This window comes from Streptomyces griseicoloratus, assembly GCF_014534645.1.
Taxonomy (GTDB): Bacteria; Actinomycetota; Actinomycetes; order Streptomycetales; family Streptomycetaceae; genus Streptomyces; species Streptomyces griseicoloratus.
Genome location: NZ_JACVQF010000210.1, coordinates 1 through 53,862 on the forward strand (window position 1 = coordinate 1; position 53,862 = coordinate 53,862).

Consider the following 53,862-nt stretch of genomic DNA (forward strand, 5'->3'; position numbering starts at 1 on the left):
GTGCTTTCCAGGTTCCCGCTTCCGCGTTTCCCTTTCCGGCGGTTCCGACTTTATCAGAAGTTCTGACTCGGAGTTTTCCGCCCCGCCGTGGACTCGCTCCACCGCACGAGGTGGTGGGGTTCCCGGTCGGGAGGAGTTGTAAACGTACTGGAGCGGGGCGCCCCGATGCAAATCGTGGCGCCCCGCTCCTGGTTCACGCGGACGGGTGTCCGACGGTCCGTCAGACCTCCACCACCACAGGGAGGATCATCGGGCGGCGTCGGTAGGTGTCCGAGACCCACTTGCCGAGGGTCCTTCGCACCAGCTGCTGGAGCTGGTGGGGCTCCACGACGCCGTCCTGCGCCGAACGCTCCAGCGCTTCCGTGATCTTGGGGATCACCTCGCCGAATGCCGAGTCCTCGATGCCGGAGCCGCGCGCCTGGACGTGCGGGCCTCCGGTGATCTTTCCGGTGGACGAGTCGATGACCACGAAGACCGAGATGATGCCCTCGTCACCGAGGATCTTGCGGTCCTTGAGCGCCGGCTCGCCGACGTCGCCGACGGAGAGGCCGTCGACGTACACGTATCCCGCCTGGACCTTGCCGGAGATCTTCGCCTTGCCCTCGACGAGGTCGACCGCCACGCCGTCCTCGGCGATGACGATGCGGTCGTGGGGGACGCCGGTCATGGCGCCCAGTTCGGCGTTGGCGCGCAGGTGGCGCCATTCGCCGTGAACCGGCATCAGGTTCTTCGGGCGGCAGATGTTGTAGAAGTACAGCAGCTCGCCGGCCGAGGCGTGGCCCGAGACGTGGACCTTGGCGTTGCCCTTGTGGACGACGTTCGCGCCCCAGCGGGTCAGGCCGTTGATCACGCGGTAGACCGCGTTCTCGTTGCCGGGGATGAGGGACGACGCCAGGATCACCGTGTCGCCCTCGACGATGCGGATCTGGTGGTCCCGGTTGGCCATGCGGGACAGGGCGGCCATCGGTTCGCCCTGCGAGCCCGTGCAGACCAGGACGACCTCGTTGTCGGGGAGGTCGTCGAGGGTCTTGACGTCCACGACCAGGCCCGGCGGGACCTTCAGGTAGCCGAGGTCCCGGGCGATGCCCATGTTGCGGACCATGGAGCGGCCGACGAAGGCGACCCGGCGGCCGTACTCGTACGCCGCGTCCAGGATCTGCTGGATGCGGTGGACGTGGCTGGCGAAGCTCGCCACGATGATCCGCTTCCGGGCGCCGGCGAAGACCTGGCGCAGGACGCCCGAGATGTCCCGCTCGTGCGGGGTGAAACCGGGGACCTCGGCGTTCGTGGAGTCGGTGAGGAGGAGGTCGATCCCCTCCTCGCTCAGACGTGCGAACGCGTGGAGGTCCGTGAGGCGGTTGTCCAGCGGGAGCTGGTCCATCTTGAAGTCGCCGGTGTGGACGGCCATGCCCGCAGGGGTGCGGATGGCCACGGCCAGCGCGTCGGGGATGGAGTGGTTGACCGCGACGAACTCGCAGTCGAAGGGGCCGATGCGCTCCCGGTTCCCCTCCGCCACCTCGAGGGTGTACGGGCGGATGCGGTGTTCCTGGAGCTTGGCCTCGATGAGGGCCAGGGTGAGCTTGGAACCGATCAGCGGGATGTCCGGCTTCTCGCGCAGGAGGAACGGGACGCCACCGATGTGGTCCTCGTGGCCGTGGGTGAGGACGATGCCCTCGATGTCGTCGAGACGGTCCCGGATGGACGAGAAGTCCGGCAGGATCAGGTCGATTCCGGGCTGCTCCTCCTCGGGGAAGAGCACTCCGCAGTCGACGATCAGCAGGCGGCCGCCGTACTCGAAGACCGTCATGTTCCGGCCGATCTCACCGAGACCGCCGAGTGGGGTGACCCGCAGGCCGCCTTCGGGGAGCGGCGGGGGCGGGCCCAGTTCGGGATGCGGATGACTCAAAAGACTCTCCTCACCACGCGCGCCACGTACCGGTGTGGCACGTGGCGCGCGTGACGTTCGTGCAGAAGCAATTGTCGTTGTGGGTGCAGGCACCGGTGGCCTGCCTATTCAGTTGTGAAGTCCGGTCGTGCGGTCGTGCCAAGTCCGATGTCAGAGCTGTACCCCGCCGGCGGCAAGATCGATCTTGAGCTGTTCGGTTTCCTCTGCCGTCAGCTCGACCATGGGCGCGCGCAGCGGTCCGGCGGGCAGGCCCTGGAGGGCCAGTGCGGCCTTGGTGGTCATGACGCCCTGGGTGCGGAACATGCCGGTGAAGACCGGGAGCAGCTTCTGGTGGATCTCCGTCGCCTTGTGCACGTCGCCCGCGACGAACGCCTCCACCATGGAGCGCAGTTCGGGGGTGACCACGTGGCCGACGACGGAGACGAAGCCGACCGCGCCCACGGAGAGCAGGGGCAGGTTGAGCATGTCGTCGCCGGAGTACCAGGCGAGGCCGGAGCGCGCGATGGCCCAGCTCGCGCGGCCGAGGTCGCCCTTGGCGTCCTTGTTGGCGACGATCCGCGGGTGCTCGGCGAGGCGGACGAGCGTCTCGGTGTTGATGGGGACGCCGCTGCGGCCGGGGATGTCGTAGAGCATGACCGGCAGCCCGGAGGCGTCGGCGATGGCCTTGAAGTGCCGGTACAGGCCCTCCTGAGGGGGCTTGTTGTAGTACGGCGTGACGACCAGCAGGCCGTGCGCGCCGGTGCGCTCGGCGGCGCGGGCGAGCTCGATGCTGTGCTGGGTGTTGTTCGTGCCGACGCCGGCGACGACGTGGGCACGGTCGCCGACGGCCTCCAGGACGGCTCGTACCAGGTCCGATTTCTCCGCGTCGCTGGTGGTGGGGGACTCGCCGGTGGTGCCGTTGATGATCAGGCCGTCGTTGCCTGCGTCCACCAGGTGGGCGGCGAGCCGCTGCGCGCCGTCGAGGTCGAGTGCGCCGTCCGCCGTGAAGGGCGTGACCATGGCGGTGAGGACCCTCCCGAAGGGGGTCTGCGGAGTGGAGGTCGGAGCCATGGGTTACACGCTACTCGTTGCTCAGGGCGGGGTCTGCCCTCGGGGGATGCGGCAGGCCTGGACAGAGGTGGAGCCCGGCACTGCCTGCTCGGGGGTTCAAGCAGTGCCGGGTCCCTTTGATCAGGCTAGATGAACTTCTCCAAACGCCGCAATACGGACACTTCGCGAGGCTGATGCGCACATCTGTCCCCGCCCGGGAGGCGCAGGGGCGTTACGGCGCCACGCGTCCGTTCGCGTTGAAGGCGGCGTACGTGAGCGGCATGAGGCGGGCCCACTCGGCCTCCATGCGCTCGCCGACCATCTCGATCTCGCGCTGCGGGAAGGAGGGGACCTTGGCCAGCTCGTGCTGGGTACGCAGGCCGAGGAAGTGCATCAGCGAGCGAGCGTTGCAGGTGGCGTACATCGAGGAGTACAGGCCGACGGGCAGCACCGAGCGGGCGACCTCGCGGGCCACGCCGGCGGCGAGCATCTCCTGGTAGGTCCGGTAGGCCTGGAGGTAGGAGTCCTCCATGGACCGGCTGACCAGCTCGTGCTGTTCGGGGGTGCCCTCGACGAAGACGTACTTGCCGGGCCGGCCCTGCTGGACCAGCTTGCGGGAGGCGTCGGGGACGTAGAAGACCGGCTGGAGCTCCCGGTAGCGGCCCGACTCCTCGTTGTACGACCAGCCCACGCGGTGCCGCATGAACTCGCGGAAGACGAAGATCGGGGCGCTGACGAAGAAGGTCATCGAGTTGTGCTCGAACGGGCTGCCGTGCCGGTCCCGCATCAGGAAGTTGATCAGGCCCTTGGAGCGCTCCGGGTCCTTCTTCAGCTCGTCCAGGGACTGCTCCCCGGCGGTCGAGACGCGGGCGGCGAACAGCACGTCGGCGTCGGTCGCGCTGCTCTTCACCAGCTCTACGGTGACGTCGCTGCGGAGTTCGATCTTGAAATCGTCGGCGGGGGTGTCGGTCACGGTGTGGAGGGCCTTCCCATCTCGTCGCTTGGCGAAGCCACTCTACGTGCCGCCAAACGGGGCGTTCGGTGGCGTGCGCGATGAAATCGGTGAAAGAGGGCACCCGCGAGGTCGTTCGTTCGTCTGTATGAGTAACAACGATCCACCCGATCTCTGGATCCCTCGATCCCTCGATCCCGGAAGGAGACGCACCCCCGATGATCCGTCGGCGTGAACCCGTCCCGTTCGCCTTCGTCGCCGAAGCCGACAGGTTCCGCAGCAATGTCACTCCGCCGCCCCGCGAGCGGGCGTCCTTCGGTCAGATAGCCGGGCGCTGGCTGCTGGGCCTCACCATCGTCGCCGGGCTCGTGGGCTCCCTGGTCATCGGGATGCCGGCGCTCTCGTCCGAGCAGCCCTCCGCGCAGACCCAGCAGTCGCAGGCGTCCGACGGACGCTGAGGCGTCACCGGCCCGGCGCCGACCCTCCCTGCGGACCCCGATGGTGGTGACGGGAGACACAGGCCGATAACCTCACCGGGCACAGCCCACGCCATGGACGAGTGAGGACCAGCCGTGCCCCTGCCCTTCCTGACGGCCGACCGCGCCTTCGACACGACCGACGATGTGTCGCTCCCCCACCACGACCGGGAGAGCTGGCGCCGCCCCTACCGGCCGGGGCCGTGGCGCGTCGGCGCGGCCGCGCTGATGCTGCTGCTCGCGTCGTTCGTGCTGCTCGCCGGCGTCATCATCGCGGCGACGGGCTCGATGTCCTCCGCCGGCGTGGTCTTCGGCCTCGCGGCGGTCGTGATCGCCTGTGCGCTGCGACTGCTGCGCATGGGGACGTGGGTGAGTGCGCACGGGCTGCGTCAGGTGGCCTTCTTCACCACCCGTACGGCCTCCTGGCCGCAGGTCGGCAGCGTGCGGACGGTGCAGCAGCCGGTGCGCTGGCTCGGGCTGCCGCGCACGGTGCAGGGGCAGGCGCTCGTGCTCGCCCGGCAGGGCGGGGGCTCGGGCGCCGTGACGCCGCTGCTGACCACCCACAACGCGGACTTCCTCGCGCGGGCGGAGGCCTTCGACCGGGCGGCCGACACCGTGGAGGCGTGGGCCGACGAGTACCGGCGCGGCTGAGCGAGTGACGAACGGCGGTGGCCCGGTCCGCACACGCGGACCGGGCCACCGGCGTCTGAACCGGCTGATGCGAACGAGCCGCTCAGGCCGTCTCGACGCGTTTGCCGTCGTGCAGGGCGATCGCCCGCTGCATCGCCTTGCGGGCGCGCGGGGTGTCCCGGGCGTCGTGGTAGGCGACGGCGAGACGGAACCAGCTGCGCCAGTCGTCGGGCGCGTCCTCCGTCTCGGCCTTGCGCCTGGCGAAGACCTCGTCGGCCGAGTCGCGGTCGACCCGGCCGCTGGGGGTGCGCCTGAGCTCGTCGACGGGCAGTCCGCCCTCGGCGTCGAGTTCGGCGGCGAGCTGGTTGGCCCTGCGGACGAACTGGGTGTTCTTCCAGAGGAACCACAGCCCGATCACCGGCAGGACGAGCACCGCGACGCCGAAGACGACGGTGATCGGCGTACCGGTTTCGATGAGCATCACACCGCGGCTGCCGACCAGGGCGAAGTAGAAGACCAGGACGGCGGCCGTGATGACGTAGGAGATCTTCGCGCGCATGGCTGTCCGGGGCTCAGTTCAGGTCCAGGAAGTGTTCCAGGCCGAAGGTCAGGCCCGGGGTGCTCACCACGCGGCGCGCGCCCAGCAGGATGCCGGGCATGAAGCTGCTGTGGTGCAGGGAGTCGTGCCGGACGGTGAGGGTCTCGCCCTCGCCGCCGAGCAGGACCTCCTGGTGGGCGAGCAGGCCGCGCAGGCGGACCGCGTGCACCGGGACCCCGTCGACGTTCGCGCCGCGGGCGCCCTCCAGGGCGGTGGCAGTGGCGTCGGGCGCCGGAGCGGTGCCTGCCTTCTGCCGTGCCTCGGCGATGAGCTGGGCCGTGCGCGTGGCCGTGCCGCTGGGGGCGTCGACCTTGTTGGGGTGGTGCAGCTCCACCACCTCGACGGACTCGAAGTAGGGGGCGGCGATCTGCGCGAACTTCATGGTCAGCACGGCCCCGATGGAGAAGTTCGGCGCGATGAGGACGCCGGTCCCCGGGGACCGGTCGAGCCAGCCCTTCAGCTGCGCGAGGCGCTCGTCGGTCCAGCCGGTGGTGCCGACGACGGCGTGGATGCCGTGGCGCACGCAGTAGTCGAGGTTGTCCATGACGGACGCCGGGGTGGTCAGCTCGACGGCGACCTGCGCGCCGGTCTCGGCCAGCGTCTCCAGCTTGTCGCCCCGGCCGAGGGCGGCGACCAGTTCCATGTCCTCGGCGGCCTCGACCGCCCGTACCGCCTCGGACCCGATGCGGCCCTTGGCGCCGAGGACCGCCACGCGCAGCTTGCTCATGTCTGTTGCTTCCTTACCGGAGGGGTTGGGGCCTGTCCGACCTAGGCGACGGCGTCGTGCAGCCGGGACGCCTGCCTGTCCTTGAGCGGGCCGATGACCGAGAGCGAGGGCCGCCGTCCCAGGATGTCGCGGGCGACCTCGCGGACGTCGTCCGGCGTGACCGAGGCTATCCGGGCCAGCATGTCGTCGACGGACATCTGCTCGCCCCAGCACAGCTCGCTCTTGCCGATACGGTTCATCAGCGCGCCCGTGTCCTCCAGGCCGAGGACCGTGGAGCCCTGGAGCTGGCCGATGGCGCGGCCGATCTCGTCGTCGGACAGACCGTGCTCGGCGACGTGGTCGAGCTCGTCGCGGCAGATCTTCAGCACGTCGTGCACCTGGGAGGGCCGGCAGCCGGCGTACACGCCGAACAGTCCGCAGTCGGCGAAGCCGGAGGTGTACGAGTACACGCTGTAGGCCAGGCCGCGCTTCTCGCGGACCTCCTGGAAGAGCCGCGAGGACATGCCGCCGCCGAGGGCGGTGTTGAGGACGCCCATGGCCCAGCGGCGGTCGTCGGTGCGGGCCAGGCCCGGCATGCCGAGGATGACGTGGGCCTGCTCGGTCTTGCGCCCGATGAGCTCGACGCGGCCCGCGGTGCGGATGGTGCGCCGGCCGGCGCGCGGGCCGATGGGCCGGGCCGCCGGGTCCTTGAAGGCGCCGGCCTTCTCGAAGGCGGCGCGGACCTGGCGGACGACCTTGTTGTGGTCGATGTTGCCGGCGCAGGCGACCACGAGGTGGGTGGGGTCGTAGTGCTTCCTGTAGAAGCGGCGGATGCGGTCGGCGGTGAGGGCGTTGACCGTGTCGACCGTGCCGAGGACGGGGCGGCCGAGGGCGTTGTCGCCGAACATGGTGTGCGCGAACAGGTCGTGCACGCAGTCGCCCGGGTCGTCCTCGGTCATGGCGATCTCTTCGAGGATGGCGCCGCGCTCGACGTCGACGTCCTCTTCGAGGATGAGCGAGTCCGTCAGCATGTCGCAGACCACGTCGATGGCGAGCGGCAGGTCGGTGTCGAGCACGCGTGCGTAGTAGCACGTGTACTCCTTGGCCGTGAACGCGTTCATCTCGCCGCCGACCGCGTCGAGGGCGGAGGAGATGTCCAGGGCGGACCTGCGGTTCGTGCCCTTGAAGAGCAGGTGCTCCAGGTAGTGCGTGGCTCCGTTCAGCGCCGGGGTCTCGTCGCGGGAGCCGACGTGCGCCCAGATGCCGAAGGTCGCGGAGCGCACCGAGGGCAGGGTTTCGGTGACGATGCGCAGGCCGCCGGGGAGGGTGGTCTTGCGGACCGTGCCGATGCCGTTCTCACCCTTGATGAGGGTTTGGGTACGGGCGACGGCCCGCGCCTCCGAGGAGGTGCGGGCCGTCGCCTTGGAGCTACGGGACGTCACTTGTCGGCGTCGTCCTTCTTCGTCTCGTCGGTGGCCTCTTCGCCCTCGATCACGGGGATGAGGGAGAGCTTGCCGCGGGAGTCGATCTCGGCGATCTCGACCTGGACCTTCTGGCCCACGCCGAGCACGTCCTCGACGTTCTCCACGCGCTTGCCGCCGGCCAGCTTGCGGATCTGCGAGATGTGCAGCAGACCGTCCTTGCCGGGCAGCAGGGAGACGAACGCACCGAAGGTGGTCGTCTTCACGACCGTGCCCAGGTAGCGCTCGCCGACCTCGGGCATCGTCGGGTTGGCGATGCCGTTGATCGTGGTGCGGGCGGCCTCGGCGGACGGGCCGTCGGCGGCACCGATGTAGATCGTGCCGTCGTCCTCGATGGTGATCTCGGCGCCCGTGTCCTCCTGGATCTGGTTGATCATCTTGCCCTTGGGGCCGATGACCTCGCCGATCTTGTCGACCGGGATCTTGACGGTGATGATCCGCGGGGCGTGCGGGGACATCTCGTCGGGCCGGTCGATGGCCTCCATCATCACGTCGAGGATGTGGAGGCGGGCGTCACGGGCCTGCTTGAGGGCGGCGGCCAGGACGGAGGCCGGGATGCCGTCCAGCTTGGTGTCGAGCTGGAGGGCGGTCACGAACTCCTTGGTGCCGGCGACCTTGAAGTCCATGTCGCCGAAGGCGTCCTCCGCACCGAGGATGTCGGTGAGGGTGACGTAGTGCGTCTCGCCCTCGATCTCCTGGGAGATCAGGCCCATGGCGATACCGGCGACCGGGGCCTTCAGCGGCACACCGGCGTTCAGCAGCGACATGGTGGAGGCGCAGACGGAGCCCATGGACGTCGAGCCGTTGGAGCCGAGGGCCTCGGACACCTGGCGGATCGCGTACGGGAACTCCTCGCGCGTCGGCAGCACCGGCACGAGCGCGCGCTCGGCGAGGGCGCCGTGGCCGATCTCGCGGCGCTTCGGGGAGCCGACGCGGCCGGTCTCACCGGTGGAGTACGGCGGGAAGTTGTAGTTGTGCATGTAGCGCTTGCGGGTCACCGGCGAGAGGGTGTCCAGCTGCTGCTCCATGCGGAGCATGTTGAGGGTGGTGACGCCCAGGATCTGGGTCTCGCCACGCTCGAACAGGGCCGAACCGTGGACCCGCGGGATGGCCTCGACCTCGGCGGCCAGGGTGCGGATGTCGGTGACACCGCGGCCGTCGATGCGCTTCTTCTCCTTGATGACGCGCTCACGGACCAGGGTCTTGGTCAGCGAGCGGTACGCGGCGGAGATCTCCTTCTCGCGGCCCTCGAACTCCGGCAGGAGCTTCTCGGCGGCCAGCGCCTTGACGCGGTCCAGCTCGGACTCGCGCTCCTGCTTGCCGGCGATGGTGAGCGCCTGGGCCAGCTCGGGGCGGACGGCGGCGGTGAGCGCCTCCAGGACGTCGTCCTCGTAGTCCAGGAAGATCGGGAACTCGGCGGTCGGCTTGGCGGCCTTCGCGGCGAGGTCGGCCTGGGCCCGGCAGAGCACCTTGATGAAGGGCTTCGCGGCGTCCAGACCGGCGGCGACGACCTCCTCGGTGGGCGCCTCGGCGCCGCCCTCGACCAGCTTGATGGTCTGCTCGGTGGCCTCGGCCTCGACCATCATGATCGCGACATCGCCGTCCTCCAGGACGCGGCCCGCGACGACCATGTCGAAGACGGCGTCCTCGAGCTCTGTGTGCGTCGGGAAGGCCACCCACTGGCCGCGGATCAGCGCGACGCGGACGCCGCCGATCGGACCGGAGAAGGGCAGGCCGGCCAGCTGCGTCGACGCGGAGGCGGCGTTGATCGCCACGACGTCGTACAGGTGGTCGGGGTTGAGCGCCATGATCGTGGCGACGACCTGGATCTCGTTGCGCAGGCCCTTCTTGAAGGACGGGCGCAGCGGGCGGTCGATGAGACGGCAGGTGAGGATGGCGTCCTCGGACGGCCGGCCCTCACGGCGGAAGAAGCTGCCGGGGATCTTGCCGGCGGCGTACATCCGCTCCTCGACGTCCACCGTGAGCGGGAAGAAGTCGAGCTGGTCCTTGGGGTTCTTGGATGCGGTGGTGGCCGACAGCACCATGGTGTCGTCGTCCAGGTACGCCACGGCGGAGCCGGCGGCCTGCTTGGCCAGGCGGCCCGTCTCGAAGCGGATGGTGCGGGTGCCGAAGGCGCCGTTGTCGATGACGGCCTCGGCGTAGTGGGTCTCGTTCTCCACTAGCGTTTTCTCCTCGTCTTCGTCCCTCCTCACCCGTGTGGCGGGGGGACGGTGGCGGAGAAGCGCTCCGTCCGATGCGGGCCGGTCTTCGATCGAAGCACCCGGGGTTCTGCCCCCGGGGGCCACTACCGAGGACCGGCGGCGGCGACGCGCTCCTCCTCGTTTCGTTCGGTGCGTGAGGGCACTACCCGGTGCGGGTGGCCCCTATCACGCTGTGTCGTACGTCTTGCGTTGTGCTACCACAGTACAAAGCGTCGGTGACACTGCGCACGTACAGCAAAGGGAGCGGCCCCCGAACGATGGGAACCGCTCCCTCCACGGCGTCTTACTTGGCGCCCGCCGCACCGCGGCGGATGCCGAGGCGGTCGACCAGCGCACGGAAGCGCTGGATGTCCTTCTTGGCCAGGTACTGCAGCAGCCGGCGGCGCTGACCGACCAGGATGAGCAGACCACGGCGGGAGTGGTGGTCGTGCTTGTGGGTCTTGAGGTGCTCGGTCAGGTCGGAGATCCGACGGGACAGCAGAGCGACCTGGACCTCGGGGGAGCCGGTGTCACCCTCCTTGGTACCGAACTCGGAGATGATCTGCTTCTTCACTGCGGCGTCGAGCGACACGCGTACTCCTCTGGGTCTTGATGGGCCTCCGAGTGCCCCCGGTCTGCTTCTCGGGGGATCTTCCGTGACTCGGAAGGCGGGGATCCGCTGGGCGCGGCCTCCAGGGCCTGGGGGGCTCCGGGGGTGCGTACACAAACGGCCGTCACACAGCGTACCAGCCTCGGCGGACGCCTCCGGCTTCGCCGCCGCAGGTACGTACTTACGGGTACGCACATCGGCGAACCGCTGAGCAGGGACAACGGTGGCAAGTAGGGTGACCGCACAGCTCGTTGACCCCCCATGGAAGGACCGGAACCGCGATGGCCGACGCCGAGGACAGGGAACTCAAAGCGCGCAAGGAGCGGGAGAGGGACGAGCTGTACGCCCTCGACATCTCCGGCGTCGAATGGCTGAGCGCTCCCGGTACCGAGGAACACGAGGAGCGGGTCGAGATCGCGTACCTTCCCGGCGGCGCCGTGGCCATGCGGTCGTCGCTCGACCCGGACACCGTGCTGCGGTACACGGAGGCGGAGTGGCGGGCGTTCGTACTGGGCGCGCGGGACGGGGAATTCGACCTGGAGCCGGCGCCGCGCAGCGGGGAGACCGGCGGCGAGTGACGCACGGCGCGGCGCGGGCTGCCCGGTTCCTTCCGGCCGACGCCCGCACCGTGAGTGGGCGCGCCGGTGTGGAGGAACCCACCCGTGCGGCCGGGTGCCCTGCCCGTGCGACGGGACGGGGCCATTGTCCGTGCGACGAGGCCCCTGTCCCTGCGGCGGGGCCCCTGTCCGTGGGTGGCAAGGGACGCTCCGCCCGCTGGGCCGTCCCCCGCGTCCTGCGCCAATTGCCCCCATCGACCGCGCCGCGGCGTAGACAGTGAGCGCGCCGGTACGGAGGGACCCACCCGTGTCGCCGGGTGCCCTGCCCGTGCCACGGGCCCCTGCCCGTACGACGGGCACCCCGGCCCGTACGGCGAAACCCTCGCCCGTACGGCGGGCCCTGTCCGTGGGCGGCCGGGGGACGCTCCGCCCGCTGGGCCGTCCCCCGCGTCCTGTGTCAGTTGCCCGCCATCGACCGCGCCGCGGCGTAGACGTCGAACACGGCGAGCGCCAGGGGGATCAGCGTGAGGAGCACGAAGGCTTCGGCGATCTCCGTGAAGCGGCCCCAGAAGGGCGTGACGCCGCGGCGAGGGATGATCAGGCCGATGGCGCAGACCAGCGCCACGGCCGCGGCGACCGCGGCCGCCAGCCAGACGCTGCGGATGTCGAGGGCCGTGGAGTCGCCCTGGAGCGCGTCGCGCACGTACTCCGCCGGCGGGTTCATCGCGAGCCCCAGGCCGAGGAAGACCAGCGAGGCCAGTCCGCCGGCCAGCGTGGCGGCGACCTGGGCGGTGTACCGGAACAGGTGGGCCCGCATCAGCAGCGCGATGCCCGTGGCGAGGGCGAGAAGCTGCGCCCAGACGTTGCCGGAGAAGCTGAGGACGATGGACGCGCCCACGGCGACGAGCGCACAGCCGCCGACCAGACCCGCGAGGAGTTCATGGCCGCGGCGGGCCTGCGCGGCGATGCGCTCGGTGTCGACGGGTTCCGGAGTGACGGATTCCTCCGTCGTGTAGGAGCCGCGCGAGTCGTCCGGCAGCTCGAAACCGATCGGGAGCCGGGCGAACCGCATGGACAGACCCGGCAGGAACGCGAGGGCGCACACCGACAGGGGGGCGCCGATCGCGGCCGTCTCCATCGGCTTCAGCTGTGTCAGCATCGCGATGAACGTCGTGAGCAGACCGACCGTGGAGCAGAAGACGAAGGCCACGAAGGGGCTGTCGCCGCCCGGCGACACCAGCGTCAGCACGACGGAGGCGACCAGGACCGCCGCGCACGCGAGGAGGAACTGCAGGCGTCCGATGCCCTGGCCCTCGGCGAGCGGCACCAGTCCCGAGCCGGCCACGGCGATGTTCGGCAGACCGCCCAGCCCCAGGGCCACCGCGGAGCCGCGGTCGTCGTAGACGCGGGCGCGGACACACGCGAAGGTGATCAGCAGGACGCCGGAGACCGCGGCGACGATGCCCTGGAGGCTGTGCATGTCGTGGCGGACCTCGGAGCTCCAGGCCACGAACGCGATCAGCAACGGCAGGACGCCCGCCCCGACCAGACCGGCGGCACGCGTGAGTTCGCCGTCCCACAGGGTGCGGTCACGGGTGACGGCCGAGGCGACCGCCTCCGAGACGTCGTCGAAGACGGCGGGCGCCAGGGATTCGGAGAACGGGCGCAGCGTGAGCAGCTCCCCGTCCAGGATGCGCTGGGCCGTGAAGGACCGGGCGCTGTCGAGGACGGTCCCGTCACGGCGCACCAGGTGGTAGCCGACCGGCGCGCCCTCGGCGGGGCTCTGCTGGGAGAACCGCAGGATCTCCGGGTACAGGTCCGCGACCGGTACGTCGTCGGGCAGTGCCACGTCGATACGGCTGTCGGGCGCCACGATGGTGACCCGGCAGAAGCCGAGCCCGGCGCCTGAGCCCGCCGGGGCTCCGGTGCCCGGTCCGCCGGCCGCGCCGGCCGGCGCGGAGGCCGTCATGCTCACCTGTTGTTCCCCCTCGTCGGTGGTTGTGCGGACACGGCGCGGTGCCGTCGCGCCCTGCCCACCGGACAACGTTCCTGTTCTGTCGTTGCACACCGCCCGCCCGCCGGCTGCGCCGTCGGTCCGCAGCCGCGGGAGACGCTCGCGTCGAACGGCGCACCGTGCACGGGCCGCCCGGCCGATTCGCAACTGCTCACACGTCTCACGGGCACCCTACCGCCCGCCGTTGTCAGCGGGTGTCAGTAGGATCGCCCTTCGCGATCGACGTTCGCCGGACACGGGGCGGCGGGCGGAACGGGTCAGCCGGGCAAGGGAATTGGTGCGAAGTGAGCCACATCATCGTCAAGCGCCCACCACGGACGCTGCCGAAGGACGTGCCCACGCAAGAGGTCGTGCTGCAACCACCGCCCGAACTGCCGCGCGGGCAGCAGGAAGGCGCCCTGATGCAGCTGCTGCCCATGCTCGGCATGGGCGGATCCGTGGTCTTCTTCTTCAACCCCCAGGCCCAGCCGTTCATGAAGATCATGGGCATGGTGATGGTGGCCTCCACGATCGCCATGGGCATCGCCATGCTGGTCCGCTACCGCCGCGGCAACCAGGGGCAGATGGCCGACATGCGCCGGGACTACCTCCGCTACCTGTCGCAGACCCGGCGGGCCGCCCAGAAGACCGCGGAGGCCCAGCGCGACGCCCAGTACTACCTGCATCCTTCACCGGAGCAACTGTGGGCGCTGGTCGCCGAGGGCAGCCGGGTGTGGGAGCGCCGCACCGGTGACGCCGACTTCGGCCATGTGCGGGTCGGCCTCGGCCCGCAGGCCCTGGCCACGCCCCTGATCCCGCCGGAGACGGCCCCGGTGGACCAGCTGGAGCCGCTCACCACGGGCGCCATGCAACGCTTCGTCGCCACGCACAACACCCTGGAGGACCTGCCGCTGGCGGTCTCCCTGCGCGCCTTCTACCACGTGACGGTCAGCGGTGAGCCCGGCACCGTACGCGCCACCGCGCGTGCCGTCACGGCCTCGCTCGCCTCGCTGCACTCCCCCGAGGACCTGGTCATCGCCGTCGCCACCGGACGCGACTCGGCGCAGGAGTGGGAGTGGGCGAAGTGGCTGCCGCACGTGCAGTCCCCGGGCGTCGCGGACGGCGCCGGCAGCATGCGGCTGATCAAGACGGACCCCGTCGAGCTGGAGGACCTGCTGGCCGCCCGGCTCCAGGGCCGCCCCCGCTTCCACCCGGACGGGCAGCCGGTGCCCGACCAGCCGCACCTCGTCGTCGTGCTGGACGGCGTCTCGCTGCCCCCGACGTCGCTGCTGGCGAGCCCGGAGGGCCTGCAGGGCGTGACCGTGCTGGAGGTCGTACCCGGCAACCTCACGACCGGGCGCGGCGACCTCTCAATCGTCGTGCAGCCGAAGGAGCTGCGCCTGGAATCGGCGCACGGCATGGTCTACGAGGGCACGCCCGACGGCCTGTCGTACGAGGCGGCGGAAGCCCTGGCCCGGCAGCTCGCCCCGATGCGCATGGCATCGGGCGGGGACGACGACGAGCCGCTGCTCGCCAACCTGGAGTTCACCGATCTGCTGAACCTCGGCGACGCGGCCTCCATCGATCCGCGGCGGACCTGGCGGCCCCGCTCGCAGTCCGAGCGGCTGCGGGTGCCCATCGGAGTCGGCGAGGACGGCCGGCCCGTGATGCTCGACCTGAAGGAGGCGGCCCAGGAGGGCATGGGCCCGCACGGCCTGTGCGTGGGCGCCACCGGTTCCGGCAAGTCGGAGCTGCTGCGCACCCTGGTTCTCGGTCTCGCCGTCACCCACTCCTCCGAGACCCTCAACTTCGTGCTGGCGGACTTCAAGGGCGGTGCCACCTTCGCGGGAATGGCCCAACTGCCCCACGTCGCGGCCGTCATCACCAACCTCGCGGACGACCTGACGCTCGTCGACCGGATGGGCGACTCGATCCGCGGTGAGCTCAACCGCCGCCAGGAGATGCTCCGCGACGCGGGCAACTACGCCAACATCCACGCCTACGAGAAGGCGCGCGCCGCCGGTGCCGCGCTGCAGCCGATCCCGTCCCTCGTCCTGGTGATCGACGAGTTCAGCGAACTGCTGACGGCGAAGCCCGACTTCATCGAGATGTTCGTGCAGATCGGCCGCATCGGCCGGTCGCTGGGTGTGCACCTGCTGCTCGCCTCGCAGCGCCTGGAGGAGGGCCGTCTGCGCGGCCTGGAGACCTACCTGTCGTACCGGATCGGTCTGCGCACGTTCTCGGCGGCCGAGTCGCGGGCGGCGCTCGGCGTGCCGGACGCCTACGAGCTGCCGAACGTCCCCGGCTCCGGCTTCCTGAAGTTCGGCACGGACGAGATGGTGCGCTTCAAGGCCGCGTACGTCTCGGGCGTGTACCGCACGGGCGCACAGCAGGCGGCCTCCTACGGCGGCCCCCTCCCGGTCGACCGCCGGCCTGTGCTGTTCACCGCGGCCGAGGTCCCGGTGCAGCATGTCGCGGTGCCGCCGCAGCGCGAGGAGAGCCGGGACGAGACCGACGACGCGCTCGCCGACACCGTGCTCGACGTCGTCGTACGGCGCCTGGAGGCGCAGGGTCCGGCCGCCCACCAGGTGTGGCTGCCGCCGCTGGACAGCCCGCCCTCGCTGGACGCCCTGCTGCCGGGCCTCGCCGAGGTGCCGGGCCGCGGCCTGACCCAGCCCGGCTACGAGGGCGCGGGACGGCTCGTCGTGCCCGTCGGCCTCGTCGACAAGCCGTACGAGCAGCGCCGTGACCCGCTGTGGGTGGACTTCGGCGGCTCGGCCGGCCACATGCAGATCCTGGGCGGACCGCAGTCCGGCAAGTCGACGCTGCTGCGCTCGATCATCTCGTCCTTCGCGCTCACCCACACCCCGTACGAGGTCCAGTTCTACGGCCTCGACTTCGGCGGCGGCGGCCTGTCGGCCGTGGCGGGACTGCCGCACGTGGGCGGCGTGGCCTCACGCCTCGACCCCGAGAAGGTCCGGCGCACGGCGGCCGAGGTGTACGGCGTCATGACGCGCCGCGAGGAGTACTTCCGCTCGGCGGGCATCTCCTCGATCGCGGAGTTCCGCGCCCGCCGCGCGCGCGGCGACATCTCGGTGACCGACCAGCCCTGGGGCGACGTGTTCCTGGTCATCGACGGCTGGGGGAACTTCCGTACGGACTACGACGCCCTGGAGCCGATCGTCCTGGACATCGCGACCCGCGGCCTCGGCTACGGCATCCATCTGATCCTGACCGCGTCCCGCTCGATGGAGGTCCGCGGAAACCTCAAGGACCAGTTGATGAACCGCCTGGAGCTCCGGCTCGGCGACCCCATGGACTCCGAGTTCGACCGCAAGGTCGCGGCCAACGTGCCCACGGGTGTGCCCGGCCGCGGCCAGACCCCGCAGAAGCAGCACTTCATGGCGGCGGTGCCGCGCATGGACGGCCTGTCCTCCGACACGGACCTCGCGGAGGCGACGCAGGCGCTCGCGACCGAGGTCGCCCGGCACTGGCAGCAGCCCGGTGCTCCGGCGGTGCGGCTGCTGCCGAGGGAGTTCCCGGCGCACCGGCTTCCCCCCGGCGACCGGTTCCCGCAGCGCGGTGTCTCCTTCGGGCTCGACGAGGACAACCTGGAGCCTGTGTTCGTGGACTTCGAGCAGGACCCGTTCTTCCTCGTCTTCGGCGAGAGCGAGTCCGGCAAGTCCAACCTGCTGAAGCTGCTCATCCAGCGCCTCACCGAGCGCTACGACGGCGACACCTGCAAGCTGTTCGTCATCGACAACCGCCGCTCCCTGCTCGGCGTCACGCCGCCCTCGCATCTGGCCGAGTACGTCCCGATGTCCAACCAGATGCAGCACCACATGGACGCGCTGGCCGAGCTCATGCAGCGCCGTACGCCGACGGCCGACGTCACTTCGCAGCAGTTGCGCGACCGGAGCTGGTGGCAGGGCCCGACGGTCTACATCATCATCGACGACTACGACCTGGTGGCCACGTCGAGCGGCAACCCGCTGGCCGGCCTGACCGAACTCCTCCCCCTCGCCCGCGACGTCGGCGTGCGCTTCATCATCGCCCGCTCCACCGCGGGTGCCAGCCGCGCCGGCTACGAGGCGTTCATGCAGCGCATCAAGGAACTCGGCGCCCAGGGCGTCGTCCTCAGCGGCGACCCGGCCGAGGGCGACCTGCTGGGCGGGGTCCGCCCGCGCCCGATGCCGCCGGGGCGGGGGGTGTTCGTCTCGCGGCGGCGGGGGAAGCCGTTGGTCCAGGTGGGGCTGGTGCAGGACGGAAACGGGGAGTGAAGGCCGCCCGGTGGGTGACGCTGGGCTGCGTCCTGCTGGTGACGGCCGCCGCCGCGGTGGGCTACGGCTGGTACCGGTGGAGCGAGACGGGAAAGGGCTGGCGCTACGAGGACAAGCTCGCTTCGTACTGCGGCGGCCTCATCCCGTACGCGGAGTCGGCCGTCTTCACGGAGTTGAACACGGAGGTCGGCCTGTCGCGCGACGACGAGTACGGATACGGCGAGGACCGCTACCGCTCGTGCCAGGTCGCCGACCTGACGGTGACCGTCGGGCTGATCCGTGAGGACGCCGTCGCGTCGGACACGGGTCCCGACATCTTCGGCGCACTGGACGCGGGTCCGTCCGACCGCACTCCTGTGGCGCTCGGCGGGGGCTGGCGCGGCTACACCGACATGCGCGACACGGCTGTCGTGCTGCCCTGTGCCGACAGGGATGCCGGCAGGGAAGCGTCCCTCGTAGTGAGCATCCAGGGCGACGATTCGCACGACCATCCGGAGGAAGCCCGCGCCATGGCGGAACTGGCCACGGGCATCGCCCGCAAGGCGGCGCGCTCCTCGTCGTGCGAGGCCGGATTCGGCGGCCGCATACCGAAGATCCACGCGCCGGGCGGCATGTCCGCGCCGGAGAGCGCGTCGGGCACGTGCGCCGGCATCCGGTTCCCCGAGTCCCAGTGGATCGACTGGATCAAGGAGAGCAAGCCGTCGGGCAGCGCACCGCTGGAAGGGTGCCTGCTGGGCGAGTCGAAAGCACGCGACGAGGTCCTGTACGGCCTGGAAGCCGCGTTCGGCCCCTACGCGCAGCGCCTGCGCACGCCGTCGGGCGCCCGGTCCGGACTCGGGCACAGCCATGCGCTGGCGACGGCGTCCTGCCCGGGTTCCACCGTCCGAGCGGTGTTCACCATCTCCGCGTCGGTGTACGCGGCCCCGACCAAGGACTTCCTCCGGTCGGCGCTGCGCGCCTTCGCCGAGCGGTCCGCGGAGCGCCATGGCTGCACGGACCTCACGCTGCCGGGCTGACCCGGAAACGGGGAGAACGGGAAGAGGGTGGGCGTCTCCCGCGCACGCCCACCCTCTTCGCTGCCGCGGCCCCGGCCGCGGTTGACCACGTCGACTACTGCAGGTACCTGGACGCCGCCAGGTCACCCTCCATGTACGTACCGCCCGACTGGCCCACGACGTGGCCGATGCCCATCAGGGCCTGGTGGATGTCGCTGGCTTCCTTGTCCCAGCGCCGCAGCTTCTCGTCGAAGGTGTCCTGGGCCTTACCCACCCAGTACTGCTTGCTGTTGACCACCATCTGCCGGAGCTGCTGGATGTCCTCGTCGAGCTGCTTGGCCTCGTTGGCGATGTTGGTCGCCGCGAAGTCGAGTCCGTCGTACGTTACCTGCAGACCGTCCGCGTTACGGCTCATCCCTGCCTACCTCGTTTCCCTCACCTGTGGCTGATGACTGCACCGGCAATCCCGGCCAGCGTCCTGGCCTGCCGGTGCCTGAATCCCGCTCGTGTCAGAACGAGCTGAACGGCGACGACTGCACCGTGGGGGCACCGTCGTTGACGTTGATCTTGTTCACGGCCGCGCGGACTTCGTCTTCCTTGCTGTCCTTGATGTTGCGCGTCGCGGTCATCGCCTCGATGACGTCACCGAGGATGCGGCCCATGTTCTGCAGCGACGTGTTGATCTCGTACTGCTTCGTGTCGAACGCGGCACGACCGATGCCGTGCCACTGGCCCTCGAGGCTGTCGATCACACCCTGCAGGTTGTGCACCCGCTTCCGGATGTTCTCGAACTTCTCGTACATGTCCTTCTGCAGCTTGACTACTGCTGCATCTTCAAGCTTCTGGTCGACGGCCATGGTCCGCCTGCCCTCCCTCTTTCCTCTCGGGATCCGCCTGTTTACCCGGATCCAACTGTGCGGCTCAGCGCCCTACAGCGGTGAGCACGTTCTCCACGCCCTGGCCGAGCAGCGCAGGGCTCGGGCGGCTGACGTGGTCGACGTCACCTGGCGCGCCGCGTCCGCAGAACGGCGAGTGCGCCGCCTCCGATCACGATCACTGCTGCGGCAGCACCCAGCACGATCCAGAGCGTGCTGTTGTCGTCGCGCGAGGCATCCGCTGCCACCGTCTCCGACTCCGATCCTGCTGCCGCCTTCGCTCCCTCAGAAGAGGCTTCAGCGCCTTGTGACGAGGGTGTTGCAGAAGGGGAGGCTGCAGTGGACGGCGGAATCTCCGTCACCAGCGGCTCCCCCTCGTCCCTGTTCCACTTGGCGAGCGGGTCCTTGTACGCGGGGCCGGCGTCGTAGTTCGCGTTCTCAAGGACCTTACGAGGACGCACCGTTCCGTAACCGGCGTGCTGAGTCGGCTCGTCCTTCGGCCACTTGCGGCTCGCGGTATCGATCAGCGCTCGGGTGACCTGATTGGCCGTCCAGTCGGGGTGGGCGGACCAGATGAGGGCCGCAGAGGCGGAGACGATGGCCGCGGAGGCACTTGTTCCCTCGAGGTCGTGGCAATACGACTGGAAACTGGCCTGGCAGTAGCCAGGAATGTCCTCACCCGGTGCTACGAGGTCAACGTAGTTCCCGTAAGAGGCGAAGTCCGGGATTCTGCTGTCCTCATTCATCGCCGACACACCCAGGACGTACGAGTAGGCTGCCGGATAACCGATCTTGCCGGTCTTCTGCCCATCGTTTCCAACAGCGGCAACGAGCAGCTTGCCCTTCGAAGCTGCATACTTGATCGCTTCTTCTTCGTCCGGATCGACGAATTCAGAACCGAAAGACATGCTGATGATCTGAGCATCGGTGTCAGCCGCAGCCTTGATCGCATCCCAGGCCTGGGCTGTCTTTCGCTTGTCTTCCGCCCCTGTCAGGCCGTTGAGATGGATGCGGTACGGGACAATTTTTGCACCAGGTGCGAGACCCTGCACACCGCCATTGGCCCCTGTACCTGCGATCAACTCAGCCATGCTCGTGCCATGGCCCGTGTAGTCGTCCGTAGCACCGTACGCGACCTCTTTGGGGACTTCGTCCACCAGCACCTGACCTTTAAGTGAATCCGTGTTGGGATTCACACCAGTGTCAATGACCGCGACCTTGATGCCCTCTCCTGTGCTGACCTTCCACATCTGCTCGGCCTGCATCGGCTTCAAGTACCACTGCTCGGACTGGGCATCGACCGCCGCAGCGTTCGGAGCGAAGCCCACACTCATAGCCGCCAAGGCGCCGACGACCGCGCTCACCGCGCGTACTCGCCGCCTGCAACGTGTCCTGCGGAAGGCACTCCGCTCGGCCAGTCGGCTGGTCCCTGGCTTCATGACGTTGTATGTCCTCGCTAGCGCTTAGTTGACGACCGGCGGCACGCCGCGTCGTTGGTCGGTGGGCAGATGAGTCTCGTCTTCTTCGGCCTGGGGCTCAGGACGCGATGCCCTTGTCCTGTCCCGATCTTCGTTCGTCTTTCCGCGACCGCCTGGCCCGCGCACGAGCCCGGCGCCCCCACGGGTCATGCCGTTCCGCTCGGCACTGGCCGCGGAGTTGCGTGCGGCAGGGTTGCCGGTGACGGCCCCGGACGCCGCCGGGCCACTCCGAGGCGCGTTGATGCTGGAACCGGACCTTACGGCCGGCGTCGGTCCACCAAAGACACCGTGCTGGCCGGGACGCCGGTCGACCGGCCGGGCTCCGGCTGCTGCCTCGGCGCCAACCACCGTTCCCCGGGGGATCCTCGGCCCACTCTTCGCCGGCGTGGCAGCGCCGGTCACGGGCCGTCCCCCCACCACACCGTTCGCGTGCCCAGCACCCGTTGCCGCGCCGCCGTGGGGCCTCGGCGCAGGCGCCGCGCCCGGCCTCGCGGTACCGCCGGTCACTCCGGGGCCCATCGGGAAGGATTTCGCGCCAGGAGAAACGCCCTTCGCGACTGGCTCAGCGCTCGGCGTCGCACGTCCCATCTGGCTGATGGGACCGCTGCCTCCAGTACGCCCCGGGCCCGCACCACTCACGCCTGCCGTGCTTGCTCGTCCTTGGGCGTTAATCGGGCCTCGGACGCCGCCTGAGCCGCCCATACCCTTGCTCGAGATCGGGTTGGCAATCGGCGCCCCGTAGCCGCTCCCGAATGCATTGGGTGTGCCGCTGCTTCCGCCGGGGGCGCCTACGGTTGGAGCGGTGTTACCGGTACTGGTCGGCGCTGAGGGCGGCGGCAGGGTGCCGACGCTGTCGATGGTCGTTCCGACCATGTCGTCAGGCTCCACGGTCACACGTGTCGCATCCGTGGGCCGCAGTGGAGCGTCGCTTGAGCCTTGCGGTGCGACCGGGCCCGATGTGGCGGCCACCGACCGATGCTCGGCAGAGATCGTTGAATTGCTTGTCTGCGGCGCCGCGGAACCCGCACCACCCGAAGCAAAAAAGCGGTCGCCGCTGCTAGGCACAGGCTTCGGGACGCCCACGTCCGGCATGGTCGTGAACTCCGGAGTCTTGAGCTCAACCAGCCGCTCCTGCGCCACCGCGTAATACGACGACAGCCGGTTCATCTGGTTGATCGCCTCCTGGCGATCCTTCTCCACCCGGACCGCCGTGGCGTACTCCTCGTTACCGTCGACCTGCTTGGGCGTCGGGATCTCACGAGGCAGCAGTGCCTTCTCTTCCGGGCGCGTATCACGTGGCGGCATGGCCTTGCGTACCGCCGCAAGCCCCATGGCAGCCGCGGTGATCTGATCGCCCGCCCCACCTGCGAAGGTGCTCAGCTCATACGTACTGGCGACCAGGGAGCGACCCCACTTACGGAATGCCTCCCCCGACTTTCCGACCCAGTGGACCCTTTCGATGTGGCCGTCCAGTTCCTTGGCCGCGTCCGTGATGGCGTCCCGCGCGTCCCACAGGGCCTTGCCCGAAGACTCCAGGTCCTCCGGGTTGGTCTGCTCGACCAGGTCGATCATGTCGTTGAGACGGTAGTCCTCGAAGTTGGTGCGACCGTGCATCGCTTTGCCGAACGGCGTCGCTTCCACCGCCGAGCGCACCAGATTGTTGAAGAGCCCACCGCCGGGTTTCTCTTCGATATTGCGGGTGAAGTCCGTGAACGAGTTCTGCTGGGAGACCCGCTCCAGGTCTCCTTCATGCTGCTTGTCGGTCATCGTCACAGGTCCCCGGTGGTCGTGTCACTCTGAGCGCCGCGCTGCTTGCCGCCGTCCGCGTCCTGAATCGCCTCGATCTGCGTCTGAATCGCCCAGAAGCGACGACGCTGCTCCTCTTCGAGGTTGTCGAAGCCCACGTGCGCGCCCTGCACGGCGATGCCGATCGCTTCGATCTGCAGGTGCAGCATCTTGGAGAGAGAGGTGAGCTTCTCGTGAACCCGGTTGTACTCCAGGTAGAGGTCAAGGGCCTCGGGGAAGCGGCTTACGCTTCCGCTGGCCAGCGAGCCCTGTTTGATCGTCTGGGCACCGACTCTCGTCGGGTTGCCGGGAGACCCCTCGAGGTCACGCAGGACTCCGTCCACCCGCTTCACGAACGCGCTCAGCGCCTCGCCGGTGACCTCCAGGTTCGCCGCCCTGGCGGCCGACACGCCCCCCACCATGTCCGCTGGAAGCACGTCACTCCCTCCCCGTTTCCCCGTAGACCCATGGCGTAGCCGGCTGATCGACCGCCCCCGCGATCGCAAAGCGAGACGCGGCGCACCATGCGATCACTACTGTAGTCAACCGGTACGACAGGGCCAACCGTGATGTGTGCTGGTCCAGTTACAACGGCGTCTCGGACGTGCCACTTTGACCGACTTGGTGACCGACGGCCGCCCGCGAATGACTTCCCTCGGCAGAGTGACCCGTCCCGCAGCGTTGCCTGCGACCCGTCACCGACGCGCACGGCAAGCGTGCGGCGAGCCCGCCGAGGTGGCATTCAGCCCTGTTCCAACGAACGGGTACGCACACGTCTCCGCAAAAACTTCACCTCCGCAATCGGCCTGCATCCGGTACACGAAGGGCCTATGGGACCAGTTGCTAACTTGTGTCGACGTCCGGAGACTGCACGACACCATTGGACCCGGCCAGGCAGCCAGCGGTCTGCACACGGGGGAGGTAGCCACTCATGGCGTGGGGTGAGTGGGAACTGCTCAAGGCGGATGCGCTGCAGCTCCAACGGGGCTCATACCACATGCAGTTGAATCAGGTGGGTGGCGGCGGGCCGGCCGTGCGCCGGCCACCTACGGGAACCTCAAGGTCGCGAACGACGGTCTCACCAGCATCGGTACAGCGGCGTTCAACCCCGACATGCCCAAGCAGGGTTTCGCGCTCGGGGCAGGGCTCAAGCATGTATCAAATCGCCGGGAAGAGCACCTCAAGTCCCTGATGGACGCGTGTGCTCACATTTCGAACCATATGCGTGTCATGAAGAAGGTGCACGACGGGGACGAGGGTTACATCCAGCGCCAGAAAGAGCAGTATCGCCGCGCTGGACGCCGGGTTCGACGAGCGGTCGGGGCTCCTGGCGACACGATGGTCAACGTCGGCGACAAGCCGCTCTACGGCGATCGTGGTGGCCCCATGGGATTCCAGGTCATGAGCAACCTGATGCGGACTGGCGACTACGACGACCGGTTCCTCAAGGACTACGACACGAAGCTCATGGCGACCGAGCGCAAGCTGACTGGCAACGGGGAACACGGGAACCTCGCCTGGCGCAACAGCCCCGCGACTCCGTGGCTCAACCGGATCGGAGAGGACAGCGGCGCCGACCCTCTGACGGGCTACCGACCCTCGGTCGGAACCCGGAGGCGTATGCCGCCGTCGAGGTTGGTCAAAAAAACTACATGGGCAAACTCATGGATTACCACTTGAACCCAGACCTCCCGGCGGACCGTCGAGTCTCTGACAACTATCAATTGCTTGTCGAGCAGATCGCAGGACGATCTGGAGAAGTATCAGGAACACTCGGACTCGGCGCCCAGGATTTCATCGGCGATGAGGCGTCGGACAAGGACAAGGGATTCGAACATGCGATTGCTCAGCGCAAGAATCTGATCTCCGGCGCGGTAGGCACCGTGGTCGGAGTAGGCACGTCCTTTATCGCAACACCTTGGGCGGGGGCCGCAGTCGGCGGTGGGGCCGGGACTGTGACGAGCGTTGTCCTCGAGGAACTTTTCGAGGACGCCGAAGGAAAGGCCAAGGAGGATGCCCAGAGCACTGGCGGCCAGTACTGGCAGCAAGGCATGGTGCGAGGGAAGGACATCACACAGCTGGCCGTGCGGGAAGCGGCCGAAAAGTACCACACGATAGACGCAGGCGACGCCGCATCGGCGGCCGGGGAGGCCAGCCGCCAGGGATATATCAACGCTCGAGCAATCCTTGAGGGCCAGGCACCCGGAAGCATCGCGGAGTTCTCATGATCAGTCACCGAACCATCAAACTCCCCCTCGCCGCCATCATCGTTCTGGCTGCGGTTGCAGGCTGCAGTAGCGAAAAGCCCGAGCGTGACTACGCTGTCCCTGACGATCTGTGCGGGACGCCGGTGAGCGCGAAGGAACTCACGCCATTCCTACCCGCAGGCAAGCAGATAAAGGTCAGCGAAGAAGACCATGCCGGGACGAAGATCTGCAATGTGGTCGTCGATGGAACTCTGGTTCTGACGGCTACACAGGCGTGGGTGGCTCAGGGAAAGACAACAGCCTACTTTCTCGCAGGGCAAACTCTGGAAGAAATCAAACACTCGGCTGACTCGGGACGATTCCGGTTCTCCGGGAATGAGAGTTTCGGCAAGACACGCAACTGCACGGACCGCAGATACAAGCAGGAGCTGTATGTGGCACTTCAGGCACAGGGATCGGAGCACAGCGATGCCGATGCCATGAAGCGCCTCATCACTTCTTACACCGAGAGAGTCGAGGAGTCGGCTGCATGTACGGCAGGCTCGCAGTAGCCCTGCAAATCTTGGTGCCCGTGGGTACTTGAACGCGGGTCAGGAGCAGTCCGAACGAGGCCGTCAGCAGGTCCCTGCCCGGCTCGACACCGCATACGCATAGCCCAGTACCGTCACCCCGTCGCCCCCGGTGACTCGTAGTCGTCCTCTGGTGAGCGGGTGAGCTTTACCTCGACGCAGAAGGAGACTCCTGCGCCGGCGGCCGTGACCGTGTAGGTGGAGTCGGTGGTGTTGGCGGCTGACGGGGAGGCAGTCACGCCGAACTGGGGGGCGTCGGCTGCGCCATGCCGGTCGCGGCCATGGCGAGCAGAAGGACGTGTGCGTCGACGAAGGCCGCCCAGGAACGGGCCCGGTCGGCCTTGACGCAGGCCGTCGCGGCCAGGACGTAGGTGGTGAGCGAGAGCTTGGTCATGGCCGGCTGCTGCGGCCGGTGTGTCTGCGGCGGGCGTCTCGTGCTGCGATCGCTGTGCCGGTGAGGCCCGCCACCAGGACCAGGCCGCCGACCACCACGTACGTCGCCACGCGGGTGTTGCGTTCCTGGGCCGTCTCGCCGAAGTGCACCGGGGCGACGGAGGGGGCCTCGGCCGGGATCACGCCCTTGTCGGGGGTCGGGGACTCCACCGGGTGGGCGGGGTCCACGTCCGTGAGGGCCTTGACCGGGTCGATCACGCCCCAGCCGACGAGGCGGTCGTGGCCGGGGATCGAGCGTTCCGCCGTCTGCTCGATCTGGGCGACGATCTGGCGTGCCGTCCACTTGGGGTACTTGGCCTTCAGCAGCGCCGCGACCGCGGCCACGTAGGGGGCCGAGAAGCTGGTGCCGTTGTCCGAGCAGTGGCCGTTGCCGGGGACCGTGGAGATCATGTCGACGCCGGGGGCCGCGACGCCCACGAACTCTCCCGACTGGGAGAAGGAGGCGCGTTCGTTGTTGCGGTCGGAGGACGCCACGGCCAGGACTCCGTCGTAGGAGGCCGGGTAGGTGACCTTGACGTTGCCGCCGAGGCCGTCGTTGCCGGCGGAGGCCACGACCACGACCTGCCGGCCCAGGGCGTAGTCGACGGCCGCCTTCAGGCTCGGGTCGGGCTCGACGGCGTTCGCCGTGTCCTGGGAGATGTTGATGACGTCGGCGCCGGCCTCGACGGCGTAGCGGATCGATGCGGCGAGTGTCGCCGCGGTTCCGTTGCCCTCCGCGTCGTTCTGCTTGACGGGGATGATCGTGGCCTCGGGGGCGAGGCCGACGAAGCCGGTGCCCTTCGCGGGCCGTGCCGCGATGATGCCGGCCACGCGCGTGCCGTGGCCGACGGTGTCGGTGGTGCCCTGCGCGTTGCCTCGCTCGATCTTCTCGCCCTTGGCGTTCTTCGACGGCAGGTAGTTCTTGCCCTTGGCGGCGTCGACGGCGTCGGTGAGCTGGGGGTTCTTCACGTCGACGCCGGTGTCGATCACCGCCACGCTCACGCCCTTGCCCTTCGACTGCGCCCACAGCTCGTCGAGGTTGACGCGTTGCAGCGCCCACGGCCGGCCTTCGTACTTCTTCGACGGGAACGTGCACCGCCCGCCGTCCTCCGCCCGCGCCTCGGGGGCCGGGAGCGCGCACATCGTCGCTCCGGTGAGGAGTGCCGTGGCGAGCAGCGCCGCCGCCGTCCGCGGGAGCATGCCGTTGCGGTGCGGGCGCACGGAGCGGTTCTTCTTCAGCATGACCTGCATGTCTTCGCTCTCCTGGGAGGCCACGGCGGCTAAGAACCCTGCGGCTGCCGCGCCGCCGCCTCCGACAGGCGCGGACCGGTGGGCAGGAAGGTGGACCACTGCACCGGGACGGGTGAGGGGTTCACCTTGTCGTAGCCGAGCCGGGTCTGGGCGATGCGGGCCTCGGTGAGCTGCTGCTCACGCTGCTTGTCGGAGGTTCCGATGCCCTTGTCGTCCGTCGCGCTGTCGCTGTTGGACTGCAGGGCGTAGCGCAGGCCCGTGTCGGTGACCAGGAAGACCCCGCCCGCGTCGGTCTCGGTGCCCTGGAACTGCCGGTAGAGCTGGCCGGATCCCGGGGTCACGTACGCGCTGGAGGATCCGGTGGGCAACTGGGCGGGGAAGTCGGTGCCCGCCCAGGTGGACAGCGTCGTCGCCCCGTTCTTGGCGTTCACCGAGCGCAGGACGTTGCAGACGGTGGTGCGGGCGGTGGTGGCCGTGGCGGTGGCGCCGTTGACCGTCTTCGGCCGGTACGACGGCCAGTTCCGCTCCCCCTCGAACTCGGTGCTGTCGACGACCGCGCCGGGGCTGACCTGCTGCGCCTCGCCCGTCTGCCCGACGCCGACGAGGTCGCCGCTGTTGAGCAGCAGGGTGGCGGTGAACTCCGAGATGCGGGCCACGCTGCCGCTCAGGACGACGTAGTACTGCATGCGGCTGCCGTCGTAGGCCTTGATGACCATGCCCACCTTGTCGTACTGCCCGAGCATGTCGGAGGCTCCCGCGTCCGCGCCCGGTGTCCCGGTGATCTCCGGGATGGCGATCGGGTCGCCCTTGTGGAGGGTGTCCAGCCAGTCCTGGGAGACGCGCTGCGGGGCGCGGCCCTGCGTGTCGAGGGCCTTGAGGAGTTCCTTGTCGGCGGGGTCGGCCAGCGGGTAGGCGTAGCCGCGCGAGTCGACGACGTACTGGGACTTGCCGTCGGGGCCGACGACGTACATCAGGTCGCCGCCGGACAGCTTGCCCGAGCCCTCGGTCCTGGACCACTCCTTCTCGGCGAGGACGAACGCCGCCTTCTGGATGGCCCGGCCGCCGGGTCCGGGGCGCTCGCAGACCGCCCAGCGCTTGGCTTTCTCCGCCTCGTCGGACGAGGGCAGGCGATCGGGTGCGTAGGGGATGCCGATGGTGGCGCCGTGCGGGGGCTTGCCGCTGTCGAGGACCTTCTCGTCGACGGTGATGACGCTGTTCTTGTCCGGGTCCAGGAGGAGCCTGGCCGAGGCCATGTTGAGGACGGGGTGGAGCTGCTTCTTCCCGGCCGTCTTGAGGACGACGTAGCGGGTGGTCGAGTCGCTGGCCACGATGACGTGCTCCCCGGGGTCGTCCCAGCCCTTCGGCGCCGTCGGGCTGAAGAGGCCGATCGCTCCGAACACGGCGAGGACGACCACGCCGACGACGGCGCCGGGCACGACCGCCCTGAGCGGCTTGGGAGCGCCCTCCTCCGAGCCCGAGGGCGAGGGTTGCAGGAAGGACGCGAGCGTGCGGCGCTTCGCGAAGGTGTAGGCGTTCAGTTCATCGCGCCGTGATGCCATCTGTGTTCGTTCTCTCCCCGTACGAAGCCGTGGAGGTCAGGTGCAGTGTCGGTGGAGGGTCGGCGGAGCTCCGCCCCGCGGCCCCCGGCTGCCTCTGGAACCTCGGCTGTCAGACCGGGCACCTACTATGCCTGTTGCGCAGTGGTGTGTGCGGCACGGGTAGGGTGCTGAAGCCTTGCCGCCTGCTGAGTGCGGTCTTTTTCGGGAGAGTTCGGGGGTTTTGCAGTGATGGCTTCCGCACCGCGGACCCGGTCGCGATCGCAATTCGCGGCACGACGGTCCGCCGCGGCGCCGGCGGCGCGGGGTCCTGTCACTCCGCACCTGCAGGCGCGTTCGGGGCGGGGCGGCTCGTTCGCGCTGAAGCGGATGGTGCTGCTGGAGCTGGCCGCCGCGCTGGTGGTGTGCGGCTGGCTCATCGGCCGGCTCGCCCTGGTGCCGGCGGCCGTCGTCGCGGTCGTTCTCGTCCTGCTCGCCCTCGTACGCCGGCGGGGGCGCTCGCTGCCGGAGTGGCTGGGCAGCCAACTGGCCCTGCGCGCCCGCCTCCGCCGGGCGCCTGGCACCCCCGTACCGCCCGGCGTCGACGCCAGTCTGGTCCCCGCCGTGGAGTGCGAGCCGAACCTGCGCACGTACACCTACCGCCACCGTGACGAGCACGACCGGCGGCCGGTGGGCATGGTGGGCGACGGAGGCTTCCTCACGGCCGTGCTCCAGGTGGAGGCCGACGCCGGTGCGCTGCGCGCCGAGCGCGGGATCAGACCCCTTCCCCTCGCCCTGGTGCGGGACGCGCTCGACGTGGACGGTATCCGTCTGGAGTCGGCGCAGATCGTGCTGCACACGCAGCCCGCGCCCGCGCCCCACCTGCCGTGGCAGTCGGTCGTGGTGACCAACTACGCCCAGCTGCAGGCGGAGACGGTCTCGCCGGCCGTCCGCATCATGTGGATCGCGCTGAAGCTCGATCCCGAGCTGTGCCCCGAGGCGGTGGCGGCGCGGGGTGGCGGGCTCCTCGGGGCCCAGAAGTGCCTCGTGCGGTCGGCGGAGCACCTGGCCAGCAGGCTGACGGGTGCCGGATTCCGGGCGAACCTGCTGACGGAGGAGGAGCTGTCGGCCGCCATCGCCACCTCGGTGTGTGCCAACCCGATGGTGACCGCGCAGCTCGGGCAGGGTGACACGCCCCGGCGGCGCACCGAGGAGTCCAGCCGCAGCTGGCGCTGCGACAACCGGCGGCACACCACCTACTGGGTCCGGCGCTGGCCCCAGCTCGGCGGCTCCGGCATGGGACTGCCGCAACTGGTGGCCCAGTTGACGGCGGTTCCCGCGCTGGCGACGACCTTCAGCGTGACCCTGGCCCGCAGCGGGCAGCGGGACGTGACGCTCACCGGGCACGTGCGGGTCACCGGCCGCAGCAGCACCGAGCTGGCGGACGCGCGCCGGAGTCTGGAGCGTGCCGCGCGTGAGGTGCGTACCGGCCTCGTCCGCCTGGACCGTGAGCAACTGCCCGGTGTCCTCGCCACTCTGCCGCTCGGAGGTGCCCGCTGATGGCCACGACCGCATCGACGCCGGCCGCCGACCCGGCCGCCGGTACGCAGCCCGTCACCGGCCTCCGGGAGCGTCTGCGCACCGGGTTCGGTCTCCTCGGTCCCCGGCATCCGCGGCACACGCTGTCCTTGTCCCAGGTCGACTCGCTCGCCCTGCCCGTCGGGGACGACGGGGTCGTGGTGGGCGTGAACGCCGAGGGGCAACCGGCCGTCATCGGCGTCAACCGTCCGACGCCGTTCGACATCCTGTTCATCGGCGGCCTGTGGACGGCACAGGTGCTGGCGCTGCGCGTGGCGGCGACGGGCGCGCGGGTCGCGGTGGAGACCGGCAGACCGGGGCACTGGGCGCAGGTCGTGCAGGCGGTGGGTGGTGGCCAGTCCGGGATGACCGTGCACGAGGTGGGCCGGGTTCCTCCGCTGGGCGCCTCCGCCGTGAGCCCGGTGCTGGTGATCCGGGACTGCGGTATGCGGCCGCCGCGCGGGCGGGTGACGTCGGCGCCCTGGCAGGCCGTGCTCACGCTTCTTCCCTATCTCAGCCCGGTCGCACCGCGGTTGATGCGTCAGGCCCGCCTGGTGGGCGTCCAGCGGGTCTCGCCGGAGGAGGCGGCGGAGATCGGCCGTACGGCCGGGCTGCCCCGCGCCGAGTACGAGGCTCTGCCGACGCTGGCCGACGGCGTCACCCTGTGGTGCGCGGAACGCGACCGGCAGTACGTGATGACTCAACCGACGGATGCCGAGATCGGCTTGATGGGCACTCCGCGCCGAATGGACTGATCGGCTCCTTATCGACCTTTTTGCCTCGGCCCGTTACGACCTCGGGGTCGTCTTCGCTCCGGGGTGCCGGCATCGGCGGGGGCGGAGTGGTGGCCGGGGCTGCCGGGGCGGTGCATGTGGTGATTAGGCTGGGACCCGGCGCGACGCCAGAACCCGTGGACCGGGCGTCGGCGTCCCAGGGGGAGAGCCGGTTGATCGGACGACCTCGGACGGCCTCGAACGCATTCGACGACAAGCAAGGGTCGCCCCAGCACGCGTGAGTGTGCTCGACCACACCAGGAGGAACTGTGAGCAGCGATCGGGACGGGATCCGCGGGGGCTGGGCGACACCCGGCGATGACCAACCCGACGCGGAGTCCGCAGTCGAGGCGACCGGCGAGTTCACCATCGACTACGCGCCACCTGCCTGGTACACCCAGAACGCGTCGAACGGTTCCGGGCAGGGCCTCGGTCAGGGCCCCGGCCAGGCGGCGGATTCCTCGGGCGCGGCTCCGGGGGCCGTTCCCTCCCCTCCCGCGCCCCCGGCGGCGACGCCGAGTGCGCCCTTCACTCCGCCACCGCCCGCCGCGGGCACCGCGCTCACGCCTCCGCCGCCCGCGGCGGCTACCGGGGTGCCCAGGCTTCCGGAGGGGAGCGGGTTCGAGCCTCAGCAGCCGCAGCCGCAGGCACAGGCGGAAGCGCAGCAGGAGCCGGGGCCCGTCTCCGTCCCCGCCCCCGCCGAGGAGCGGGAGTCCGACAACGGCGACCTCGACAGCGGTGCCACCATGCGGTTCTCCGCCGTGGCGCTGAAGAGGGAGATCGCCGAACGTGTGGCCGCCGAGGAGGCGCCGCAGGCGGCCGAGGAGGACAATGCCGAGGACACGGACGAGGACGGCGGGACCGCCGCGGCCGTGGCCGACGGCGATGAGCACGACGACGTGACGGATGGGACTGACGGGGCCTCCGGGACCGCTGAGCCGGCCGAAGGTTCCGACGATTCCGACGGCTCCGCTCCCGCGGACGACGGTGTCGTCGGTGAGTCGTCCGGTGCCGTGTCCGTCGAAGCCTCCGAGGCGGAGCAGGCCGCCACGCCGGGCGAAGCTCCCGAGCCCCAGGACATGGCGCCCGCAGACGCCGTACCCGCCGGCGACAGCGCACCGCAGGACGCCGTTCCTGGCGGCGGGTCCGGTGCGCCCGGTGACACACCGCCCGCCTGGACGCCCTCGCCCACGGCACAGGGCGCAGTGCCGCCGCTGCCGCCGTCGTACCCCCCGGCAGCGCCCGCGCAGGCGAATCAGTGGCCCGCGCAGCCGCAGCCCCAGCCGACGTCCGGCGTTCCGGAGCAGCCGGCCGTCCCCGCCCAGCAGCCGCCCTTCCAGCCGCAGGCGCCGCAGCCGGCGCCCGCCGCATGGAACCCGTCGGCCGCGCCGATGCCGCCGAACCAGGTGCCGGCGCAGGCACCGCCCCAGTCCGGCTACGGCTTCCCGTCCCCCATGCCGACGCCTCCCTCGGCGCCGCAGCCGCAGGCCGAGCAGCCGGGCGGCGCCCCGGCCCCCGGCCCCAACCCTCCTGCCGGTTACGGCTTCCCGCAGCCGGATCAGCAAGGATTCGCCCTCCAGGCCCCGCAAGCCCCGCAGGCCCCCCACGCCCCACAGCCCCGGCAGACTCCGCAGGCTCCGCAGGCCACGCAGCCCGAGCCCACGGCACAGCCCGGCCAACCGGGACAGCCGGGGCAACCAGGGCAACCGGGTCAGCCCGGATATCCGACTCAGCCCGGCCAGCCGGGCCAGCCCGGACAGCCGCTTCCGCCCCAGTACCCCCAGTCGCCCCAGCAGCCCGTCGACCCCCGTGCAGGGGCCGCCTGGCCGCAGCCCATGCAGCACGACCAGCGCCAGCCCACCAACCCGGGTGCCGCACCGCTCGGTTACACGGCCGCCGTGGAGCTGTCGTCCGACCGGCTGCTCAACAACAAGAGGCAGAAGGCGAAGAGCAGCCGCCCGGCGGCCGGCGGCTCGCGGTTCAAGCTGGGCGGCAAGAAGGAGGAGGCCGAGCGGCAGCGGAAGCTGGAGCTGATCCGCACGCCCGTGCTGTCCTGCTACCGCATCGCCGTCATCAGCCTCAAGGGCGGCGTGGGCAAGACCACGACCACCACCGCCCTCGGCTCCACGCTCGCCAGCGAACGGCAGGACAAGATCCTGGCGATCGACGCCAACCCGGACGCCGGTACGCTCGGCCGCCGGGTGCGCCGCGAGACCGGTGCCACCATCCGCGACCTCGTCCAGGCGATCCCGTACCTCAACTCGTACATGGACATCCGGCGGTTCACCTCCCAGGCCTCGTCCGGCCTGGAGATCATCGCCAACGACGTGGACCCGGCCGTGTCCACGACCTTCAACGACGAGGACTACCGGCGCGCGATCGACGTGCTCGGCAAGCAGTACCCGATCATCCTCACCGACTCGGGTACCGGCCTGCTCTACAGCGCCATGCGCGGCGTGCTCGACCTCGCCGACCAGCTCATCATCATCTCGACGCCGTCCGTGGACGGTGCGAGCAGCGCCAGTACGACACTGGACTGGCTGTCGGCGCACGGCTACGCCGATCTCGTGTCCCGGTCCCTCACCGTGATCTCGGGGGTCCGCGAGACAGGCAAGATGATCAAGGTCGAGGACATCGTGGCGCACTTCCAGACGCGGTGCCGGGGCGTCGTCGTGGTGCCGTTCGACGAGCATCTGGCCGCCGGTGCCGAGGTCGACCTCGACATGATGCGACCCAAGGTGCGGGAGGCGTACTTCAACCTCGCGGCGATGGTCGCCGAGGACTTCGTCCGGCACCAGCAGTCGCACGGCCTGTGGACGTCCGACGGCAACCCGCCCCCGGTGGCCGCCCCGCCGATGCCGGGCCAGCCCTTCTCCGGCCAGCCGCCCATGCCGGGGCAGCCCATGCCGGGACAACCGGTCCCCGGACAGCCGCTGCCAGGTCAGCCCGTGCCCGGCCAGCCGATGCCCGGCCAGCCCATGCCCGGCCAGCAGCCGTACCCGCAGCCCGGACAGCCCTACGCCCAGCCCGGTCAGGCGGGGCACCCCGGGCAGCCGCCCGCCCAGCCGTACCCACAGCCCGGTTACGGCTACCCGCAGCCGGGCGGGCCCGGGCAGCCGGACGGACAGACGCCTCCCCCGCCGCCCCAGCAGTAACCAGCTACGGCGAAGGGCGGCCGGTGCCCACCGGCACCGGCCGCCCTTCGGCGTCGTGAGTCGTGAAGAAATCGTCCTACTCGGCCGCCGCGATCAGGTCCCGGCAGCGCTTGACGTCCTCGCCCATCTGCTCCAGCAGCGCGTCCAGCGTCTCGAACTTCGCCTGACCGCGGACGAAGGCCAGGAAGTCCACGGCAACGTGCAGGCCGTACAGGTCGAGGCCCACACGGTCGATGGCGTACGCCTCCACCGTGCGCTCGGTGCCCTCGAACTGCGGGTTCGTGCCGACGGAGATCGCGGCCGGCATCGCCTCGCCCTGGGCGTGCAGCCAGCCGGCGTAGACGCCGTCGGCCGGGATCGCGGTGTGCGGAAGGGTCTCGACGTTGGCCGTCGGGAAGCCGAGCTCACGGCCGCGCTGGGCACCGCGGACGACCACGCCCTCCACGCGGTGCGGCCGGCCCAGGATCTCCGCGGCGCCCTCGACGTCGCCCTCGGCGACCAGGCGCCGGGTCAGGGTCGAGGAGAACGGCTCGCCGCCGCCGGCCTCACCGGTCACGTACAGGTCGACGACCTCGACCTCGAAGTCGTACACCTTGCCCTGCTCGGTGAGGAACTCCACGTTCCCCGCGGCCTTGTGGCCGAAGCGGAAGTTGGGGCCCTCGACGACGGCCTTGGCGTGCAGCTTGTCGACCAGGACCTTGACCACGAAGTCGGCCGGGGACAGCTTCGAGAACTCGGTCGTGAAGGGCAGGATCAGCACCGCGTCCACGCCCAGCTCGGCGCACAGTTCGGCGCGGCGGTGGTGCGGGGCGAGCAGCGGGGGGTGGCTGCCGGGGCGGACGACCTCGCTGGGGTGCGGGTCGAAGGTCACGACGACGGCCGGAACGCCCAGCTCACGGGCGCGGTCCACGGCGTGCTTGATGATCAGCTGGTGCCCGCGGTGGACTCCGTCGTAGGAGCCGATGGTGACGACGCTGCGCCCCCAGTCCTCGGGGATGTCCTCCAAGCCACGCCAGCGCTGCACTGTGCCTGCTCCTTGTCGCAAACTCGTCGAAGTCGAACCCGTGTCCGTAGTTGCTTCTCACGCAGGTCTAAGGGTGCCATGCCGTGCGCCCGCGGCCCGCATCGGCATGGGCGCTGTGACCGGGCGCACGCGGTCCGTCGCGTCATGCGGGGACGCCCACACCGGCCAGGTTCTCGATCGTCCGGCGTGCGCTGGGCCCCACCAGCACCGCCCACTCCTGGGGTGCGTCGGCCAGCCAGCCGCTCACACGGGCAGCGAATCCGGGGATGTGGCGTGCCATGTCGACCAGTGCGCGGTCGAAGCGGAGGGCGCCGTACGGGGTGCGGACGAGGAGCAGACCGGTGCGGTGGGCCAGGGTGCGCAGCTCGTCGCCGCCGCCGGCCTGGGCGACGGCGCGCAGCAGGGCGTCCAGTACGGCGGGGTCCTGTTCGTGCGCCAGGAGGAACTCGCGCAGCTCGCGGCGCAGGGGGCGGGAGGCGGGGGCGCCCTCGGTGGCGAGAACGCCGGCGAGCGCGGCCCGCGCGGGCTCCGGGCCGTCGGCCAGCAGGCCGGTGACCAGCGGCAGGAGTACGGCGCCGGCGGCCGGGCCCTGGTCCAGGCGCCGGTCGACGTAGGCGGCCACGTGCCCGGCGGTCTCCGGTCGCTCGGTCACGGCGGCGCCGACGAGCGCGGCGACCCGGCGGGCCAGCTCGGGGGTGGTGGCGTCGGCGAGTCTGCGCAGCGCCTCTCCCGCGTCCGCGCCGCACAGGCGGGCCCGGAAGGCTTCGAGGACGGGCTCCGGGTGGGTGGGCAGCGCGGTCGCCACCGCGCTCGGCGGGAGGTAGGGATCGCCCGCGGCGAAGTGGCGCAGGGCCCGCGGGAGGTGGCGGTCGCGGGCGGCCGGGTCCTGGACGAGCAGGGCGAGCGCACCGCCGTGCAGTGCGGTGTCGGCGGGGCGGCCGAGCAGGGCGAGGGCGGCGTGGCGCAGCAGGGCGCGGTCGTCGTCGGTGCGCACGTGCGGGGCAGCGCGCAGGCCGTGGGTCACCGCCGCCGTGCGCCGGGCGGGCCGCTCGTCGTGGGCCCAGCGGTCGACGGCCCGGCACAGGGCGGCCGGTTCGTCCTCGGCCAGGACGCCGAGCAGTTCCTCGGCCCGCCGGTGCGCGCTGTCGACGAGCACCTCGGTGAGGGTGTCCAGGTCGCGGTGGCGGTGGGTGTGCAGCAGTGCCTGCGCGGCCGTCGCCACGGTCGCGTGCGGGGTGGCGGGCAGCGGGCGCTCGTCGCCGAACCAGCGGACGAGGAGGGGCTGTACGGCCGTGGGGTCGGCGGTGAGCAGCCGGGCGACGGTGTCGAGGTGGCGGGGGCCCGGCTCGTGCGGCGGGCCGTCGGCGAGGACGAGCCGGCGAAGCAGGTCGAAGCGGGTGTCCTCCGGCAGCCGCAGGGCGGTCCAGAAGGCGGGCCCGAACTCCGCCGGCACGGTCCGTCCCTCACCGCGCCGGTCCGCGATGCCGTCGGCGAGCAGCCGCAGCACCTCCGTGTACGGGGTCGCGTCGGGTACGCGCGTCAGCACCTCCGCGACCAGCCGGGCCGCCCACCACGATTGCGGCTCGACATCCAGGGCGTCGACCAACTCCTCAAGGGTCAACGCGAGTTGTGGAGTTCCCCGCTGGCGGGCGAGGAGCAGCAGGGCCTCGACGACGGGGCCGATGCGGTGGTGCGGTACGGGGAGGGACCCGGCGTCGGGCGCGGTGCCTCGGCGGTGGACGAGGACGCGCAGGGCCTCGTCCAGATCGAGATGGATGCCCTGGATCCAGTCGGCGAGTTCCTCGTGCCCGAAGCGGTAGCCGCTCCCGGAGGGTACGAAGAGGCCCTCGGCCAGGACGGCGGAGGCCCAGCCGGTTCCGCCGCCGAGGCGGGCGGGCGCGGGCCCCCAGGGGAACACGTCCTCGAACGACTCCCGGTCCAGCTCGCCCTGCCCGGGCCCGAGACTGCGCCGGGCGGCCTCGTGGACCTGGCCGCAGACCAGCGCGGCGAGGCGGCGCACGGCGGTGCCGCACAGGCCGTTCTCCAGGGCCAGGCGGGCCGCGACGCGCAGGCACAGCAGGTCGAGGTAGGCCGCGAAGACTTCGTCCCGGTCGACGCGGACGGGCGCCGGAGGATCCGGCAGGGCGGCCCAGACCTCGGAGAGGAGGCGGACGGTGAGGGGGTGACGGCCGTCGGCGTCCGACAGCGCGCCCTCGGGGACACGGTGGCGTCTGCGCGCCTGCCGGGCCTCGTCCTCACTCAGGTCACCGAGCCGGACGCAGGGCGGCAGCACACCGCCGGCCCCTCCGTGCACCGGTCCCCCGGCCGCCGGACCACGCAGCGGATCTCCACCGGCCGACTGCCCGGCCCCCGGCTCCCCGGCGAAGGACCGGCCCTCCGGCTCCCCCCACGCCGATCCCGTCGCCCGGCCCCCCGCCACCACCCCGGACGACGACGCCCCGCCGACCGACCCGACCCCCGGCTCACCGCCGACGGATCGAGTCACCGGCTCCCCGGCGGCGGCAGCCCTGGGCAGCCGCCCTCCGGCCACGGACCCGGTCACCGGCTCGGCCACGGCCGCCCCGTCCCGCCCCTCCCCGTCGGCCGTTCCGGGCAGCGGCTCAGCTGCGGCCGGACCGGCCGGGGACTGGACCGGGCCGACCGGGGACTGGACCGGGCCGGCCGGGGACTGGACCGGGCCGGCCGGGTGCCCAGCCGGTTCCGCAAGGGCCGGACCGGCCGGTGGGTGTGCGGTGTCCGCCTCGGGCTCCGGGGCGGTCGGCACGCCCCGCTGTCCCGCGCCGGACGCCCCGTGCAACAGCTCCGGCGGGAATTCCGCACCGGCGTGCTCCCAGTACTCCGCCCGGCACGCCACGACCAGTCGTGCGCCCGTCTCCCGCAGCCATGCCGCCGTGCCCTCCGTCCACGCGGGGAGGCGGTGGGCCAGCGCCAGGGGCATCTCCTCCGGGCCGTCCAGGAGGAGCAGCAGGGGGCGGCCGGCCGTGCGGGCCAGACGGGCGAGGCGGTCCGGGGTGACGTCGCCCGGGTCGGCGGCCGGGAGCGACCTGCGCGAGGCGGCGGCCACGATGCGGGCGGCCCGGAACAGCGACCGGCGTACGGCGTCCGCCACCGAGGTGTCGTCGTCCCGCAGGTCGGCGCCGCGCAGCCACAGCGTGGGCGCCGGCTCCGGGCCCCGGGTGCGGCGGGCGGCGAGGGCCGCGAGTTCGGTCGTACGACCGCTGCCGGGCGCCCCGACGAGTCCGAGGACGCGGGCCGGACTCCCAAGGCTGGTGAAAGCGGCGAACTCCCGGGCCGGCGCATGCCGTTCCACGGGTTCCACCGCGCCGAGGCCGTCGGAACCGGCTCCGGGGCGGCCTGCCGGCATCCCCGGCAGGCCGCCCTGGGCCGACGCGGTCCCCGCCAGTTCGAGGACGCCGGCCAGGTTGAGGTCGGCTCCGTACGCGGGGACCGTCGCCGCGTTCTCGGCGAGCAGCTCGGCGAGGGGGCCGGGGGCGGGGCGCAGCGGTACCGCGAAGCCGACGTCGCGGTGGCCCGAGCTCAGGGCGGTGCCGAGGACGCCGAGCACCGCGCCGGTGGTGGCGTCGAGCACCGGTCCGCCGGCCGCGCCGCCGCCCAGCCGCAGGGCGTCCAGACCGGACGTCCCCACCGCGAGTTCCAGGGCGCCGCCGAGGACGTGGAAGCGGTCGGTGGCCGTGTAGGTGACGTCGGTGGTGCCCAGGACCCGTGCCTCGCGCCAGCATCCGGCCGCGATCCGGACATAGGTCCCGGCGTCGATCCGGTCCCGCGCGGTGACGGGCAGCGGGGCCACGCCCAGGCCCTCGGTGCGGACGAGGGCCAGGCCGAGGGAGGGCAGCGGGGTCACCTCGCCGGCGGCGACGACGCGGCCGCGGTCCCCGGCGTGCAGGACGAGCCGGGGCAGGCCGTCGACCGCCTCGTGGCTGGTGATCACCGTGCCGTGGTGGTCGGCCACGAATCCGGTTCCGCGCGGGCGGCCGGCCAGGTCGTGGATGCGGACCAGGGAGTCGTCCGGTGCGCGCCCGGCGGCCTCCTCCCAGGTGGACGACGGGGTGCCGTCGTCCGGGTCCCGGAGGCCGTCCCGGGACCGTCGTCGTGTGCTGCCGCCTGTCATCCGGGACCGGTTCCGCGACGCCATCGTCGAACCTCCCCGCCGTACACCCGTGCCCTGCGTCCGACGGTAGGTGGGCGGTGATCGGCGGGACAGATCGCGTGGCGAACGCGCCCCCTTCCGCTCCCCCGCTTCACTCCGAGCGCCTGCCCGGACGGGTGAACAGGGTGAGGCTGATGGATACACCTTAGGGGTGGGGGAACCGAGGGGGGACCGTGGAGCGGCGCCAGTGGAAGTCCCCGTGGCCGCCGCTCCACGGGTGGGTCCGGGGAAGCCCGGCCGTCCGGCCCCGGCCCTGTGATCTCTCGCCCTCTCGGCCCATCGCCCTCGCGGCCGCTCGGCCTCCCGAGGCCCCTGCGGCCAATCGCCCTCTCGACCACTGGCCACTCGGCCCCCGGACGCACTCGGGCTGCTCGGGCCGCTCGGGCTCGGGCCCGCGGCGCCCCGGCGGCGCCCGGCCTCAGCCGAAGACGGCCAGGCTCTTGGCCTTGCCCCGGTGTTCCTCCACCAGCGCGACGAACCGGCCCTCGGGCCCGAAGACCGCGACGGCACCGGCTCCCGCGTACTCGTCGGGCATGTCCAGCCGTACGCCGTTGGTGAGCAGCCGCGCGCGCCTGGCGTCCACGTCCCAGCGCGGGAAGGCCGCGCCGGCCGCCTCCGCGATCGGCATCACGGTCAGGTCCTGCTGGAGCTGGTCCAGCGTCCTGGCCGAATCCAGCTTGTACGGGCCCACGCGGGTGCGCCGCAGGGCGGTGAGGTGGCCGCCGACGCCCAGGTCGGCGCCCAGGTCACGGGCGAGGGCCCGGATGTAGGTGCCGGAGGAGCAGACCACCGACACCACCAGGTCCAGCACCGGGGTGCCGTCCTCGGCGACGGCGTCGCGGACGTCGTAGACCGCGAAGGAGGAGACGGTGACCGGCCGGGCCGGGATGTCGAACTCCTCGCCCTCGCGGGCCCGCTTGTAGGAGCGCACGCCGTTGATCTTGATGGCGCTGACCTTGGACGGCACCTGCATGATGTCGCCGGTCAGCTTGGCGATGGCCGCGTCGATGGCGTCCCGGGTGACCTTCGAGGCGTCCACCGACCCCGTGATCTCGCCCTCGGCGTCATCGGTCAGCGTCGTCTGCCCGAGCCTGATGGTGCCCAGGTACTCCTTCTCGGTGAGGGCCAGGTGCCCGAGGAGCTTGGTGGCCCGCTCCACGCCGAGGACGAGGACGCCCGTGGCCATCGGGTCGAGCGTGCCGGCGTGGCCGACGCGCCGGGTCTTCGCGATGCCCCGCATCTTGGCGACGACGTCGTGCGAAGTGAAGCCCGACGGCTTGTCGACGATGACAAGGCCGTCGGGCGTGGTGTGCTTGGCGGTCATTCGGTGGTGTCGTCCGTCTCGTCGTCCTCGGTGCCCGGCTTCTTGTACGGGTCCGCCCCACCGGCGTACGCGGCTCCCGCGGACGCCTCGCGCACCTTCGCGTCGGACTGGCGCGCCTTGTCGAGGAGGTCCTCGATGGTCCGGGCGGTGTCCGGCAGGGCGTCCATGACGAAGGTCAGGGTCGGCGTGAACTTCACGCCTGCCGCCCTGCCGACCTCGGAGCGCAGGATGCCCTTGGCGCTCTCCAGGCCCGCGGCGGCGGCCTTGCGCTCCTCGTCGTCCCCGTACACCGTGTAGAAGACGGTCGCCTCCCGCAGGTCACCCGTCACCCGGGTGTCCGTGATGGTGACGTGCGAGCCGAGCCGCGGGTCCTTGATCCCGCGCTGCAGCTTCTGGGCCACCACCTCTCGGATGAGGTCCGCCAGCCTTTTCGCCCGCGCGTTGTCGGCCACTGGTCCGTCTCCCGTTCTTTCTTCTTCTGCGTTCTGTGGTGTGCTCTAGTCGTCTTCGCCGTGGAAGCGCCGTCTGACGGACAGCAGTTCCACCTCGGGGCGGCCGGCGACCAGCCGTTCGCACCGGTCCAGCAGGCCGGACAGGTGTGCCGCGTCGCCGGAGACCGCGGCGAGGCCGATGACGGCCCGCCGGTGGAGGTTCATGTGGTCCACCTCGGCCGCGCTCACCGCGTACTTGCGCTGGAGCTCGGCGACGATCGGGCGGACGACGGAGCGCTTCTCCTTCAGCGAGTGGACGTCGCCGAGGAGCAGGTCGAAGGACAGAGTCCCCACGTACATGTGTGTGACCGGGTTGCCCGCCGGTACGGGGTCGATGGTCCTGCCGTCGGTGTGGGCAGGGACATCAAGAACGGTACCGCGATCCCGCCGCCGTCTCGACGGGGTTTCCCGGCGGTGCCGCAGACAGCGGCCGGCCGGCCGGCGGGAGCAGTTCCCGCCGGCCGGCCGGAGCCGTGGGGTGTCACACCCGCGGCTTCTCGCGCATCTCGTAGGTCGCGATGACGTCGTCGACCTTGATGTCGTTGAAGTTTCCGAGGTTGATACCGCCCTCGAAGCCTTCACGGATCTCGGTGACGTCGTCCTTGAAGCGACGCAGACCCTCGATGGTGAGGTTCTCCGCGATGACCTTGCCGTCGCGCAGCAGGCGCGCCTTGGTGTTGCGCCTGACCTCGCCGGAGCGGATGAGTACACCGGCGATGTTGCCCAGCTTGGACGAGCGGAAGACCTCGCGGATCTCCGCCGTACCGAGCTCGACCTCTTCGAACTCCGGCTTGAGCATGCCCTTGAGGGCCGCCTCGATCTCCTCGATCGCCTGGTAGATGACCGAGTAGTACCGGACGTCCACACCCTCGCGCTCGGCCATCTGCTGCGCACGCCCGGCGGCGCGCACGTTGAAGCCGATCACGATGGCGTCGGAGCCCATCGCCAGGTCGATGTCGGACTCCGTGACCGCACCGACGCCGCGGTGCAGGACGCGGATGTCGACCTCTTCGCCGACGTCCAGCTGGAGCAGGGAGGATTCCAGAGCCTCGACCGATCCGGACGCGTCGCCCTTGATGATCAGGTTCAGCTGCTGGACCTCGCCGGCCTTCAGCACCTTGTCCAGGTCCTCCAGCGACACGCGGCGCGTGCGCTTGGCGAACGCGGCGTTCCGCTCGCGGGCGGCGCGCTTCTCCGCGATCTGGCGGGCCGTACGGTCCTCCTCGACCACGATGAAGTTGTCACCGGCACCCGGGACGTTGGTCAGACCCAGCACCTGGACCGGCGTGGACGGACCCGCCTCGGCGACGTTGTTGCCGTTGTCGTCGAGCATGGCGCGGACGCGGCCGTAGGCGTCGCCCACCACCATCGTGTCGCCGACCCGGAGGGTGCCTCGCTGGACGAGGACCGTCGCCACGGCACCGCGGCCGCGGTCGAGACGGGACTCGATCGAGATGCCCTGCGCGTCCTGGTTCGGGTTGGCCCGCAGGTCGAGCGAGGCGTCGGCCGTGAGGATCACGGCCTCCAGCAGCGAGTCGATGTGCAGACCCTGCTTGGCGGAGATGTCGACGAACATCGTGTCGCCGCCGTACTCCTCGGCCACCAGGCCGTACTCGGTCAGCTGACCGCGCACCTTGGTCGGGTCGGCGCCCTCGACGTCGATCTTGTTGACCGCGACGACGATCGGGACGTCGGCCGCCTTGGCGTGGTTGAGCGCCTCGACCGTCTGCGGCATGACGCCGTCGTTGGCCGCGACGACCAGGATCGCGATGTCGGTCGACTTCGCACCACGGGCACGCATGGCGGTGAACGCCTCGTGACCCGGGGTGTCGATGAAGGTGATCTTGCGATCCTCTTCGTTGACCTCGGTCGTGACCTGGTAGGCACCGATGTGCTGGGTGATGCCGCCGGCCTCGCCCGCGATGACGTTCGTCTTGCGGATGGCGTCGAGCAGTCGGGTCTTTCCGTGGTCGACGTGACCCATGACGGTGACCACCGGCGGACGGACGACCAGGTCCTCCTCGGAGCCCTCGTCCTCACCGAACTCGAGGTCGAAGGACTCGAGGAGCTCGCGGTCCTCCTCCTCCGGGCTGACGATCTGAACCGTGTAGTTCATCTCGCTCGCCAGGAGCTCCAGCGTCTCGTCGGAGACCGACTGGGTCGCGGTGACCATCTCGCCGAGGTTCATCATGACCGCGACGAGCGACGCCGGGTTGGCGTTGATCTTCTCCGCGAAGTCGGTGAGCGACGCACCGCGCGACAGGCGAATGGTCTCGCCGTTGCCGCGAGGCAGCATCACGCCGCCGACCGACGGGGCCTGCATGGCCTCGTACTCCTGGCGCCTCTGCCGCTTCGACTTGCGGCCGCGACGCGCGGGACCGCCGGGACGGCCGAAGGCGCCCTGCGTGCCACCACGGCCACCGGGACCGCCGGGACGACCGCCGAAGCCGGGACGGCCACCGCCGCCGCCGAAGCCGCCGCCGCCACCACCGGGACGGCCGGCGAAACCGCCGCCGCCACCGGGACGACCGCCGCCACCGCCGCCGGGACGGCCGGCGAAGCCGCCGCCCGGACGACCGGCACCGCCGGGACGACCGGCACCGGCCGGGCCACGACCGCCACCGGGGCCGGGACGCGGGCCGGCAGCGGGACGCTGCGGCATCATGCCGGGGTTCGGACGCGGGCCACCCGGACGGGGACCGCCCGGACCGCCCTGCGGACGCGGCATCGAGCCCGGGGTCGGACGGGGACCGCCCGGAGCCTGGGGACGCGGGCCGCCGCCCTGGCCGCCCGGAGCCTGCGGACGCGGGCCGGCGCCGGGGGCACCGGGACCGGGACGCGGGCCGCCCTGCGGACGGGGCGCCTGCGGGCGCGCCATGCCGGCGTTGCCACCGGAGGTGAAGGGATTGTTGCCCGGACGCGGGCCGGCGGTACGGCCGCCGGGACGCGGCGCCGGGGCGCCGGGACGCTGGCCACCGGGACGGCCCTGGCCGCCCTGCTGGCCCTGGCCGGGAGCACCGGCCGGACGGCCACCGGGCTTGGGGGCGCCGGGACGCGCGCCGGGCTTCGGGCCGGACGGGGCCGGGGCCGACGGCGGCGCGGTGAACTCGGGCGCGGCCGGTGCCGGACGCGGAGCCGGCTTGGGACCCGGCGTCGGACGCGGGCCGGGGGCCGGCGCGGGCGCCGAGGGGGCCGCGGGCTGCTGGGCAGCCGGCGGCTTGGGTGCGGCCGGCCGCGGGGCAGCCGGACGTGCCGCCTGCGCCGGGGAGGGCGCGGCGGGCCTGGGGGTCGCCTTGCGGGGGGCGGGCTTGGCGGACTTGCCGTTGCCACCGCCCTGCTGGAAGGCGTCGGTCAGCTTGCGTACTACGGGCGCTTCGATCGTCGAAGACGCCGAACGGACGAATTCACCGAGTTCCTGGAGCTTGGCCATGACGACCTTGCTCTCCACGCCGAACTCCTTGGCGAGTTCGTAGACCCGGACCTTAGCCACTTCGCTCCTTTGAGGTCCGGGTTGCGTCCGGACCGTCGCTAGTTCATGGGCGTACTCATCGCGTACTCATCGAGTGCTCATCGCAATCTCGACCTGCTTTCGACTCGCGAGGTACCAGACCGCACGGGGTTCCGTGCGGCATTTCTTCCTTACCAGGTTGCTCTCAGCAACCCTGTGCCTGCTCGACGTAGTGGCGCAACGCCTTTACGTCGAGCGGTCCCGGGACGCGCAGCGCCCTCGGGAACGCCTTCCGGCGCACCGCCTGGTCGAGACAGACCGCGGCGGGGTGCACGTACGCACCCCGGCCGGGCAGCGTACCGCGAGGATCGGGGACGCACTCGCCCTCGATCACCACGGTCCGCAGCAGCTCGCTCTTGACCGCTCGCTCCCGGCACCCCACGCAGGTGCGCTCAGGGCATACGCGGGTACGTGTCCGGCCAGACACTCCTAAGTCTACCTCCCCGGACCGACCTCACCCCTTTGGGGCAAGAATCGAACACTTGCCGCGCACAATCCTGTCGTGATCTCAGCGACCTGCGGCTTGGATCTATTCCCCGGGCCGTTCACCCGCCTACTCGGACGGCTGCTCCGTGTCCGGCCGGATGTCGATCCGCCAGCCGGTCAGCCGGGCCGCGAGCCGGGCGTTCTGGCCCTCCTTGCCGATCGCCAGCGACAGCTGGTAGTCGGGCACGGTCACCCGTGCCGACCTGGCCGCCATGTCCACGACGTCCACCTTGGAGACGCGGGCCGGGGACAGCGCGTTCGCCACCATCTCGGCCGGGTCGTCCGACCAGTCGACGATGTCGATCTTCTCGCCGTTCAGCTCGCCCATCACGTTGCGCACCCGGCCGCCCATGGGGCCGATGCAGGCACCCTTGGCGTTCAGGCCCGAGCGGGTGGAGCGGACGGCGATCTTCGTGCGGTGGCCGGCCTCGCGGGCGATCGCGGCGATCTCGACCGAGCCGTCGGCGATCTCCGGCACCTCCAGGGCGAAGAGCTTCTTCACCAGATTGGGGTGCGTGCGCGACAGCGTCACGGACGGACCCCGCACACCCTTGGCCACCCGGACGACGTACGACCTGAGCCGCATGCCGTGCGGGTAGGTCTCGCCGGGCACCTGCTCCTGCACCGGCAGGATGGCCTCCAGCTTGCCGATGTCGACCAGCACGTTCTTCGGGTCGCGGCCCTGCTGGACCACGCCGGTGACGATGTCGCCCTCGCGGCCCGCGTACTCACCGAGCGTCGCGTCGTCCTCGGCGTCGCGCAGCCGCTGCAGGATGACCTGCTTGGCGGTGGTGGCGGCGATACGGCCGAAGCCGGACGGGGTGTCGTCGAACTCGCGGGGCTCCTGGCCCTCTTCGAGGTCGGCGGGGTCCTCCTTCGCCCACACGGTCACATGTCCGGTCTCCCGGTTGAGCTCCACGCGCGCGTGCCGGCGGCTTCCCTCGGTGCGGTGATAGGCGATGAGGAGGGCCGACTCGATCGCCTCGACCAGCAGGTCGAAGGAGATCTCCTTCTCCCGGACCAAGCCCCGCAGGGCGCTCATGTCGATGTCCACGGCTACGCCTCCTCCTCTTCCGATGCGTCCTTCTTGTCCTTGCGGCCGAACTCGACCTGGACGCGCGCCTTGGCGATGTCTCCGAAGGAGAGCCTGCGCGCGGTGGGCTTGCGCCCCTTCACCCCGGGCACCTCGACGTCGACGCCCTCGTCGTCGACCGTCAGGATCCTGGCCACCAGCTCGTCGCCGTCCGCCAGCCGGAACCGCACCAGGCGGCCGGTGGCGCGCGTGTAGTGCCGGTGTTCCGTGAGGAGGCGTTCCGCGCCGGGGGTTCCGACCTCGAGGGTGTACTCACCCGGGCCCATCGCGTCCGTCTCGTCGAGCTTCGCCGAGAGCGCGCGGCTCACATCGGCGATCCGGTCCAGGTCGGCACCGGTGTCGGAGTCGACGACGACACGCAGCACACGCTTGCGTCCGACCGAGTCCACCGCGATCTCCTCGAGATCCAGGCCCTGGGAGCCGACTAGGGGCTCCAGCAGTTCTCGCAGCCTCTCGCTCTGGGTGGTGCTCATCCGGGTGACTCCTCGGCCGCGTGTGCTGTTGTGGGATGGGTCGCGTGTCAGGTCAAAGGGTATCCGGTCCCGGGGGGTGTTGCCGTCCACCCGGGCTCGGCGGTGCCGGTGAGTGGTGCGGGGCGCGGGCACGGGTACCGTGATCACGGGCGTACCGCCCGTGCTCAAGTTTGTGCGTATTCCGACCGTATTCGACTTTCTCTCACCTTCCTCCCGTATTTCTTCGCTCTTCCTTCCGTGTTCGTTCCGCGTTCGTTCCGCACGAGTTCCCGAGGACGTCTGCCGTGCCGTTCCCCTCATCGCCGCGCATCCCTTCGGGACCGCGCAGAAGGAGCCTGCTCGCCTCGGCCGCCGGGGCCGCCCTGCTCGTCGGCTGCTCCGGCGGCTTTGGCCCGGACGCCCCGGACGCCGGCCAGTCGGCCGCCGACCGGGCACGCGCGCGTGCGGCACGGGACAGCGAGGCGCTGGCCGAGCGGTACGACGCGGTGATCGCGGCCCACCCCCGCCTGGCCGGGCGGCTGCGGCCGCTGCGGGAGGAGGTCCTGCGGCACGCGGAGGCGTTCGGGGCCGGGCGGACGGCGTCCCCGAAGGCGTCGCCCTCCGTCTCCGCGCGGGCCGCAGGACCGGGGCGCGACCCCGGTGCCGTACCGGCGACGGAGAAGGAGGCGCTCGCACACCTCGCGGGCGCCGAGCGGGAGCTGGCCGACCGGCGGGCCGGGGCGCTGCTGAAGGTGCCCGGCGAGCTGGCCAGGCTGATGGCCTCGGTGTCGGCGGCCGGGGCGGCGCACGTGTACCTGCTGACGGAGAGTGACGGATGAGCGAGGCGGAGGACCGGGAGCTGGACGCCCTCCAGGCGGCGCTGGCGGCCGAGCACGCGGCCGTGTACGGCTACGGGGTCGTCGGCGGGCGGATCGGCGAGGAACGGCGGGCCGAGGCGCGGGCGGCGTACGACGCGCACCGGGCGCGGCGCGACGTGCTGGCCCGCGACGTACGGGACCTCGGGGGCCGGCCGGTCGCCGCGGCCGCCGGGTACGCGCTGCCGTTCGCGGTGCCGGACCAGCGGGCGGCGGCGCGGCTGGCGGCCGAGCTGGAGGACCGGGTCGCCGGGGTCTACTCGGACCTGGTGCGGGCGGCTGGCGGCGAGCGGCGGGCCGCGGCGGCGCAGGCGCTGCGGGAGGCGGCGGTCCGGGCGGTTCGCTGGCGCGGCGGGAGCGTAGCCTTCCCTGGGCTCGCCGAGCGGGCGGGCACCGCAGGGGCCCCGGCGACACCGACGGCGTGACACGGACGGAATCCCCGTACGGGAAGGGAACGGACTCGCGCATGGCTTTCGAACCGCCGCGGCGCCTGGTCAGGGCGCTCGGTGAGACGGCTCCGGACGGTGACGGCTGGTTGGAGCGGCTGCCCGGGACGGTGCGCCAGGCCGTGGCGCTGCGCGGGTTGACCGTGGAGCGGGTGCAGGTGCCCGGCGGACGCAGCAGCCTGGTGCTCCTGGTCCGGACCGCCGACGGCACGCCCGCGGTGCTCAAGCTGGCTCCGCGCCGGGCCCGCCCGGAGTGCGAGCGGGCCGCGCTCGCGCACTGGAACGGTCGGGGCGCCGTACGTCTGCTGGAGCCGTTCACCACCGAGGGCGAGCTGCTGCTGGAGCGGCTGCACCCGGACGTGTCGGTGCGGTCGCTGCCGGAGGCGAAGGCGCTGCTGGAGGCGGCGGGCACGCTGCGCCGGCTGTGGGTCGAGCCGCCCGCCGGGCACTCCTTCGAGTCCGTCGCCGAGCGGACCGCGCGGCAGGCCGCCGCGATGCGGGCGGGCGCGGAGGCCGATCCGGAGGCGGCGCCGCTGGTGGACGCGGCCCTCGCGGTGCGCGACGAACTGATGGCCGAGCCGCCCGAGGACCGGCTGCTGCACGGCACCTTCCGGCAGAGCAAGGTGCTGGCCGGGGACCGGATGCCGTGGCTGGCCGTGGGGCCCGACCCGGTGGTCGGCGAGCCCGCCTTCGACCTGGCCCGGCTGGTGCGGGACCGCGTGGAGGACCTGATCGCCCAGACGTCGGGCCCCTCGACGACCCGGCGGCGGGTGAAGCGGCTCGCCGAGTCGCTGGAGGTCGACCAGGAACGGCTGCGCGGCTGGACGCTGTTCCGGGCCGTGGAGTCGGGGGTGCGGGCCCGCCGGGTCGGCCGGGAGCAGGACGCGGAGCTCCTCCTGGAGTTCGCGTCCTGGCTGTAGGCCACCACGGCCTCCGGCGACTCCACACCGTTTCGGGGTGTGGCGTGCGTCCGGGTCCGGGCGGGCGCCCGTCGTCGTACGGCCCTTCCGGCGGCCTGATGACCCGGCTCCCCCGTGACCGCCAGGGGCGGTGGCGAGTCTGGCGTGCGTCCGAGTTCGGCGGGTGTCCCATCGACTTGATGACCCGGCTCCTCCGTGACGGCCAGGGGCGGTGGCGGGTCTGGCGGGCGTGTGGCGTGCGCCCGGGCTCCGGCGGGCGCCCGTCCTCGTGCGGCCCTTCCGGCGGCCTGATGACCCGGTGCCCTGTGGCCGCCGGGGGCCGTGGCGGCGGGTGGGCGTCGCGCAATCGGCGTTGCGGCGGGTGTCCGGCCCCGTGTGAGGTGCGTGGGCGGGCTCTTGTCGCAGGGCGGTGATTTGCGCGCTGACTGGCCGCGCACCCGCCATACGGGCGGACGGGCCCCTCAACCGCCACACGTCCACCGGACCCGGCGTCGGGGGTGCGCGACGCCGTCATGGTGTGGACGGGGACCGCTGGGCGCACGCCACAGGGGGCGCCCGCACAACGCGGGCGCCCCCTGTGGGGTCGGCTCAGGCGGTCAGGCGGGCGATGGCCTCCTCGACCGGCAGTTCCTCACGCTCACCGGTGCGGCGGTCCTTGAGCTCGACCACGCCCTCGGCGGAGCGCCGCCCGGCGACCAGGATCTGGGGGACGCCGATCAGCTCGGCGTCCGTGAACTTCACGCCCGGGGACACCCCGGCCCGGTCGTCGACCAGGACGCGGACACCGGCGGCCGCCAGCTTCTCGGAGACGTCCAGGGCCAGCTCGGTCTGCAGGGCCTTGCCGGCGGCGACCACGTGGACGTCGGCCGGGGCGACCTCCTTGGGCCACACGAGGCCCTTGTCGTCGGCGTGCTGCTCGGCGAGGGCGGCGACCGCGCGGGAGACGCCGATGCCGTAGGAGCCCATGGTGACGCGGACCGGCTTGCCGTTCTGGCCGAGGACGTCCAGCTTGAGGGCGTCGGTGTACTTGCGGCCCAGCTGGAAGATGTGGCCGATCTCGATGGCGCGGTCCAGCTTGAGGCCGGTGCCGCACTTGGGGCAGGGGTCGCCCTCCTGCACGACCACGACGTCGACGTACTCGTCGACCTCGAAGTCACGGCCCGCCACGACGTTCTTGGCGTGCGTGTGCTCCTTGTTGGCGCCGGTGATCCAGACCGTGCCGGGAGCGACCCGCGGGTCGGCGATGTACTTCACCTTGTCCAGGCCCTGCGGACCGACGTAGCCGCGGACCAGGTCGGGACGGGCCGTGAAGTCGTCGACGGTGACCAGCTCGACGGCGGCCGGGGCGAAGTGCGCCTCGACCTTGTCCATGTCGACCTCGCGGTCGCCGGGGACGCCCACGGCGACGATCTCGCCGTCCACCTTGACGAGGAGGTTCTTCAGGGTGGCGGACGCCGGGACGCCGAGGGACGCGGCGAGGGTCTCGATGGTCGGGGTGTCCGGGGTGGGGATGTCCTCGGCGGCGGGGACGTCCGCGGCGTCCACCGGCTTCAGCTCGTAGGTGATCGCCTCGGTGTTGGCGGCGTAGTCGCAGTTCGGGCAGTCCGCAAAGGTGTCCTCGCCGGCCTCGGCCGGGGCGAGGAACTCCTCGGACTTGGAGCCGCCCATCGCGCCGGCGGTCGCGGCGACGATGCGGTAGTCGAGGCCGAGGCGCTCGAAGATGCGCTGGTAGGCCTCGCGGTGCAGGGCGTAGGACTCGGCCAGGCCCTCGTCGGCGGTGTCGAAGGAGTAGGAGTCCTTCATCAGGAACTCGCGGCCGCGCAGGATGCCGGCGCGGGGCCGGGCCTCGTCGCGGTACTTGCTCTGGATCTGGTAGAGGATGACCGGCAGGTCCTTGTAGGAGGACGCCTGGTCCTTGACCAGGAGGGTGAAGATCTCCTCGTGGGTGGGGCCGAGGAGGTAGTCGCCGCCCTTGCGGTCCTGGAGGCGGAACAGCTCACCGCCGTACTCGTTCCACCGGCCGGTCGCCTCGTACGGCTCGCGCGGCAGCAGGGCGGGAAGCAGCACCTCCTGGCCGCCGATGGCGTCCATCTCCTCGCGGACGATGCGCTCCACGTTGCCGAGGACCTTCTTGCCGAGCGGCAGCCAGCTCCAGATGCCGGCGGCGGTGCGGCGCACATACCCGGCGCGGACCAGCAGCTTGTGGCTGAGGACCTCGGCGTCCGCCGGGTCGTCGCGCAGCGTCTTCGCCATCAACTGGGACATGCGCTGGACCGGTACGTTGGCCATGGTTCTCGTATCTCCTGCTGCGTAAGGGTGATGGCTAGGAGGTTAGCCGGGCCGTCCATCCCGGCGGAAATCGGTTATGGCCCGTCTAGCGCCGGCGCAGCGGCAGCGGGGCGCCCATCACGGCGTACGGCTTGGGGGCGCTGGGGAAGAGGACCTGCCGGGCGAGGTCCTGGTAGCCGAGGGAGCGGTAGAGGGCGCGGGCGGGGCTCTCGGTGTCGATCGCGGAGAGGATCGAACGGGGTTCGGTGGCGGCGTCGGTGATCGTGGTGATCAGGGAGCGGCCGATGCCGCGGTTCTGGTGGGCCGGGTGGACGTGCAGCTCGGTGATCACGAAGGAGTCGTCGAGCCAGTGCTCGTTGCCGCGGGCGCGCAGGTACGGCTCCACGACCGTCGACCACCAGTGGGTGCGGTCGTTGGGCATGCCGTAGACGAAGCCGACGAGCGTGCCGTGGACGGTCGCGCCGAGGGCCCTTGCTCCGCGGTAGGTCATGTGCCGCAGGACGATCTGGCGCCGTACGGCCACCTCGTCGGGGCCGAGGCCGAAGGCTTCGGCCTGGACGGCGAGGGCCTCGTCGACGTGGGCGGGGAGGTCCAAGGGGCCGATCACGAGGTCCATGGCGGGGAGCCTACCCGCGCGCTCCGCCGAATTACGCGGGAGCCGGAACGTCCCCCGACGAGACGCCCCCGCCCCCCGGCCGCCGGCCACCGGCCGCGTTTCAGAACAGGATGCTCATGAAGGCTCCGACCTCCCGGAACCCCACCCGCGCATACGTCCGCCGGGCCGCCGTGTTGAAGTCGTTCACGTACAGGCTCACCACGGGGGCCACGTCCGCGAGCGCGTAGCGCAGGACCGCCGCCATGCCCGGCGCCGCGAGGCCCTTGCCCCGGTACTCGGGTGCCACCCACACGCCCTGGATCTGGCAGGCGCGGTCGGTCGCGGCGCCGATCTCGGCCTTGAAGACGACGCGGCCGTCGGCGTCGAAGCGGGCGAAGGAGCGGCCCGCGCCGACGAGTTCGGCGACCCGGGCCTGGTAGAGCAGGCCGCCGTCGCCGGCCAGCGGGGAGACGCCGACCTCCTCGGTGAACATCGCCACGCACGCCGGCATGATCCGCTCCATCTCGTCCTTGCGGACGCGGCGGACGTAGGGGTCGGGGGCGATGTCGGCGGGCATGCGGTCGGTGACCATGAGGGGCTGCCGGCGGCGGACCTCGCGGGCGGGGCCCCAGCCGGGTTCGAGGAGCCGCCACAGCTGGGCGGTGGACTCGGCGGGGCCGACGATGGAGGAGCAGCGGCGCCCGGCCCGCCGGGCGCGGTCGGCGAAGGCGCGCACGGCGCGCGGGGTGGCGCAGATCGGGACGAGGTTGGCGCCCGCGTAGCACAGGGACGTCAGCATGCCGTCCTCGTACCAGCCCCACATCTCGCCGCCGAGCCGCCACGGGTCGAGGCCGGCGACCTGGACACGGGCGGTCACGAAGGCGTTCGCGACCGGCTCGCGGTCGAGGACGGCCAGCGCGGCGTCCAGGTCGCTCGGTTCGAGCACGCGGGAGGTGGTCTGCGTCAACACGTGCGGGGGCCTCACCCTGAGTTCTGCTGATCTCCGCACTGTACCTGGCGAAAATGTGCCGCGCCGCCCCCCTGGGGCAGCGCGACGGGGCAGGCAGGTCAGCCCGCGACGGAGACGGTCGGTTCGCCGGAGGCGGCGCCGTCCTTCTCCATCTGCTCGGCGAGCTTCATGGCCTCTTCGATGAGGGTTTCCACGATCTTGGACTCGGGGACGGTCTTGATGACCTCGCCCTTGACGAAGATCTGGCCCTTGCCGTTGCCGGAGGCGACGCCGAGGTCGGCTTCGCGGGCCTCGCCGGGGCCGTTGACGACGCAGCCCATGACGGCGACGCGCAGCGGGACGTCCATGCCGGTCAGGCCGGCGGTGACCTCTTCGGCGAGCGTGTACACGTCGACCTGGGCGCGGCCGCAGGACGGGCAGGAGACGATCTCCAGGCCGCGCTGGCGCAGGTTCAGCGACTCCAGGATCTGGATGCCGACCTTGACCTCCTCGACCGGCGGGGCCGACAGGGAGACGCGGATGGTGTCGCCGATGCCCTGCGAGAGCAGCGCGCCGAAGGCGACCGCCGACTTGATGGTGCCCTGGAACGCCGGGCCGGCCTCGGTCACCCCGAGGTGCAGCGGGTAGTCGCACTGCTCGGCGAGCTGCCGGTACGCCTCGATCATCACGACCGGGTCGTTGTGCTTCACCGAGATCTTGATGTCCCGGAAGTCGTGCTCCTCGAAGAGGGACGCCTCCCACAGCGCGCTCTCCACCAGCGCCTCCGGGGTGGCCTTGCCGTACTTCTGCAGCAGCCGCCGGTCCAGCGAGCCCGCGTTCACCCCGATGCGGATCGGCGTGCCGTGGTCCTTCGCCGCCCTGGCGATCTCCTTGACCTGGTCGTCGAACTTCTTGATGTTGCCCGGGTTCACCCGGACCGCCGCGCAGCCCGCCTCGATCGCGGCGAAGACGTACTTCGGCTGGAAGTGGATGTCCGCGATCACCGGGATCTGCGACTTCTTCGCGATCACCGCGAGCGCGTCGGCGTCGTCCTGCGTCGGACACGCCACCCGCACGATCTGGCAGCCCGACGCCGTCAGCTCCGCGATCTGCTGCAGCGTCGCACCGATGTCGGACGTACGGGTCGTGGTCATCGACTGCACGGACAC

45 protein-coding genes and 1 pseudogene are annotated in these 53,862 nt (G+C 71.2%); 15 read left to right on the top strand and 31 right to left on the bottom strand.

Annotated features, from left to right (window positions below):
* Positions 1 to 220: 220 nt before the first annotated feature.
* From H0H10_RS24300 to thyX, 3 genes are all read right to left on the bottom strand, one after another.
* Positions 221 to 1,906, bottom strand: coding sequence for a ribonuclease J (locus tag H0H10_RS24300; protein ID WP_188183223.1), 1,686 nt, complete (start codon positions 1,904 to 1,906; stop codon positions 221 to 223).
* Positions 1,907 to 2,056: 150 nt separating this feature from the next.
* The gene (gene dapA, locus H0H10_RS24305) at positions 2,057 to 2,956 is read right to left on the bottom strand and encodes a 4-hydroxy-tetrahydrodipicolinate synthase (protein WP_188183224.1); all 900 of its coding nucleotides are present in this window, start codon (positions 2,954 to 2,956) and stop codon (positions 2,057 to 2,059) included.
* 211 nt (positions 2,957 to 3,167) lie between these two features.
* Positions 3,168 to 3,908: an FAD-dependent thymidylate synthase gene (gene thyX, locus H0H10_RS24310; protein WP_188183225.1), complete on the bottom strand. Its 741-nt coding sequence runs from the start codon at positions 3,906 to 3,908 to the stop codon at positions 3,168 to 3,170.
* Between the two features lie 197 nt (positions 3,909 to 4,105).
* Here thyX and H0H10_RS24315 point away from each other — a divergent pair, with 197 nt between their 5' ends.
* Together H0H10_RS24315 and H0H10_RS24320 are read left to right on the top strand one after the other, a co-directional pair.
* Positions 4,106 to 4,345, top strand: a complete 240-nt coding sequence (locus H0H10_RS24315) for a hypothetical protein (protein WP_188183226.1) — start codon at positions 4,106 to 4,108, stop codon at positions 4,343 to 4,345.
* Between the two features lie 114 nt (positions 4,346 to 4,459).
* Positions 4,460 to 5,014: an SCO5741 family PH domain-containing membrane protein gene (locus tag H0H10_RS24320; RefSeq protein WP_188183227.1), complete on the top strand. Its 555-nt coding sequence runs from the start codon at positions 4,460 to 4,462 to the stop codon at positions 5,012 to 5,014.
* Between the two features lie 82 nt (positions 5,015 to 5,096).
* On the opposite strand, the gene H0H10_RS24325 is transcribed toward H0H10_RS24320, so the two are convergent.
* From H0H10_RS24325 to rpsO, 5 genes are all read right to left on the bottom strand, one after another.
* Positions 5,097 to 5,552: a tetratricopeptide repeat protein gene (locus tag H0H10_RS24325; RefSeq protein WP_188183228.1), complete on the bottom strand. Its 456-nt coding sequence runs from the start codon at positions 5,550 to 5,552 to the stop codon at positions 5,097 to 5,099.
* 13 nt (positions 5,553 to 5,565) lie between these two features.
* Positions 5,566 to 6,318: a 4-hydroxy-tetrahydrodipicolinate reductase gene (gene dapB, locus H0H10_RS24330; RefSeq protein ID WP_188183229.1), complete on the bottom strand. Its 753-nt coding sequence runs from the start codon at positions 6,316 to 6,318 to the stop codon at positions 5,566 to 5,568.
* Between the two features lie 41 nt (positions 6,319 to 6,359).
* Positions 6,360 to 7,739: a M16 family metallopeptidase gene (locus tag H0H10_RS24335; RefSeq protein ID WP_188183230.1), complete on the bottom strand. Its 1,380-nt coding sequence runs from the start codon at positions 7,737 to 7,739 to the stop codon at positions 6,360 to 6,362.
* A complete protein-coding gene (locus H0H10_RS24340; RefSeq protein ID WP_188183231.1) occupies positions 7,736 to 9,958 on the bottom strand; it encodes a polyribonucleotide nucleotidyltransferase in 2,223 nt (740 codons plus the stop codon). Before H0H10_RS24340 ends, H0H10_RS24335 begins: the two co-directional genes overlap by 4 nt.
* 325 nt (positions 9,959 to 10,283) lie before the next feature.
* On the bottom strand, positions 10,284 to 10,571 hold the full coding sequence (gene rpsO, locus H0H10_RS24345) for a 30S ribosomal protein S15 (RefSeq protein WP_004924725.1): 288 nt from the start codon (positions 10,569 to 10,571) through the stop codon (positions 10,284 to 10,286).
* Between the two features lie 299 nt (positions 10,572 to 10,870).
* Here rpsO and H0H10_RS24350 point away from each other — a divergent pair, with 299 nt between their 5' ends.
* On the top strand, positions 10,871 to 11,167 hold the full coding sequence (locus H0H10_RS24350; RefSeq protein WP_188183232.1) for a DUF397 domain-containing protein: 297 nt from the start codon (positions 10,871 to 10,873) through the stop codon (positions 11,165 to 11,167).
* Positions 11,168 to 11,603: 436 nt separating this feature from the next.
* Here the strand turns inward: H0H10_RS24350 and eccD are convergent, their stop codons facing one another.
* Positions 11,604 to 13,115, bottom strand: coding sequence for a type VII secretion integral membrane protein EccD (gene eccD, locus H0H10_RS24355; protein ID WP_188183261.1), 1,512 nt, complete (start codon positions 13,113 to 13,115; stop codon positions 11,604 to 11,606).
* Positions 13,116 to 13,444: 329 nt separating this feature from the next.
* Here eccD and eccCa point away from each other — a divergent pair, with 329 nt between their 5' ends.
* Both eccCa and H0H10_RS24365 read left to right on the top strand, forming a co-directional pair.
* Positions 13,445 to 17,419, top strand: coding sequence for a type VII secretion protein EccCa (eccCa, locus tag H0H10_RS24360; RefSeq protein ID WP_188183233.1), 3,975 nt, complete (start codon positions 13,445 to 13,447; stop codon positions 17,417 to 17,419).
* The gene (locus H0H10_RS24365; protein ID WP_188183234.1) at positions 17,416 to 18,435 is read left to right on the top strand and encodes a hypothetical protein; all 1,020 of its coding nucleotides are present in this window, start codon (positions 17,416 to 17,418) and stop codon (positions 18,433 to 18,435) included. Before eccCa ends, H0H10_RS24365 begins: the two co-directional genes overlap by 4 nt.
* Positions 18,436 to 18,529: 94 nt before the next feature.
* Here the strand turns inward: H0H10_RS24365 and H0H10_RS24370 are convergent, their stop codons facing one another.
* The 5 genes from H0H10_RS24370 to H0H10_RS24390 all read right to left on the bottom strand — a co-directional run bounded on the left by H0H10_RS24370 (position 18,530) and on the right by H0H10_RS24390 (position 22,989).
* Positions 18,530 to 18,829 (bottom strand): WXG100 family type VII secretion target, encoded by a 300-nt coding sequence (locus H0H10_RS24370; RefSeq protein ID WP_188183235.1) that lies wholly within the window; start codon positions 18,827 to 18,829, stop codon positions 18,530 to 18,532.
* A 94-nt stretch (positions 18,830 to 18,923) separates the two neighbouring features.
* Positions 18,924 to 19,271: a WXG100 family type VII secretion target gene (locus H0H10_RS24375; RefSeq protein WP_188183236.1), complete on the bottom strand. Its 348-nt coding sequence runs from the start codon at positions 19,269 to 19,271 to the stop codon at positions 18,924 to 18,926.
* 143 nt (positions 19,272 to 19,414) lie between these two features.
* Positions 19,415 to 20,623: a S8 family serine peptidase gene (locus H0H10_RS24380; RefSeq protein WP_188183262.1), complete on the bottom strand. Its 1,209-nt coding sequence runs from the start codon at positions 20,621 to 20,623 to the stop codon at positions 19,415 to 19,417.
* 129 nt (positions 20,624 to 20,752) lie between these two features.
* Entirely contained in the window at positions 20,753 to 22,534 is a 1,782-nt protein-coding gene (locus H0H10_RS24385; protein WP_188183237.1) for a hypothetical protein, read from the bottom strand.
* A gap of 2 nt (positions 22,535 to 22,536) precedes the next feature.
* Positions 22,537 to 22,989: a DUF2563 family protein gene (locus tag H0H10_RS24390; protein ID WP_188183238.1), complete on the bottom strand. Its 453-nt coding sequence runs from the start codon at positions 22,987 to 22,989 to the stop codon at positions 22,537 to 22,539.
* A 494-nt stretch (positions 22,990 to 23,483) separates the two neighbouring features.
* Between H0H10_RS24390 and H0H10_RS41295 the strand changes: the two are divergent.
* The 4 genes and pseudogenes from H0H10_RS41295 to H0H10_RS24410 all read left to right on the top strand — a co-directional run bounded on the left by H0H10_RS41295 (position 23,484) and on the right by H0H10_RS24410 (position 25,310).
* Positions 23,484 to 23,957 (top strand): annotated as a pseudogene (locus H0H10_RS41295) (hypothetical protein).
* The gene (locus tag H0H10_RS41300) at positions 23,954 to 24,232 is read left to right on the top strand and encodes a hypothetical protein (protein WP_223180354.1); all 279 of its coding nucleotides are present in this window, start codon (positions 23,954 to 23,956) and stop codon (positions 24,230 to 24,232) included. The pseudogene H0H10_RS41295 and the gene H0H10_RS41300 overlap by 4 nt, the downstream one beginning before the upstream one ends.
* A complete protein-coding gene (locus H0H10_RS24405) occupies positions 24,205 to 24,780 on the top strand; it encodes a hypothetical protein (RefSeq protein WP_188183239.1) in 576 nt (191 codons plus the stop codon). Before H0H10_RS41300 ends, H0H10_RS24405 begins: the two co-directional genes overlap by 28 nt.
* Positions 24,777 to 25,310: a hypothetical protein gene (locus H0H10_RS24410; RefSeq protein WP_188183240.1), complete on the top strand. Its 534-nt coding sequence runs from the start codon at positions 24,777 to 24,779 to the stop codon at positions 25,308 to 25,310. Before H0H10_RS24405 ends, H0H10_RS24410 begins: the two co-directional genes overlap by 4 nt.
* Before the next feature lie 113 nt (positions 25,311 to 25,423).
* Here H0H10_RS24410 and H0H10_RS40190 read toward each other — a convergent pair whose 3' ends face one another.
* From H0H10_RS40190 to eccB, 4 genes are all read right to left on the bottom strand, one after another.
* The gene (locus H0H10_RS40190) at positions 25,424 to 25,567 is read right to left on the bottom strand and encodes a hypothetical protein (RefSeq protein WP_223180355.1); all 144 of its coding nucleotides are present in this window, start codon (positions 25,565 to 25,567) and stop codon (positions 25,424 to 25,426) included.
* Positions 25,564 to 25,722, bottom strand: a complete 159-nt coding sequence (locus H0H10_RS40195) for a hypothetical protein (RefSeq protein WP_223180356.1) — start codon at positions 25,720 to 25,722, stop codon at positions 25,564 to 25,566. Before H0H10_RS40195 ends, H0H10_RS40190 begins: the two co-directional genes overlap by 4 nt.
* Positions 25,719 to 26,903 (bottom strand): type VII secretion-associated serine protease mycosin, encoded by a 1,185-nt coding sequence (gene mycP, locus H0H10_RS24420; protein WP_223180363.1) that lies wholly within the window; start codon positions 26,901 to 26,903, stop codon positions 25,719 to 25,721. The genes H0H10_RS40195 and mycP overlap by 4 nt, the downstream gene beginning before the upstream one ends.
* Positions 26,904 to 27,040: 137 nt before the next feature.
* Entirely contained in the window at positions 27,041 to 28,570 is a 1,530-nt protein-coding gene (eccB, locus tag H0H10_RS24425) for a type VII secretion protein EccB (protein ID WP_188183241.1), read from the bottom strand.
* Positions 28,571 to 28,798: 228 nt separating this feature from the next.
* On the opposite strand from eccB, the gene eccE reads away from it, so the two are divergent.
* From eccE to H0H10_RS24440, 3 genes are all read left to right on the top strand, one after another.
* A complete protein-coding gene (gene eccE / locus H0H10_RS24430) occupies positions 28,799 to 30,106 on the top strand; it encodes a type VII secretion protein EccE (RefSeq protein ID WP_188183242.1) in 1,308 nt (435 codons plus the stop codon).
* Positions 30,106 to 30,879: a hypothetical protein gene (locus H0H10_RS24435; protein ID WP_188183243.1), complete on the top strand. Its 774-nt coding sequence runs from the start codon at positions 30,106 to 30,108 to the stop codon at positions 30,877 to 30,879. Before eccE ends, H0H10_RS24435 begins: the two co-directional genes overlap by 1 nt.
* A gap of 287 nt (positions 30,880 to 31,166) precedes the next feature.
* Positions 31,167 to 34,052, top strand: a complete 2,886-nt coding sequence (locus H0H10_RS24440; protein ID WP_188183244.1) for an SCO5717 family growth-regulating ATPase — start codon at positions 31,167 to 31,169, stop codon at positions 34,050 to 34,052.
* 76 nt (positions 34,053 to 34,128) lie between these two features.
* Here the strand turns inward: H0H10_RS24440 and H0H10_RS24445 are convergent, their stop codons facing one another.
* From H0H10_RS24445 to rimP, 9 genes are all read right to left on the bottom strand, one after another.
* Positions 34,129 to 35,076 (bottom strand): bifunctional riboflavin kinase/FAD synthetase, encoded by a 948-nt coding sequence (locus H0H10_RS24445; protein WP_188183245.1) that lies wholly within the window; start codon positions 35,074 to 35,076, stop codon positions 34,129 to 34,131.
* Between the two features lie 142 nt (positions 35,077 to 35,218).
* Positions 35,219 to 39,226: a trypsin-like peptidase domain-containing protein gene (locus H0H10_RS24450; RefSeq protein WP_223180358.1), complete on the bottom strand. Its 4,008-nt coding sequence runs from the start codon at positions 39,224 to 39,226 to the stop codon at positions 35,219 to 35,221.
* Between the two features lie 457 nt (positions 39,227 to 39,683).
* Positions 39,684 to 40,589, bottom strand: a complete 906-nt coding sequence (gene truB, locus H0H10_RS24455; protein WP_188183247.1) for a tRNA pseudouridine(55) synthase TruB — start codon at positions 40,587 to 40,589, stop codon at positions 39,684 to 39,686.
* Positions 40,586 to 41,041: a 30S ribosome-binding factor RbfA gene (gene rbfA, locus H0H10_RS24460; protein WP_188183248.1), complete on the bottom strand. Its 456-nt coding sequence runs from the start codon at positions 41,039 to 41,041 to the stop codon at positions 40,586 to 40,588. Before rbfA ends, truB begins: the two co-directional genes overlap by 4 nt.
* A gap of 45 nt (positions 41,042 to 41,086) precedes the next feature.
* Positions 41,087 to 41,380, bottom strand: coding sequence for a DUF503 domain-containing protein (locus H0H10_RS24465; protein WP_188183249.1), 294 nt, complete (start codon positions 41,378 to 41,380; stop codon positions 41,087 to 41,089).
* A 181-nt stretch (positions 41,381 to 41,561) separates the two neighbouring features.
* A complete protein-coding gene (infB, locus tag H0H10_RS40780; RefSeq protein WP_188183250.1) occupies positions 41,562 to 44,570 on the bottom strand; it encodes a translation initiation factor IF-2 in 3,009 nt (1,002 codons plus the stop codon).
* 163 nt (positions 44,571 to 44,733) lie between these two features.
* Positions 44,734 to 45,015, bottom strand: coding sequence for a YlxR family protein (locus tag H0H10_RS24475; RefSeq protein WP_188183251.1), 282 nt, complete (start codon positions 45,013 to 45,015; stop codon positions 44,734 to 44,736).
* A 126-nt stretch (positions 45,016 to 45,141) separates the two neighbouring features.
* Positions 45,142 to 46,128 carry a transcription termination factor NusA gene (gene nusA, locus H0H10_RS24480; RefSeq protein ID WP_188183252.1) on the bottom strand — a complete coding sequence of 329 codons (987 nt, stop codon included), beginning with the start codon at positions 46,126 to 46,128 and terminating at the stop codon, positions 45,142 to 45,144.
* 2 nt (positions 46,129 to 46,130) lie between these two features.
* Complete coding sequence (gene rimP / locus H0H10_RS24485; protein WP_188183253.1) at positions 46,131 to 46,640, bottom strand: ribosome maturation factor RimP; 510 nt, start codon at positions 46,638 to 46,640, stop codon at positions 46,131 to 46,133.
* Positions 46,641 to 46,924: 284 nt separating this feature from the next.
* Between rimP and H0H10_RS24490 the strand changes: the two genes are divergently transcribed.
* Genes H0H10_RS24490 through H0H10_RS24500 form a run of 3 tightly spaced genes read left to right on the top strand, consistent with a single transcriptional unit; the run spans position 46,925 to position 48,860 of the window.
* Entirely contained in the window at positions 46,925 to 47,458 is a 534-nt protein-coding gene (locus tag H0H10_RS24490; RefSeq protein WP_188183254.1) for a hypothetical protein, read from the top strand.
* Positions 47,455 to 47,919, top strand: coding sequence for a DUF4439 domain-containing protein (locus H0H10_RS24495; RefSeq protein ID WP_188183255.1), 465 nt, complete (start codon positions 47,455 to 47,457; stop codon positions 47,917 to 47,919). Before H0H10_RS24490 ends, H0H10_RS24495 begins: the two co-directional genes overlap by 4 nt.
* A gap of 41 nt (positions 47,920 to 47,960) precedes the next feature.
* Entirely contained in the window at positions 47,961 to 48,860 is a 900-nt protein-coding gene (locus H0H10_RS24500) for an aminoglycoside phosphotransferase family protein (protein ID WP_188183256.1), read from the top strand.
* Positions 48,861 to 49,448: 588 nt separating this feature from the next.
* On the opposite strand, the gene H0H10_RS24505 is transcribed toward H0H10_RS24500, so the two are convergent.
* The 4 genes from H0H10_RS24505 to ispG all read right to left on the bottom strand — a co-directional run.
* Positions 49,449 to 51,149, bottom strand: coding sequence for a proline--tRNA ligase (locus H0H10_RS24505; protein WP_188183257.1), 1,701 nt, complete (start codon positions 51,147 to 51,149; stop codon positions 49,449 to 49,451).
* 85 nt (positions 51,150 to 51,234) lie between these two features.
* The gene (locus H0H10_RS24510) at positions 51,235 to 51,765 is read right to left on the bottom strand and encodes a GNAT family N-acetyltransferase (protein ID WP_188183258.1); all 531 of its coding nucleotides are present in this window, start codon (positions 51,763 to 51,765) and stop codon (positions 51,235 to 51,237) included.
* A 100-nt stretch (positions 51,766 to 51,865) separates the two neighbouring features.
* The gene (locus tag H0H10_RS24515) at positions 51,866 to 52,714 is read right to left on the bottom strand and encodes a GNAT family N-acetyltransferase (protein ID WP_188183259.1); all 849 of its coding nucleotides are present in this window, start codon (positions 52,712 to 52,714) and stop codon (positions 51,866 to 51,868) included.
* A 98-nt stretch (positions 52,715 to 52,812) separates the two neighbouring features.
* A partial coding sequence (gene ispG, locus H0H10_RS24520; protein WP_188183260.1) for a flavodoxin-dependent (E)-4-hydroxy-3-methylbut-2-enyl-diphosphate synthase occupies positions 52,813 to 53,862 on the bottom strand: 1,050 nt, incomplete at its 5' end.

What these genes read in the sequence shown, in the direction of transcription:
- dapA (WP_188183224.1), bottom strand. Translation starts at nt 2,956, where the DNA reads ATGGCTCCGACCTCCACTCCGCAGACCCCCTTCGGGAGGGTCCTCACC.
- H0H10_RS24315 (WP_188183226.1), top strand. Translation starts at nt 4,106, where the DNA reads ATGATCCGTCGGCGTGAACCCGTCCCGTTCGCCTTCGTCGCCGAAGCC.
- H0H10_RS24325 (WP_188183228.1), bottom strand. Translation starts at nt 5,552, where the DNA reads ATGCGCGCGAAGATCTCCTACGTCATCACGGCCGCCGTCCTGGTCTTC.
- dapB (WP_188183229.1), bottom strand. Translation starts at nt 6,318, where the DNA reads ATGAGCAAGCTGCGCGTGGCGGTCCTCGGCGCCAAGGGCCGCATCGGG.
- H0H10_RS24350 (WP_188183232.1), top strand. Translation starts at nt 10,871, where the DNA reads ATGGCCGACGCCGAGGACAGGGAACTCAAAGCGCGCAAGGAGCGGGAG.
- eccD (WP_188183261.1), bottom strand. Translation starts at nt 13,115, where the DNA reads ATGACGGCCTCCGCGCCGGCCGGCGCGGCCGGCGGACCGGGCACCGGA.
- H0H10_RS24370 (WP_188183235.1), bottom strand. Translation starts at nt 18,829, where the DNA reads ATGAGCCGTAACGCGGACGGTCTGCAGGTAACGTACGACGGACTCGAC.
- H0H10_RS24375 (WP_188183236.1), bottom strand. Translation starts at nt 19,271, where the DNA reads ATGGCCGTCGACCAGAAGCTTGAAGATGCAGCAGTAGTCAAGCTGCAG.
- H0H10_RS24380 (WP_188183262.1), bottom strand. Translation starts at nt 20,623, where the DNA reads ATGAGTGTGGGCTTCGCTCCGAACGCTGCGGCGGTCGATGCCCAGTCC.
- H0H10_RS24385 (WP_188183237.1), bottom strand. Translation starts at nt 22,534, where the DNA reads ATGACCGACAAGCAGCATGAAGGAGACCTGGAGCGGGTCTCCCAGCAG.
- H0H10_RS41300 (WP_223180354.1), top strand. Translation starts at nt 23,954, where the DNA reads ATGAGCAACCTGATGCGGACTGGCGACTACGACGACCGGTTCCTCAAG.
- H0H10_RS24405 (WP_188183239.1), top strand. Translation starts at nt 24,205, where the DNA reads ATGGGCAAACTCATGGATTACCACTTGAACCCAGACCTCCCGGCGGAC.
- H0H10_RS24410 (WP_188183240.1), top strand. Translation starts at nt 24,777, where the DNA reads ATGATCAGTCACCGAACCATCAAACTCCCCCTCGCCGCCATCATCGTT.
- H0H10_RS40195 (WP_223180356.1), bottom strand. Translation starts at nt 25,722, where the DNA reads ATGACCAAGCTCTCGCTCACCACCTACGTCCTGGCCGCGACGGCCTGC.
- mycP (WP_223180363.1), bottom strand. Translation starts at nt 26,903, where the DNA reads ATGTGCGCGCTCCCGGCCCCCGAGGCGCGGGCGGAGGACGGCGGGCGG.
- eccB (WP_188183241.1), bottom strand. Translation starts at nt 28,570, where the DNA reads ATGGCATCACGGCGCGATGAACTGAACGCCTACACCTTCGCGAAGCGC.
- eccE (WP_188183242.1), top strand. Translation starts at nt 28,799, where the DNA reads ATGGCTTCCGCACCGCGGACCCGGTCGCGATCGCAATTCGCGGCACGA.
- H0H10_RS24435 (WP_188183243.1), top strand. Translation starts at nt 30,106, where the DNA reads ATGGCCACGACCGCATCGACGCCGGCCGCCGACCCGGCCGCCGGTACG.
- H0H10_RS24450 (WP_223180358.1), bottom strand. Translation starts at nt 39,226, where the DNA reads ATGACAGGCGGCAGCACACGACGACGGTCCCGGGACGGCCTCCGGGAC.
- truB (WP_188183247.1), bottom strand. Translation starts at nt 40,589, where the DNA reads ATGACCGCCAAGCACACCACGCCCGACGGCCTTGTCATCGTCGACAAG.
- H0H10_RS24465 (WP_188183249.1), bottom strand. Translation starts at nt 41,380, where the DNA reads ATGTACGTGGGGACTCTGTCCTTCGACCTGCTCCTCGGCGACGTCCAC.
- rimP (WP_188183253.1), bottom strand. Translation starts at nt 46,640, where the DNA reads ATGAGCACCACCCAGAGCGAGAGGCTGCGAGAACTGCTGGAGCCCCTA.
- H0H10_RS24495 (WP_188183255.1), top strand. Translation starts at nt 47,455, where the DNA reads ATGAGCGAGGCGGAGGACCGGGAGCTGGACGCCCTCCAGGCGGCGCTG.
- H0H10_RS24500 (WP_188183256.1), top strand. Translation starts at nt 47,961, where the DNA reads ATGGCTTTCGAACCGCCGCGGCGCCTGGTCAGGGCGCTCGGTGAGACG.
- H0H10_RS24505 (WP_188183257.1), bottom strand. Translation starts at nt 51,149, where the DNA reads ATGGCCAACGTACCGGTCCAGCGCATGTCCCAGTTGATGGCGAAGACG.
- H0H10_RS24510 (WP_188183258.1), bottom strand. Translation starts at nt 51,765, where the DNA reads ATGGACCTCGTGATCGGCCCCTTGGACCTCCCCGCCCACGTCGACGAG.